The following is a 56,999-nucleotide window of genomic DNA, read 5'->3' as shown; positions in this document are numbered from 1 at the left end:
ATCAATCAATCCCGCCTGTGCCGCCGCGGCCAGCCCTGCGGGGATATCGCAGGCCACCATGCCCCCGATCAATGCGCCTGCTTGCGCAAAGAGTTCGATATCTTGCAAGCGTCCCGCGCCGATCTTGGCATCCAGCACACCACTTGCGGATTTCGCAGCAGCGATCCGTGCCCGCATCTGCGCAGTCTCGCGGCAGACATGGGCTTTGTCACGGGGCATGCGGACGACCTCTTGGCGCAATGCCTCGACCGTCTTTCCAAGCGCGGCAGGGCCGGCAACCACCTCCGCACGGGTCAGTGCCAGATGCTCCCACACCCATGCTTGGGTCCGCTGATAACTCTCGAACGCATCTACCGATGTCGCCACCGGCCCTTTATTGCCCGAAGGACGCAGCCGCAAATCCAGCTCGTACAGCCGGCCTTGGGCCATGGGGGCGCTCATGGCGGTAATCATCGCTTGGGTCAGCCGCGCGTAATATTGCCGTGAGGCTAACGGGCGCGGCCCCTCCGAGGCTTCGACCCCGTCCGCATCATAGACCACAATCATATCCAGATCGGATTGCGCCGTCAGCCTCCCCGCTCCTAGTGAACCCATGCCGACAATCACTGCCCCCTTACCCGGCGGCGGTCCGTGACGGCGCGCGATTTCGGCAATCACCACAGGCCAAAGTGCACAGAGCACCGCGCGCGCCAGATCGCTGTATTGTGCAGCCGCTGTTGCGCCATCTGTCAGCCCGCGCAGGTGATGCACGCCGACTCGAAAATGCCATTCGCGCGCCCAGCCACGGGTGCTGTCGAGCTGTGTCTCGTAATCATCCAGTGCGCCAAGCCGGGCCGACAGCTCGTTGGTCAGCGCCGCCTGCCCGGGCCAGTCGGCAAAGAAATCCCCGCCGATCACCGCATCCAACACACCTGCGTTGCGCGACAGATGTGCCGCCAGCATGGGCGAGACTGTTACAATTGTAATCAGCAAATCCGCCAGCTGCGGGTTGGCCTTGAGCAACGAGAATACCTGCACCCCCGCGGGCAACCCCGCAAGGAAGCCGTCAAAGGCCAGCAGCGCCTCGGCGGGTTTATCGGCCTGCGCCAACCGCGCAAAAAGCTCGGGCTTGAGCTGTGCAAACAATTCGGCCCCGCGTTCAGAGCGCAGCGCCGGATAGCTGTGCCAGCGCGCAACCACGGTTTCGTCGAAAACATGCGCAGGCTCGGCCACGGGCGAGGCCGTGTCGGCAAAAAAGCCTTCGGTAATTTCGTGCACCGCACTTAGGCGCTCACGCAGCTCATGCTCAAGCGCGCTTTGGTCCATATCCATCATCGCGGCAATCCGCGCCATGCCTTCGGGCGATTGCGGCAAGTTATGGGTTTGCGCATCGCGGACCATTTGCAACCGGTGCTCGACTGTGCGGTGGAATGTGTAATGGCTGCTCAGCTCGCGGGCGGTATCTTTGGGCACCCAGCCTTTGGCAGCCAGCAATGCAAGCCCCTCTTTGGTGCCGCGCACCCGTAGTTCTGCGTCACGCCCCCCCGCGATCAACTGACGTGTCTGGGTGAAAAATTCGATCTCGCGGATGCCGCCACGGCCCAGTTTCATATTATGTTCCGGCAAAGTGATCGGCCCGCCCAGCCCCTTATGCGCGCGGATCGCGAGGCGCATGTCATGGGCATCCTGAATGGCGGCAAAATCCAGATGCTTACGCCAGACGAAAGGTGTCAGCGTTTCCAGAAAATCCGCCCCCACGGCCAGATCACCGGCACAGGCGCGAGCCTTGATATAGGCCGCGCGCTCCCATGTGCGACCAAGGCTTTCATAATACCGCTCGGCGGCAAGCACACCGACACAAACAGGGGTCACAGATGGATCCGGACGCAGTCGCAAATCGGTGCGGAAGACATAGCCATCGCCGGTGATCTCGCTCAGGCTGGCGGCCATGGCGCGGGTGGCCTTGATCAGCCCCGCGCGGGCCGTCTGGAAGTCCTCCAGACCATAGCGGTCTTCGTCAAACAGACAGATCAGATCAATGTCGGACGAATAATTCAGCTCTCCCGCGCCCATCTTGCCCATGGCCAGCACTGTCATGCCACCCCCGGTCTGCGCATCTTGCGCCGTCATACCCGGCAGCTTGCCACGCTTGATCTGCGCGCCTACCGCCTCGCGCAGCGCTGCCTGGGTCGCGGCATCCGCATAATCGGTAAGCGCGCCAGTCACCTCTTCCAGCGACCATGCGCCCCCCAGATCGGCCAAAGCAGAGAGCAGCGCCACACGCCGCTTGCCCTGTCGCAAGCCCGCCTGCAATCCCGGCCCCTCCAGCGTTCCGGGCATGGCCAAAACCTGCGCAAGCGCGGCCTTGGGGGCCTGCACGGCCTCTTGCAACCATGCGCCTTCTTGAACGACAAGCCGCGCGAGATAAGGGGCCAAAGCCGCTGTCGCACCGATAAGCGGGCGCAGATCAGCATCGAATTGTGCCAATTGCAGATCGGCATCAGCCTGTGCGTCGGCACGAGAGCAACGGGTAAGCAATGCGGCAAGTGTTTTTTCAGTCATACCGCACAGTTGCCCCTCACTGCTGTGCCGTCAATGGCTTTTCTCTTGCCCACCACAAGCCTCAACACCCTGTTTTTATAATTGTATTCTCCGCAATGTAAAAAACATTCACATTCATCCTTGTAAAAAACTGCAAGCTTCCCAAATTGAATGATGTGAAGGGCATTAACATTGAGGTCTTTCACCGGTGAAGCGCCCCACCCACGGTGGCAGCACACCGCATTCCGAAAGGGACCTAAATGACCACATTGAGTAACACTGCCTCCTACACTTCCCGCAGCACGCATAGTGAAAGCTGGCTCAAACGCACCGAGAGCTGGCTTGATGCGCGGGGCAAAGGCGCGTGGATCGCGGCAATGGTGCTGGGGTTCATCTTTTTCTGGCCGATCGGCCTTGCCCTGCTGGGGTATATGATCTGGAGTAAACGTATGTTTTCATCTGCCACACGCCAATGCAGCCGCCATGCCGTACACATGAGCCGCCCCACCGGCAACGCCGCCTTTGACGCCTATAAGGCCGACACGCTGCGCCGCCTCGAAGAAGAGCAAAGCAGCTTTGAGGGTTTTCTTGAACGCCTGCGCGAAGCCAAGGACAAGTCAGAATTCGACGCCTTCATGGACGAGCGCGCGCGCCGCAAGGACACCCCTGCGGAAAAGTAACCGCCTTGACATCACCAACGCACCCTCCCACCTGTGGAGGGTGCATCTGCCCTTTTCGTCCCCATTCCTATCAAGAGAACCACATGACCCCTGACCCAGAACTCCAGCCCGATTTCTACGATGGTGTCCCCAGCAAACGCCTGTTGGCATGGGTTGCGGATGCCGTGATTATCGCAGGTCTCACGCTGTTGGTGATCCCGTTCACGGCCTTTGTGGGTCTGTTCTTTTTGCCATTTCTTTATCTGGTGATCGGTTTTGCCTACCGTGTCGTTACCCTTGCGCGCGGATCGGCCACTTGGGGTATGCGCCTGATGGCAATTGAACTGCGCCGTCCCGATGACCGGCTCTTTGACCTTGGCTATGCGGTTATGCACACGCTCGGCTACAGCTTTTCATTGGCCGTTGCACCGCTACAGCTTGTCTCGATTGTGCTGATGCTCAGCACCGAGCGCCGTCAGGGCCTGACCGATCTGGTCCTGGGCACGGTGGCTCTTAACCGCCGTAGCTAAGGCACTGCCGGAACTTCGCTATTTTTGGGGATTGCGAAGTGGCCTCCGAGCGTTATCTTGTTAGTACCCCCAGCCGGACATTTCGTTTTTATGCGCCACACTCTTCCCATTGCTCCCCAATTCTACGTCACTGCGCCGCAACCTTGCCCGTATCTCGAAGACCGGATGGAGCGAAAGCTGTTTACGGCCTTGCAGGGCGAGAATGCAGAAAAGCTCAATAACAGCCTGTCGGCCCAAGGCTTCCGGCGCAGCCAGAATGTACTTTATCGTCCGTCTTGCGCGGATTGCGCCTCTTGCCTGTCTGCCCGCATTGATGTGGCGCGATTTAAACCCACAAAAAGCCAGCGCCGCACCCTGAACCGCAACACCGGCATCACACGGCGCCCCACGTCACCCTGGGCCACCGAGGATCAATACGATCTGTTCCGCCGCTATCTGGACAGCCGCCACGCAGACGGCGGTATGGCCGATATGGATGTGTTCGAATTCGCCGCCATGATCGAGGAAACGCCGATCCGCAGCCGCGTCATCGAATATACCGATACCGAAACCGGCGAGTTGATTGGCGTTTGCCTGACGGATGTCTTGGGCGACGGGGTCAGCATGGTATATTCGTTTTATACCCCCGATCGCCCGCGCGACGGGTTAGGGAATTATATCATTCTTGACCACATCGACATCGCGCGCAGCGCGGGCCTGCCTTATGTCTACCTTGGCTATTGGGTGCCCGGCAGCCCCAAGATGGGGTATAAAGCTAAATTTTCCGGCCTTGAGGTGTTTATGGGCGGCCAGTGGAACCCGATGCGCGATCCCGAAAACTTCACCTCTGAGGATCACCCGCTCAACAATGATCCCATCGCTGAACAAGTGGCCAATATCTCGCTGCCAGACCTCACGCCGCGCCGCTGATGAACCTGCGGGCAGCCTGTGCTGAACGCTTTGCATACACCAGTTGCCGGTTTCGAGGCAGGTTCACAAACGATGGTTTTCGGGCGGCCTAAACGCCCGATATGACTGCGCGGGATTGATGCCCGCAGTATAGGCTACTGTCGCCTGTTTCCATTCAACCGTTTAATTTTGGCCTCGGTTTCGGCTTGCCTATTGGCTTTGTCAAATTGGTGTACTGCAAACTGCTGTTTTCGCGCCTGTGCTAGGACCCTTGATGCAGGCCAGCAATGTCTTACGCCCAACGTAATTGATATAGCGGCCGCTAAAACCACCCCAAACGTAAAAAGGGCACCCCTGGAGGTGCCCTTTTTGATTTTTAACTTAGCCGATTATCAATTCGGGATCAGGTCCGGAATGATCGTCACGATCGACGGGAAGAACCACAGTAGGGCAAGACCGGCCACCTGGATCAACACAAACGGGATAATACCGCGGTAGATGTGCTGTGTCGTGACACTCGCCGGTGCAACGCCGCGCAGATAGAACAGCGCAAAGCCGAAGGGCGGGGTCAGGAAGGAGGTCTGCAAGTTTACCGCAATCATGATGGTCACCCATTTTGGATCGAAAGACCCGCCATAGATCACCGGACCCACGATAGGCACAACGATGTAGATGATCTCGAGGAAGTCGAGCACGAAGCCCAACACGAAGAGCACCAGCATCACGATCAGGAAGACCTGCAATTCGTTATCAAACGATTTCAGGAACTGCTGGATGTAATGCTCACCACCAAAACTGATGACCACAAGGTTAAGCAGCTGCGACCCGATCAGAATGGTGAATACCATCGAGGTCACTTTTGCTGTCTCGCGGACAACCGGCGTCAACACACCATTGGTGTAGAGGATCCAGCAGCTGAACAGCAGACCGAACACCGCATAGAGGTAGGCACCGTAGGAGACAAAGAACGCCACCCAGTTCTCAAAGCTGACATCGTCTTGGTTGATGCGCAGATCGAAATTCACGCCCACAAGAATACAGATGATGATCGCCATGGTGGACCAGATGATGACCTTGGGGGAACGGTCCAGATCCGTCAGCTTGCGGTAGGCCGCCAGCATGATCGCGCCCCCTGCCCCAAGTGCGGCCGCCGGTGTCGGGTTGGTGATCCCGCCAAGGATCGAACCCAGCACAGCAACGATCAGAACCAGTGGCGGGAACACCACGCGGATCAGTTCGTTCTTGCCGCAAAGTTTGGTGCCATAGACGACCCCGTACATCACCGCGACAAACGGCAGCGCCATGAGAACAACCATGGTGCCCGGTGTCGTTGTCGGGCTCACCAGTACGATATCCACCAACAACAGCAGCACGACACCGATCCCACCGATCAACAGCGGCTTGGCGTCAGACGAAGGCGATACACCGCGTGCAGTGGTCATGATCAGCGTCAGCAGGATCATGATGATCGCAATACCTGTCCCGATAGGAGCAGCATTGGCGATCTTTTCCGCCTGTGCTTCGGCAAACTGTTCGTCGGTCAAACGCTCGCTGACCGCCAGACCGCCGGCATCGTCGATCACCTTTTGCTGTTCCAGCGCAAGGTCCCAACGCTCTTGGCCGTGCAGCTCGATCATCGCCGCCTTACACTGGTCATTCACATTTGTGCGCAGCGTGGCGGATTCACCGATGTCCGAAAAGCTGGAAACCCGTGTATCTTGCGAGCCGACAATCCCGAGGTTGCCCAGAACGATTGTCCCGACGATAACCAGCACAGGCGCGCCAACGAACCATGTGAAAGCTTCCGAACGCGATACAGGTTCTGCATTGGTCGAACCCATCGGCACGGCCGGTGCTCTGCTTGGGTTGAACACCGCATAGCCAAGCGCATAAAGCGCATAGAGCAAGGCAAGCATGATACCGGGCAGCAGCGCCGCCTGGAACAATGTGCCCACGGATACAACCGCTGGCTCACCCAGATAGGTCAACGCATCGGTACAGCCAAAGGATGCCGCGCGGGCCTCTTGTGCGGAGGAGTACAAATCACCTGCCAATGTCCCCAACAGAACGATCACGATCGAAGGCGGAATAATCTGCCCCAATGTGCCCGAGGCCGCGATGACCCCTGTTGCCAGCTCGGGTGAGTAGTTGTTGCGCAACATTGTAGGCAGGGCGAGCAGACCCATCGTCACAACAGTCGCACCAACGATACCGGTAGAAGCCGCAAGGAACGCGCCCACAACCACAACCGACACGGCCAAACCGCCCGGCAGCGGGCCGAATACTTTGGCCATCGAGGTCAGAAGATCATTCGCAATCTTGGAACGCTCAAGTGTGATACCCATCAGAACGAACATCAGCACAGCCAGCAATGTCTCGATGGATTGCCCCGCCAGAACACGCTCGTTCATGCGGTTCACAACAAAGGACACGTTGCGGTCCATGGCAACCTGCCAGCCCTGCGGGAACACGGATTCCGCGACCCTGGGTAAGTCAGGATACCTGAAGGACGATATCGTATCCTCCTTGATGCCCGAATTAACCAATGCGCGGAACGCATCAGAAGACGTATCGACAGCTTGGTGGATTAACAGACCCGCACTGTCCAAGCCCGCGATAATACCGAAAGAAATCATGCCTGCCCCACCGATGGCGAATGCCACCGGGAAGCCCGACAAAATGCCGCCGAACAGGCAGACAAATACAATAATCAGGCCAACTTCGACCCCATCCAGACCAAAAAACATCAGTGTGCCCCCTCATAGGCTTCTTCGCCTTCGCCAAGGGTATCCTTGTCGAGATATTTACCAGCGCTCTCTTCGCCTTCACACAGTTCGCACCACGAGCGGTAGAAGATCGCAATTGCCTGCAGAATGACCATTACGCAGAATAGGCAAAGCAGGATTTTGAACAAAAAGTAGCCGTTGAAACCATTGGGCGAGAAGCCGATTGTCTCTACGTTCCACTTGAGCAGGCGCGCCTTGCGCAGCAGCAGCTCCAGCTTGTCAGAGGCCGACGGGTTCGGTGTAACCAGATGACGCCACAAGAAGAACCAGCCATAAAGCCATGTTACCAAAGCAAAAGGCAGCATGAAGAACACAGCGCCGAACATATCCACAATCTTTTTGGTGCGGAATTTCGCACCGGCATAGAACAGATCAACCCGTACATGGCCGCCCTGCACAAACGTGTAGGCCACGCACATGCACACGACCAATGCGTTATACAGCTTTAGCTCTTCGGCAAACCAGCTGATGTCGAATTGCAGCGGGATACCAAAACCGATCGAAATATCGGGCCGTGTAAAAATCCGCTGCATGAAAATGATGATGATCTGTTGCAGAACCATCAAAAGCCCTGCCCATGCAAATAGCCGGCCAACGCCGTTGGAGAAGCTTTCCAACCCGCGCACCATGCCCCACATGAACGCGCGTTTGCGCATGCCGATGGCAGTGATGATCACCAATGCGGTGGCGAGAACGAAAAACAGCTCGATCGACGCGCCGTAATAGATAAAGCGCATCATCGCCTGCGGATCAGACCAGTTCAGCCACATTCCCGGCTGCAAGATCGCAGCAAAGAAATTGTAAAAGGCTTCCAGCACGTTGCCTATCACAAACTGGTGGAATCCGCTGTCCTGGAATTTATCGAGGCAGCTGAGGTCCGCGCCCTCGGCTGCACGGAAAAATCCCGAACATACAATATCGTCAGCCATGTGTCCCCCTCCCCGGAGTTGGTTCATCGGCGCGCTTTGCACCGATCAGGGGCGGCTTTGGCCTGCCCCTTGGTTATGCCTAGAGTGTAAGACCGCGCAAATTGCGCGGCCTTGATCCCGAAAACCGGAAGATCATCGGGAGGTTTCTCCCGATGATCCTGTTCTCGATTACTTGAGGTTGGCGCGGACGCGCTCGCGTTGCTCAACATAGAGGCCATCGGACTTCTGCAGCCATTCAGCAGAAGAAGTCAGCGATGCTTCAAAGCTGTTGCGTGTTTCGGCAAACAGATCATCGCTCATATTTTCGTCAAGCACTTCAGCAGAAGCCTGACCGAACGCATCCCATACATCGTCAGTGAACTGCATGGTTTTGACGCCCTGCTGTTGCAGACGCGACAGCGCCGCACCGTTGTTGGCCAGTGTTTCTGCCAATTGGGTGTGAGTTGCGGCCATCGCGGAATATTCGATGATTTTCTGATGTGCTGGTGACAGGTCGTTGAACACGTCAAGGTTCACAGCAGAGTTCAGCGACGAACCTGGCTCGTGGAAGCCCGCAGTGTAGTAGACTTTTGCAACTTCCTGGAAGCCGGCACGCTCATCCGCGAATGGGCCAACCCACTCCAGACCGTCCAATGCGCCCGAAGACAGCGCTTGATAAAGCTCGCCACCGGGGATGTTCTGAACGGATGCGCCCAGTTTACCCAGAACCTTGCCGCCCAGACCTGGCATACGGAACTTCAGACCGTTGAAGTCGGCTGCGGAGTTGATCTCGTTGCGGAACCAGCCACCGGACTGGGAACCCGAGTTACCAACCATGAAGGATTTCAGGTTAAAGATTTCGCCCAGCTGGTTGTGCAGCTGGTGACCGCCACCGTGGTGGTACCAGTTGAACATTTCCTGCGCTGTACCGCCGAAAGGTACGGCTGTGTAGTAGGCATAGGCCGGGTGCTGGTTGATGAAATAGTAATCAGCAGAGTGATACATGTCTGCTTGGCCCGAGGACACAGCGTCAAACACTTCAAACGCGCCTACCAGCTCGCCGGGGGCTTTTTTCTCAACGGTCAGCGTACCGTCGGACATTTCGTTGATCATGTTGTTGAAATATGTGGCCGCATCGTCCAGCACGGCAAAACCGCGTGGCCATGATGTAACCATTGTCAACGTGCGCTTACCTTGTGCGTAAGCTGGTGCTGCGAGCGTTGTCGCTGCGGCGGCTGTACCGCCCATTGCAGATGTCTTCAAAAATGAACGACGATCCATATTAGTATCCTCCCTGGATTTATTTCACCCGCACAGAATCGGTTAGAATTCGTGCGAGATGTTTCAAGTATGTGAACCTTACCCGTACGCGTGCGTTTGAAAATACCTACTACTGCGTAGTCCACGCCTCTTTGCCCGCCATTACCGTCGTTTTTTTAAGCATCAGCTATATTTTCATAGGGTTTTTCGGGGCCACTCTCTTTTTTGTTTTTTATAATTTACCACCTTACCCTTTGCTCACCCCCCAGATTCGTCGTATCGAATCGTGATGACATCGCGCCGTTTCCTTCTGTCGATCCCCTATGGTCAAAAGCTGACGCTTCTGGCGACCGTTCCTTTGGTCGTGGCGGTCGCCGCCATCGCACTTGTGGTCGCGGCGCAATCGCACGCCTTGGCAGAACGTGAGATTACCGCCCTGGAAACGCAGCTTATCCAGACCAAAAAGGCCGAATTGCGCAACTATGTTACCCAAGCGCGCAATGGGTTTTATTTCATCTACGGCAGCGCCGCGCCTGATGATGCCGAAGCCAAGGAAAGCGTGGCACAGATCCTCTCGGCGATGATCTATGGCGAGGATGGGCAGTTTTTTGTCTATGACTATGACGGCACCGCCATTGTATCGCCGCGCGAAACCTCGCGGATCGGTCGCAATTTCAAAGGCGAAACCGATGCCGAAGGCACGCCGGTTGTTGACCGCATGATCGAGATCGCCCGCGATGGGGCCGGCTACCATACGTATATGTGGTCAAAACCGTCCACCGGCGAAGTCGCCCGGATGATCGTCTATGTTACGTCTTTGCCGTCATGGGGTTGGGCCGTGGGCACAGGGGTCTATATCGACGATGTGCTTGCCTCGGTCGCCTCTTCGCGCGCCGAGGTCGAAGCACGGGTGCAGCGCACCTTTATCTATATCGGGGCCATCACCTTTATCGCCTTGCTGGTGGTTTTTGCCACCGGCATGGGCCTGAACCTGCGCGAACGGCGGCTGGCGGATGCCAAGCTCAAAAAGCTCACCCAACGTGTATTTGATGCCCAAGAAGAAGAACGCGGCCGTGTGGCGCGTGAATTGCATGACGGGATCAGTCAGATCCTTGTCGGCGTGCGCTATGCCCTTGATAATGCGCGCCGCAGGCTGGATCGCGGCGACAACAGCGCCGATGCGCCATTGGCCAAGGGCATCGCCACCTTGGGCGAGGCGATTTCCGAAGTCCGCCGGATCAGCCGCGATTTACGCCCCGGCGTGCTGGATGATCTGGGGCTTGGTCCCGCCGTGCGCACTTTGACCGAAGAATTCGCCTTGCGCACCGGCATTGATGTGGCCTTTTCAACCGTGGTCTTCCGAAACCGGTTGGACGGGGATGCGAAAATCGCGCTTTACCGCATTGCACAGGAAGCACTGACAAATATCGAACGCCACGCTGCGGCCACCCGCGTGAGCGTCAGCTTGCGGGGGCACCGCCACGGTGCCACGCTAACCATCACCGATAACGGCCGCGGTTTCGAGCCCAAGGCAAATACCCAAGGGCTTGGTCTGCGCAATATGCAAGAACGCATGGACCAACTGGGCGGGACATTGTACCTGCATCCCATCCTTGGCAAAGGCGTGACAGTAAAGGCAACAGCCCCTCTGAGCCATATGCTACAGCCCGGCTCGACCAAGGCAGAAGCAACAACCAACAAGGCCGCTACATGACCCAACGCACCCGCATCATGATCGTCGATGACCACCCCATGGTCGCGGAAGGCATCCAGAGCATTCTGGAAAGCTATGATGACGTCGAGGTCGTCGGGACCCTCACCAGCGGCCGCAACGCGATTGATCAACTCGACAGCCTGCTGCCCGATGTCATCCTGATGGACCTCAACATGCCCGACATGGGCGGGCTGTCAGCGACCGAGATCGCCCTTGAAACACGGCCCGAAACGCGGATCGTTGTCCTCTCCATGCACGACAGCCCCGAATATATCGCCACCGCATTGAACCACGGCGCGCAGGGGTATCTGCTCAAGGATGTGCCCACGGACGAGATCAAGTTGGCCATTGATACAGTCATGCGCGGCGAACAGTATCTTTGCACCGGTGCCAAAGGATCGCTGACCCAGAAAGACGGCGGCGCGCGCGAGGTGCTCACCGGACGTGAACAAACCATCTTGCTGCAACTGGCCCAAGGGCAATCCAACAAGGAAGTAGCCCTCAAGCTGGATATCTCTGTGCGTACAGTCGAAACCCACCGCAAGAATATCAAACGCAAGCTGGGCATCTCCAGCACTGCAGGGCTGACGCGTTATGCGCTTGAGCATGGCGTGCTACAGGGCACCGGCGTCTGACGCACGCCTCACCTGCCCACCTGCCTCTCTTATACCGAAACATATGATAACGCCCGCCCCCCGAAGGGAGCGGGCGTTGCCGAATTTACACCGGTATCAGCCGAGGGACCCTAGGCTGCCGCCGTTTTTTTCTTGCGCGAAAAAATCTGCCGCAGCGCCACATAGAACACCGGTGTCAGGAACAATCCCAAGAAGGTCACGCCGGACATCCCGAAGAACACAACCGTACCAAGCGCCTGCCGCAGCTCGGCACCAGGCCCTGTGGCCAACATCAAAGGCACCACGCCAAGGATAAAGGCAAACGCAGTCATCAGGATCGGCCGCAACCGCAGGCGGCAGGCTTCGATCGCTGCATCCACGGGTCCCTTGCCATCGTTTTCCTCGGCCTGTTTGGCAAACTCCACGATCAAAATCGCGTTTTTCGCCGCAAGCCCCACCAGGACGATCAGCCCCACCTGGGTCAGGATGTTATTATCCATCCCCCGCAACAGCACCCCTGTAAAGCCGGACAATGCCGCCATAGGCACAATCAGGATAATCGCCATCGGCAACACCCAGCTTTCGTACAGGGCCGCAAGGAACAGGAAGGCAAACAACACCGAGAGGCCAAAGATATAGACAGCCGTATTGCCTGTGTTGGATTCCTGAAAGGCCAGCTCGGTCCACTCATAGCTGATGCCGTCAGGCAATGTCTGGTCGGCCAATGCCTCCATCGCCAACAGCGCCTCGCCCGTTGACACACCCGGCTTGGCCGTGCCTTGCAACGGCACCGACACCAACTGGTTGTAGCGCTGGACAAGCGCAGGCCCTGCTGTTTCGCGCACGGTGACAAGCGTACCCAAAGGCACCAACGCCCCCGTGGCCGAACGGACCCGCAAGCTGCGAATGTCGTTTTGGGTCAGGCGAAACTCCTGATCGGCCTGCGCGCGCACCTGAAACAACCTGCCAAAGGCGTTGAAGTCATTCACAAACGTAGAGCCAAGGTTGATCGACAACGTGTTGAATATCTCGCCGATTGGCACGTTGAGGATTTGCGCACGCACACGGTCGATATCCAGAAACACCTGCGGCGAGCTGGTCGAGAAAGTCGTGAACACGCGCTGTACCTTATCCGACGATTGCGCTGCCCCCATCATCTGGCGTGCCGCAGCAAGGGCGGGCGCCATATCAGCCCCCTGCGTGTTCTGGATCTGCATCTTGAACCCGCTGCCGGTCCCGACACCGCGCACTGTGGGCGGCGCGATGGCGATAATGAACGCCTCCTGGATTTGCTGCAACCGACCAAACAACTGGCCCACGATAGCCGTAGCATCCAGCCCCGCCTCGCCACGCTCTTCAAAGGGTTTGAAGGGCGTGAAAATCACGCCTTGGTTGCTGGCATTGGTAAAGGTCGCTCCGGAAAAGCCCGCAAAGGACACCGCATTGGCCACGCCCGGCGTCGCCAGCACGATATCAACGGCCTTTTTCATCACATCATCCGTGCGTTGCAAGGATGCACCTTCGGGTAATTGCACGACAACGATGGCATAGCCCTGATCGGCCTGCGGAATGAACCCACCCGGCACCTTATTGCTCACAAAATAGGTCGCCCAAAGCAGCACAGCAAAGCCTGCCAGCACAATCGCGATCATGCCGGTGGTACTGACAAGCAGCCGGATGATGGCCACATAGCCGCGCGTCAGCGCGTCAAAGCCCCGGTTAAACACATGCGCCGCACCGCGCCCCATGCGAACCATGGCGTTTTCTTTTGCCTTTCTGTCGCTGCGTGCCTTCAACAGCACCCCTGACAAAGCCGGCGACAACGTCAAAGAGTTGATGGTGGAGATCACGGTCGCGACTGAAATCGTGACCGCGAATTGCTTGTAAAACTGTCCTGTAACCCCCGGCACAAAGGCCGCCGGAATAAAGACAGCAATCAGCACAAGCGATGTCCCGATGATGGCGCCCTGCACCTCATCCATGGTCGTTGACGCAGCCTCACGCGGTGTCGCACCCTCGTCGAGGTTACGCTCGACATTCTCGACCACAACAATCGCGTCATCCACCACAATCCCGATCGCAAGGATCAGACCGAACAGCGTCAGCAGGTTGAGCGAATAGCCAAGCCCGTACATCACCGCAAACGTCCCGACCAACGACACCGGCACAGCCAACAGTGGAATGATCGCCGTGCGCCAGCTTTGCAAAAAGACCATGATAACGACAATCACCAGAATGATCGCCTCAAACAGGGTGTGATACACCGCCTCGATCGAGGCTGCGATGAATTCGGTCGGGTTATAGACGATCCGGTACTCAAGCCCCTCGGGGAAGGATTGCGACACTTCTTCCATTGTGGCGCGGATTTCATCCGCAGTTGCCAAAGCGTTTGAACCGGGCCGTTGGAAAATCCCCAATGCCACCGCAGGGCTGTTGTTGAGATAGGAATTGGTGGAATAGGATTCCGCCCCCAATTCGACCCGCGCAACATCCCCCACCCGAACAATGCGCCCGTCGGTCGTGGATTTCACGATCACATTTTCAAACTGTGCCGGGTTTTCAAGACGCCCCTGCGCCGTGATCGCCACTTGGAATGCGTTCGATCCCACATTCGGCGCAGCCCCCAATGCCCCCCCCGAAACCTGCACGTTTTGCTCGCGCAGCGAAGTGACCACATCACTCGCCGTCAACCCGACCGAGGCAAGCTTGCCAGGGTCCAGCCAGACGCGGGCGGAATATTCGCGCTCACCGAAGATGTTGATATTGCCAACCCCGTCCAGCCGGATGAGCCTGTCGCGGACCTGCACGCGGGCAACATTTGATACATAAAGCTGGTCAAATGTTTCGTCTGGCGACAGCACGTGAACAACCATCATCAGGTCAGGCGATGATTTGGTTGTCGTCACCCCGAGGGCCTGCACTTCGGTCGGCAATTGCGTCTCGGCCGAAGCCACGCGGTTCTGCACAAGGATTTGCGCCTGATCCAGATCGGTCCCCAGCGCAAATGTCGCCGTGATGCTCAGCCCGCCGTCGGCAGTTGAAAAGGACGACAGATACAGCAGATCCTCAACGCCGTTGATCGCGTCCTCCAAAGGCGTGGCCACCGTGGCCGCGATGGTTTCGGCATCCGCGCCGGGATAGCTGGCGCTCACCACAATAGAGGGTGGCGCGATTGCAGGGTATTGTTCGACCGGCAAAATCACATAGGCGATCAGACCGATAATCGTCAGAAAAATGGATAGAACAATGGCGAAGATCGGGCGATGAACGAAAAAGCGCCCCACTCTATTTCTCCGCCACAGCAGGAAGCTCTACGCGTTGTGGATCGACTGTTGCACCCGGGCGTGCACGGGCCAGACCGTCGATCACAACCGCATCATCCGGCCCCAGCCCGCTGCGGACCACACGGTAGCCGTCGATGATCGGTCCAAGCACCACAGGGCGCGGCGCGACTTTGCCTTCTGCGTCCACAACCATCACAAGACGGCGGTTCTGATCGGCGGCAATAGCGCGGTCTGGGATCAGGGTCGCTTCATAAGGCAATGACCCCGGCACGGTGATGGTACCAAACAGACCCGGCGTGAGGATGTCATCCGGATTAGGCACTTCCGCACGCAAGCGAATGGTCCCCGTTTCGTCATCAATCCGGTTTTCGGCAAAATCCAGAACGCCGTTCACCGGCGGGATCGTGGCGTCCGACAAAGAGATACTCACCTCTTGGTGGCCACCCCCCTCTGACAAAGGTTCACCGCGCTGCAATGCATTGCGCGAATAGGTCAGGAAGAACTGCTCGTCGATATCAAACAGGAAATGGATCGGGCTTAGCGATACAATCGACGTCAGCTCGGATGTATTTTCGGTAATCAGGTTGCCCACGCTGATAAAGTTATTGTCGATCCGCCCCGCCATGGGCGCGCGGATTTGGGTATAGTCGAGGTTCAGCTGCGCAAGTTCCATATCTGCACGGGCTTCTTCCAGATTGCCCTGCGCCGACAAAAACGCCTCGCGCCGCTCGTCTACTGTGCTTTGCGGGACGGTACCGTTTCTGATCAGCGATTGGGCCCGCTCCAACTGTTCGTTGGCGAAATCAAATGTGGCCTGCGCCACCGAAATGGCCGCCTTTGCCTGACGCAATGCTGTCTCGAACTGGGCGGGATCAATCGTGAACAATAGCTGGTCTTTCTCGACCACACTGCCATCCGTGAAATGGACCGATTGCAAATACCCCGACACGCGCGAACGCACGACGACCTCGTCTTTTGGCTCGAACCTACCGGTGAACAAATCCTGCTCGACCACCTGCTTCATCACAGGCAGCGCAGTGGTTACCGGTGGTGGTCCCTGCTGTGCGGTCGAAAGATTAGGGATGAGCAGCGCAACCAGCGTAGCAAGAGAGGTCAGTTTCATGGATGGAATTCCGATATATGAGTCTGATCGCAAATTATCGCGAACTTCGCAGATAGCTAGGCTGGATCACCCCTTTGTGTAGCCTGTCATATCTTTTTTGTTTGCGCTGCCTAATCAGCAACCAACCGGAGGCACAAGTGCAATATCACATAGGGGAATGACCGCTAAATCCGCTCCCTACCCCCTGCATCCCGCCTAAAATTCCCGAAAATTATCTCCAGACCCCGTAATTGTGAAATAAAATATCAAAAAACACACACCCAGCGACATAAATTCAGCCAATTCGCGGTTGACGCCCCTGAAAACCCCTCATAATGTCGCCCCACGCATGAAGGAGCCCGAGGGCATGAACGATCTAGTCGTCATTATGAGACACACGCGCATGGGCCGGTAACGGTACACCATATTCGACCCCATGCGCCTCCGACACACTCGGGGGCTTTTTTATGCCAGACACACAAACCAAACCGCCGCACGGAGCAAGACAATGACACGCCAAATGACCGGAGCCAAAATAATCGTTCAAGCCCTGATTGATCAGGGTGTGGACACGATATTCGGATACCCCGGCGGCGCTGTCCTACCGATCTACGACGAAATTTTTCAGCAAAACAATATCAAGCACGTGCTTGCCCGCCATGAGCAAGCGGCAGTTCATGCCGCCGAAGGCTATGCCCGCTCAACCGGCAAACCCGGCGTGGCGTTGGTGACCTCTGGCCCAGGGGCCACAAACGCGGTGACGGGCCTTACAGATGCGTTGATGGACAGCATCCCGCTTGTGGTGCTTTCCGGTCAGGTGCCCACCTTCATGATCGGCTCGGACGCGTTCCAAGAGGCCGATACCGTTGGCATCACCCGCCCCTGCACCAAACATAACTGGCTGGTGAAAGAGACCGACAAACTGTCGGGTGTGATCCACGAGGCATTCCACATTGCCACCTCTGGCCGCCCCGGGCCCGTTTTGGTGGATATTCCCAAGGATGTGCAGTTCGCCAATGGCGACTATACCGCGAAGGCCTCGGTAAAATCACATTACCAACCCCAACTCAAAGGCGACATGGAGGCGATCACCGAACTGGTAGAGGCGCTGGAAGTCGCCGAAAAGCCGGTTTTCTACACAGGCGGCGGCGTCATCAACTCCGGCCCTGCGGCGTCGCAATTGTTGCGCGAACTGGTCGAGGCGACAGGTTTTCCGATCACCTCCACGCTGATGGGCCTTGGCTGCTATCCGGCCTCGGGTGATAAATGGCTGGGTATGCTGGGCATGCACGGCACCTATGAAGCCAACATGTCGATGCACGGCTGTGACCTGATGATCAACATCGGCGCGCGTTTTGATGACCGCATCACCGGCGTTGTCGACAAATTCAGCCCGAACTCCACAAAGGCCCATATCGACATTGACCCAAGCTCGATCAACAAGGTGATCCGCGTGGACATCCCGATCATGGGCGACGTGGGGCATGTGCTCGAAGACCTGCTCGAGGTCTGGAAATCGCGTGGCCGCAAGACAAACTCGGCCGCGGTTGCCAAATGGTGGAAGCAGATCGAGGAATGGCGCGCGGTTGACTGCCTCAAGTTCGAGCAGAAAGGCTCTGTGATCAAACCACAGCACGCCCTTGCCCGCCTTGAGGCGCTGACCAAAGGCCGCGATCGCTATATCACCACCGAAGTGGGCCAGCACCAGATGTGGGCGGCGCAATATCTCGGCTTTGAAGATCCCAACCGTTGGATGACCTCTGGCGGGCTTGGCACCATGGGGTACGGCTTTCCTGCGTCTATTGGCGTACAGATGGCGCATCCCGAGTCATTGGTGATCAATGTCGCCGGCGAGGCATCGTGGCTGATGAACATGCAAGAAATGGGCACCGCCATGCAATACGGCCTGCCCGTGAAACAGTTCATCCTCAACAACGAACGCCTCGGTATGGTGCGCCAGTGGCAAGAGCTGCTGCACGGCGAGCGCTACTCATCCAGCTGGTCCGAGAGCCTGCCCGATTTCGTAAAACTCGCCGAGGCCTTTGGCGCAAAGGGCATCTTGTGCTCTGACCCTGATGATCTGGATGATGCGATCATGGAAATGATCAACCATGACGGGCCTGTTCTGTTTGACTGTTTGGTGACCAAACATGAAAACTGCTTCCCGATGATCCCGTCGGGCAAGGCGCATAACGAGATGATCATGGGCGATGTGAACACCCAGACCGCGATTGATGCCGCAGGGAAATTGCTGGTCTGAGGCCCGCCTCACCAGCCCTTCCTCCTCGCCAATATAGCAAAGAAAAGAGACATAGACATGTCAGCTCTAAACATCAAAAAAGGCTCCAACAGCCACTCCGCCTATAACCTGCGCCCCAATTTCTCGGACGTGGAAGAACGCCACACCTTGGCGCTGCTGGTCGAGAACGAACCGGGTGTTCTGGCCCGTGTGATCGGGCTATTTGCGGGCCGTGGCTATAACATCGACAGCCTCACAGTGGCCGAAGTGGACTACACCGGCCACCTGAGCCGCATCACCATCGTCACGCGCGGCACGCCGCAGGTGATTGAGCAAATCAAGGCACAAACCGGCCGCATCATTTCTGTGCGCGAGGTCCACGACCTCACCGTGGAAGGCGCATCTGTTGAGCGCGAGCTGGCGATGTTCAAGGTCGCAGGTTCCGGCGACAAACGTGTCGAAGCCCTGCGGCTTGCCGATATCTTCCGCGCCAATGTGGTCGACAGCACGTTGGAAAGCTTTGTCTTCGAGATCACAGGTGCGCCCGAAAAGATCGACGCCTTCGCTGATCTCATGCGCCCTCTGGGCCTGATTGATGTCGCCCGCACTGGCGTTGCGGCCCTGTCTCGCGGCACGTAACGGATTGTTTTTCCTAGGGTGCGGGGTCCGCTTGTCGGGTTTCGCACCCTAGGCCTTTGTTCCCAGCCGTTTTGACATCTTGTAGTTGGTCAAACCGACCCCATCCATGATGACGACCTGCTCCTGATCAACTTGCCATCCAAGCGCTGCAAAGAAAGGTCTGGCTGCTTTACTGGCCTCAGTCGTGAGCCTCTCAATACCCGCCGCCACCGCGCGTGCTTCGACCCATTGATACAAGCACCGACCGACACCGCGCCGGGCATAGTCTGACCTGACAAAAGCAAGGTCGATATAGCCCCCTGCATCCAGCGTCATGAACCCGATCATCACGCCGTCACTCTGTGCGGCAATCCCCTCTATGCGTTGAAGCTTATACTGCCATGCGACTGGATCGGGCGCGCTGCCTGCCCATGCTTTGCGCTCTGCATCCGAATAGACATCGGCCGTCCCCTTATGCACCGCATCAAAGTAGATAGCTGCGGCCGCTTCGGCATCATCTGCGGATAGGGGCCTTGTTCTGATTTGGCTCATACCCGTCCTTTCTTCCCGGCCGAGGATTTGGCAAATGCAAGGAGGGGTCGGCTATTCACAGGATTGGCCTGCGGGTTTCCGGCCAGCTTGTCGTCAGGTGCCATTGCTGTGCCAAACGCAACAAATCAGCGTCACTACCGCGCTTCCCGATCAGTTGCAGCCCCGCAGGCAGGCCATTCGGCCCGAACCCCGCAGGCACATTCACCACAGGCAAACCGATCAGGCCCGCAGGGATCACCACCTGCATCCAGCGGTGATAGCTGTCCATAGCACGTTCGGCGATCTCCTTTGGGTAGGTCCAGTCGACGTCAAACGGCCACAGCTGCGCCGACGGCAGTACCAGCACATCCCATGCATCAAACAAGCTCGTGGCACGGCGGAACCAATCCGAACGGATCGCGCTTGCCTGTTGTACCTGCTGCGCCGACATTGCGAGCCCACGCTCGACCTCCCAAAGGGCGGCGGGCTTTAACTGGTCGCGGCGCGCAGGGTCCTTAACCAACGCTCCCAACCCTGCCGCCACAGCAAAAGAGCGCAAGTCTGTCCAAGATTGCCACATCCGGTCCGCATCAAAGGGTGCCGCTAGTGGCTCGATCCGGTGGCCAAGCCCGCCCATACGGTCCAAAGCAGCTAGCGATACCTCGGCAATCCCCTCCTCATAGGCAAACGCCCCGCCCCAATCCCCAAGCCAACCGATGCGCAGCCCTTCGGGGGTCGCGTTGATCCCCGCCAACGTGGGCGCACTGTGGGTGTTCAATGGCAACCGCGGATCAGCGCCTGTCATCGTGTCCAACAGCGCCGCCAGATCCGCAGGGCTGCGCGCCATCGGGCCGGATGTCGACAACTGGTGCAGAAACATATCCCCTTCGGGTTGGGACGGGACGGTACCCCATGTGGGGCGCATCCCGTAGACGTTATTCCACCCTGCCGGATTGCGCAGGCTGCCCATCATGTCAGATCCGTCCGCCACACTTAACATCCCGCAAGCAAGAGCGGCCGCTGCGCCGCCTGATGATCCCCCCGCACTGCGCGTCAGGTCGTAAGGGTTGCGCGTGGCCCCATGCACAGGGTTGAACGTATGGCTGCCCAAGCCGAACTCCGGCGTGTTCGTCTTGCCGATAACAAGCGCCCCAGCGGCACACAATCGCGCCACAAACGTGTCATCAGCCTGCGCCACCTGCCCTGCAAATAACGGTGACCCCATCGAGGTGGGAAGGCCCGCCGCATTGGCCAGATCCTTGATCGCAATCGGTATTCCATGCAGCCACCCCTTACGCGGGGCACCATCCGCAGCCCACGCAAGGGCCATGTTTTCCGCGCGGCTACGCAGGCTGACAATCGCATTGACCTTTCCGTTGACCACATCGATCCGGTCCAACGTGGCTTCCATCAGCGCAGCAGCTGATAATTCGCCCTTTTCAAGCGCGGCAGACTGGGCCAGCGCATCCATTTCAAGAATATCCATACCGCTCAACAAGCACTCAAAACGCGCAGCACGCAATCCTTTACCAGCGTATCGCCTTTGAACCGGCAGCTTTTCGATTAATCATGGTTAATTATTCATGAGGACTAGACATTGCCGCAGCGCAGCACTACGTCAACTCCACGGGAGGCCAAGACAGCTAATAAAACAGTGAAGAGCCCCGAGATGACCCCGCAGTTCAATCATAGACCAACCATTATCCGCCGCTTGTGGCAGTCCGATAAGGCAACATTGGTCAATTTCTTCCAGAATCTGGATCAGCCGACCCGTCGGATGCGGTTTTGTGGCACGGTCAGCGACGCGTTTCTGAAAACCTATGCCGAAGGGATTTTGGAAGCGGATACAACAGCTTATGGCGCGTTCTTCGGTGAGGAACTGCACGGCATCGCCGAATTACGGCTGGTCCCGAACACATGGCCCAAGAAAGCCGAGGCCGCCTTTCTGGTAGAACCTGCCTATCAGGAAAAAGGAATCGGCGATGCCCTGTTAGACCGCGTCCTGACCGCCTCCCAGAACCGCAACATCGCGTCGATCAGCATGCTTTGCCTGAAAGAAAACAAGCGTATGCAGCATCTGGCAAAAAAGCATGACGCAGTGATCAGATATACCGTTGGCGAATCCGAGGCGGCATTAAACCTGCCGCACCCCACTCCGATGACCCTGTTCTACGAGATGTTCACAGACACACGCGGCTACTTGCAAAAGCTGTTTCCGGCCATGATGCCCCGCTAAGGCCATAGGGCGGCGCAGGACCTCAGCTTTCCTGCGCTTCCGCACGGCTTTTGCCTGATACAGCCAAGGCCAATGTCGCCCCCATCAACCCGTCCAGATCACCGTCCAACACACCTTTGGTATCGGAGGTCTCGAAATTGGTGCGCAGGTCTTTGACCATCTGGTAGGGTTGCAGAACATAAGACCGGATCTGGTTACCCCATCCGGCATCCCCCGCGTTTTCATGCACTTCATTCACCAGCGCCGAACGCTTATCCAGCTCAATCTGATACAGGCGCGATTTCAACGCCTTCATCGCAATATCGCGGTTCTGGTGTTGGGATTTTTCCGAACTGGTCACAACGATGCCCGTGGGCGCGTGGGTGATCCGCACAGCGGAATCGGTGGTGTTCACGTGCTGACCACCAGCCCCCGAAGAACGGTAGGTATCAATGCGGATATCGCTGGGGTTCACCTCAATCTCGATGTTGTCATCCACAACCGGATAGACCTTTACCGAGGTAAAGGAGGTGTGCCGCTTGGCGGCACTGTCAAAGGGCGAAATACGCACCAGACGGTGCACGCCGCTTTCGGATTTCAGCCAACCATATGCGTTATGGCCGCTGATCTTATACGCCGCCGATTTGATACCGGCTTCTTCGCCTGCGCTCTCTGATTGCAGCTCGACGGTATAGCCTTTCTTCTCGGCCCAGCGGACATACATCCGTGCCAGCATACTGGCCCAATCGCAGGACTCGGTCCCGCCGGCACCCGAATTGATTTCCAAAAAGGTATCGTTGCTGTCGGCCTCACCATCCAAAAGCGCCTCAAGCTCTTTTTGTGCCGCCTTCTCTGCCAGCGCGGAAAGCGCTGCCTCGGCCTCGGCGACAACTTCGGTATCTTCTTCCATCTCGCCCAATTCGATCAGGTCGATATTATCCTGAAGCTCACCCTTGATGCCGTCATAGGTCGCCATCGCATCCACCAGCCCCTGCCGGTCGCGCATCAGTTTTTGCGCCGCAGCCGGATCATCCCACAGCGTCGGGTCCTCGACCCGTGCGTTGAATTCCTCCAACCGGTAGGGTGCCGTCTCAACGTTGAGCCGCTGGCCCAACAGCTCCAGCGATTTGCGGATTTTCTCGACGGTACTTTGTACTTCTGCGCGCATGATTTGTCCCGGAATAATAAGAGCGGCCCCCGCTGACAGGAGCCGCTCACGTGATAGACCAGTGCCGCGTTGGCGACAAGGCTAGTAGAGTCCACCAGAGCTCAGAGAGCCAAAGCCCGCCTTCGGGCCAACAATGGCTTTCTTACCCGAAGAGGTTGTGACCTCTTTGGCTTTTGCACCGCCCACAGCCTCAACCAGCGGCAGATCGGCGCCCATGGCGAAACCGCCATCAAAGGTAATACCGAAATCGATGGTTTCGCCTTCGCGGAAACATTCTGACACAACATTGTCGCCCGACGCATCCGAGCCAAGCCGCGCACCGGTGAAACGGTCGATCTTGATGAACTCACAACCTTCAGGGACGTTGAAGTTGCCGCCGCCGTATTTCTGTACAGCCTTGGACATAAAGCGCTGGAACACCGGACCACACATGCCACCGCCCGAGGCGCTGCGCCCCATGCTGCGCGGCTGGTCATAGCCGATGTAACAGCCTGCCACGATGTTTGAGGTAAAGCCTACAAACCACACGTCTTTGGAATCGTTTGTGGTGCCGGTTTTACCGGCTGTCGGCACGCTCAGGTTCACGGATTTGCGCGCGGTGCCGCGTTCGACAACACCCTGCATCATCGACGTCAGCTGATAGGCCGTAACCGGGTCCATCACACGCTCGCGGTTTGAAACGACCCGCGGTGCTACCCCCGGCGCAAGGGTCGCCTGTTTGCAATCGTCACAGGTGCGGGTGTCATGCTTGTATACAGTGCGGCCATAGCGGTCCTGCACGCGGTCGACCAAAGTTGGCGTGACCCGTTCACCGCCATTGGCAAACATCGCATAGGCCGCCACCATCTGGTATAATGTCGTTTCTTGCGAGCCCAAGGCATTGGCCAAAACGGGCGACAGGTTTTCATAGACACCAAACCGTTCGGCATAATCGCCAACCACATTCATGCTGACCTCTTGAGCCAGTCGAATGGTCATCAGGTTGCGCGACTGTTCGATCCCCGTGCGCAGCGGCGTGGGCCCGTAATAGCGGTTCGAAGAGTTCTTGGGCCGCCATACACCCTGAGGTGTGTTGATCTCGATCGGAGCATCCACAACGATAGTTGCAGGGCTATATCCGCTATCCAGCGCTGCGGCGAAAACAAAGGGCTTAAAGCTTGAACCGGGCTGGCGTTTGGCCTGTGTGGCGCGGTTGAATACGCTAGCCTGATAGCTGAACCCGCCCTGCATCGCGATCACGCGACCGGTGTTCACGTCCATTGCCACGAATGCACCTTGCACCTCGGGCACCTGCCGCAGCGTCCAGCGGATGAACGATCCATCTGCATCTGCCACCATGCGGCGCACCAGCACCACATCGCCGACTTCAACCAGATTACCGCGCGCACCCAACTGCCCGTTCGACAGACGTTTGCGGGCCCATTGCATATCCTTCGGCGGGACCCAGTTGCCCCCCTCAGCCGTTTCCACGCTTTCGATGCCCAATCGCGCGCCCTTGGCCCCTACTTCGAGGACCACGGCAGGGAACCATTGGGTTTCAAGCATGATATCGCGGGGCACGCGCAGCTTGCGCAACGCATCGCGCCATGTTGCCTCATCTACCAATGCTTCGGCAGGCAATGTCTGACGGGTGCCGCGCCAGACACCTGACCCACGGTCAAACTGTTCCAGCTGGCGGCGCAACGCATCTGCTGCGATGGGCTGCATCTCGTTGTCGATGGTCGCGCGCACGCTCAGACCACCGGTAAAAAACTCACCCTCGCCGAAATCCTCGGACAGCTGACGCCGGATTTCATCCGTAAAATAGTCCCGCGGCGGCAATTCTTTTTTAAAGCTGTCAAAATCGCCATTCTGAACAGACCGCAACGGCATATCGCGTTCCTGCTCGTATACGGCTTCGGTGATATACCCGTTCTCTTTCATCTCGCGCAGAACAAAGTTGCGGCGTGACAACAGACGTTCCTTGCGGCGCACGGGGTGGAAATCGGACGGCGCTTTGGGAAGGCTGGCAAGAGTTGCCGCCTCATGCGGGGCCAATTGTGCCAAGGTCTTGTTGAAATAGGTCTGGCTGGCCGCGGCCACACCGTATGAGTTCTGGCCCAGGAAAATCTCGTTCAGATACAGCTCGAGAATCTTTTCCTTTGGCAGTGTTTCTTCCAGACGGGCCGCAAGGATGATCTCTTTGATCTTACGCTCGGCACGGCGGTCACCGGACAACAAAAAGTTCTTCATCACCTGCTGGGTGATCGTCGAAGCACCGCGCACGTCGCGTCCACGCGAACGGACCGCATCCACCGCCGCGGCACCGATGCCGCGCAGGTCATAGCCGTCGTGTTCGTAGAAATTCTTGTCCTCAGCCGAGATAAACGCCTGTTTCACCAACGGCGGAATCGTATCCGCAGGGGCAAACAGACGCCGTTCAGTGGCAAATTCATCGATCAATTTGCCCTGCCCCGAATAAATCCGGCTGATTGTCGGCGGCGTGTAGGAGGCAAGGGATTCGTGGCTGGGCAAATCGCGCCCGTACATCCAGAAAACCGCGCCAATGGTCAGCGCCACCATGCCAATAGACATGGTCAGGGTGGTAAAAATACCCCCGAAGAAAGAAAGGATCATCCGAAACACGCGCGACAGCTCCTGTGATGGCTGTTTAATTCCCCCTTCTATACGCGAGCCGTGTGCAATGGTCAAAAGGCAAGCATGGGGAAAAAGCGCGGACTCCCGCCCAGTTTTTTACTTTTCCATCAGATATCTGGCCGTCCGGGTCCAGCGCATCAAAGCTTTGCGGTTACTGCCTGACAAGCGGCGCGCGCGCCTCGTCTGCGTCGCGCCAGTCCAATAGGCCCTGGGCAATCCCCTCGGCCATACCCTGCCGCCAGACAGGATCACTAATATTGGTTAAATCACGCTTTGAGCTCAGAAAACCGATCTCGATCAGTACAGAGGGAATATCGGCAGATTTGAGTACTGAAAAACCCGCCTGCCGTTCAGCGCGGCGATTCATCGGGCCGCCCGCATCCTCCATGCCTGCCGCCAAAGCACGGCCAAGCGCGTCCGAGCGCGGCCCCGTCTCAGCGCGGGCAAAATCCAGCAATATCTCAGCGACCTGATCCTCCGAACCGGTCAGATCTGCCCCCGCCAACACGTCCGAGCGATCATGCCGCGCCACCAGCTGTGCTGTGGCCGCATCTGCCGCATCCTCAGACAGGGTATAAACCGTGGCACCGCGCGCGCCGCCTTGGCTCAGGTTGTCGGCGTGCAGCGAGATAAATACATCAGCATTGGCCTGATGCGCGATGGCCACGCGGCGCTCGAGGGCGACAAAAACATCGGTTTCACGCGTCAGAACCACCTCAACGCCACGCCGCCGCAGCACATCGGCCAGCGTCTGCGCAAAACTGAGCATCAGGTGCTTTTCATTCAGCCCCTCCTGCTCGGCCCCCGGATCGACGCCGCCGTGACCGGGATCAAGCACCACAACAAAGCGACCGTCATCCACCACTGCCGGCTTGGGCGGAGCAAGAAAGGCAGGTGCCCAATTCGGATCAGGCGGGGTGCCGGCGGATTTGGCAAATTCTTCGGCGCTCACGGTTTTGAGGGTGATGCCAAGGGTCGCGCGCCCGGTGTTGGGGTCCACCGGCATACCGATCTGCGTGGCCAGCATCGGCTCGGCCAAATCAGCCACCAACCGCGACCAACCGGGCTGAAACGCCCCGAACCGCAGCCCCGTAATCTGCCCACCGTCCTGCAACAGATCAGAAGCCTCAAGGCCGCTGAAATCGACCTCCCGGAAATCGACAACCAACCGCGCGGGCGCGTCCAGTGTGAAAACTCGAAACGGCACGCCCTGACTGAGCTGCAAAGTGATATCTGTACGGCCAAACCAGCCATCCTTGATCGCGCTTTGCGATGGCTCGACCCGCGCCAATGCGGTCAAATCCTGAGATGCCACATGCGTTGCAAAGGACAAGGCACAGATAAGACTTACAAAAAATCGTTTCATTACGGCTCCGGTCGCGGGGGTTAGGCGCAGCTTATCACCACGCGCGCACAGCGGTCCAGCGCTTCAGCGCGCGTCCATAAACGCCTTGAGTCGCGCCAGACCTTCGCGGATGTCATCGGTGCCGCGCGCATAGGAAAACCGCAAGGTGCGATGCCCGCGAACGGGGTCAAAATCCAGCCCCGGCGTCACCGCAACCCCTGCCCGCTCAAGTATCTCGGCGGCCAGTCCGCGGCTGTCATCGGTGATATCACTCACATCGGCATAGACATAAAACGCCCCGTCCGGCGGCGCGATATTGGCAAACCCCGCCTTGGGCAGCCCCTCCAGCATCAGCGCACGATTGGCGCGGTAGACATCCATATTTGCCTGCAACTCATCCTCGCAATCCATCGCTGCGAGGGCTGCCACCTGACTGGCATGAGGCGCACAGATGAACATGTTCTGGGCAATCCGCTCCACGACGCGCACCTGATCTTCGGGCACCACCATCCAGCCCACGCGCCAGCCTGTCATGCTGAAATATTTGGAAAAGCTGTTAATGACGTAACACTCGTCAGTGACCTCAAGCGCGGTCACAGCCTTCTTTTCATACTCCACACCGTGGTAAATTTCATCCGAGATGAACGACGCGCCTGTGTCATGGCACGCCCCGATCAGCGCGCTCATGGCGCTGTGATCCAACATGGTGCCCGTCGGGTTGGCCGGTGAGGCCACCAGCAATCCACGCAGATCCAGCCCTGCAAAATCCTGCGGCACGGGTTGATACCGGTTTTCCGCCGCCGCGGGCAAATCCACCGGCGTCATGCCCAAAGCCCCCAGAATCTGCCGATAGCTGGGATAACCCGGCGCGCCAATTCCCACACGGTCGCCGCTGTCAAACAGCGCCGTAAAGGCCAGAACAAACCCCGCCGAGGACCCCGAGGTGATCACAACCCGTGCCGGATCAAGGTCTACGTTATACCATTCACCATACATCTGCGCGATACGCGCCCGCAGCGCCGGCACCCCCAAAGCAACCGTATACCCCAGCGGCCCCTCCTCCATCGCACGGGTGAGCGCATGTGTCGCAGCCTTGGGGGCACCGGTGCCCGGCTGGCCAACTTCCATGTGTATAATATGACGCCCCTGCGCTTCGGCACGCGCGGCAGCCTGCATTACATCCATCACAATAAAGGGATCGACTTGTGATCGGGTTGAATTTCGCATGGCACCGCTCCTAGACTGGGATCAGTGCGGTTTCATCTGATCGCAAGGGGTTCGTCAATAGCTTCCCCTTGGCAGTGCGGCCCAGATGTGTTGATTGCTGCCGTAACGTGCCGCCCATCAAAAGTGAGACCGATATGAAACGCCTTCTTGCCACCTCCGCCCTGCTGACTGCTGTTGCGACTGCTGGCTTTGCTCAGGACCTGACCCCGATGACCGACGAAGAGCGCGCCCTGTTCCGCGCCGAGGTCCGGTCATACCTGCTCGATAATCCCGAAGTCATCATGCAGGCCGTCGAAGTCCTGCAAACCCGCGAAGCCGAAAAACAGGCCAAGGCCGACTTTGATCTGGTGGCACAAAACGCCGATGCGCTTTTTGACGATGGCTATTCCTACGTGGGCGGCAACCCCTACGGCGACATCGTACTGGTCGAATTTCTGGATTACCGCTGCGGCTATTGTCGCCGCGCCCATAGCGAGGTGGCCGAGTTGCTGGAAACAGATGGCAACATCAAGCTGATCGTCAAAGAGCTGCCCATCCTCGGGGATGGCTCGGTTCTGGCTTCGCGCTTCGCCGTTGCGGTGAAACAGCTCGCTGGCGGCGACAGCTACAAGGCAATCGGTGACGCGCTGATGAGCTTTCAGGGCGACATCACCCTGCCTGCCCTGCGCCGCCTGGGTAGCACCTTTGGCCTGGACATGGAAGCCATCGAAGCGCGTATGGATAGCGAAGACGTCACCGCCGAGATTGCACAAACCCGCGCGCTGGCCGGTGCCTTGGCTATCAACGGAACGCCGACATTCGTGATGCAGGACGAGCTGCTTCGCGGCTATCTGCCGCTGCAACAGATGCAGGCGATCGTCAGCGACAAACGCGGCTAGATCACACCGACAAACCGCTCCGGTAACTGGTACTGCGTACCGGGATCGGGGCGGTTGAACTCATAATACCCCGTATCGCCCCGCGGCTTGAACGAACGGTGCATGCGCTTGCGCAGATGCCCGAGGTCAAACTCTTCTTCCAGCTTCAGCTTGGCGAAATCCTCGAACATGGCACGGTCTTCACCGCGCTCTGCGCCAAACCAATGCCGCCCGATAGAGGTCCCTTTGATGTCATCGCCCATGTCTTGGGTGATGGCATTACGGCGGTCCATCGCACCTGCGTATTGATCAAAATCACAGAACTTGAGATGGAACAGATACAGCGCATCCGGCGTGTGCAGCTTGGGGTATTGGGTGAAATGCCCCCCTCGCGAAACTTTTGCCGCAGCCGAGATTACGCAAGGTTTCGAGTAATGCGGCGCAGGGCGCACATAGCGGCGCGGGCCAATGATGTGATCCCCCACAGCTTCCGGTTCGAGGTCAACGCGGTGGATAACCTCCAACCCCACAGGCGTCAGCACCCGCTTTTCGGGGGCTGCCTCAAGGAATTGCAACAGGTTCATCCCCGCCTCGGGGTCGACCACAACCAATTCATCTACATCCCCGACAATTACATGGCGATAATATTTACGCAGACCGCCTACCAGATTGTTCAGCAAACCCCACCGCTTTACGTCGAAGTTTTTATGCGGATCACCGGGGATGCCGATGATGTTGCACCCTTTGGCCAGCTCTGCCACTTCCTCGCCGTAGCCGTGGTTGATGACATAACAATTCTGTCGCCCCAGGGTTTCTCCGTAATGGCGCAACCATGCGCGTAGAAAAAACGCATCATCGCGCACCATTGTCACTGCGGCTGCTGTTTGCATGCCTCTTCCTTCTTTTCTTTTTGCCGCAAATTAAGCACAGTGCGGGCTGTTGACGCAGTAAGCCGCGAGAGAAGTTAAATGACAATGACCCAAACTTCCAACCCTGCCGGCTTTGACGCTTTTGCAACGGTTCTCGCCGCCGATATGGCGCGGACCGGATGGCATATCCACAAGGCACATGACACCCCAGTTGACCGGTTTCAGGTTCTGGGCGAACGCGGCTGTGGCACCAATGTGATCCGTAAAACCGTGCAGGACGCGCTGCGCATTCGCCGCACCGAGGCATTGGGATGGAAACATGCCGTGCCCGCCATGATCGCCCTACCACCCAGTTTTTTGACGATCTGCGCCCTGCGTGCCCCCGATAAATGGGCACATTCCCTATACAAGCGTCCATGGCACGCCGCGCCAGAGATCCAGCGGCTCGATTTTCCGGCTTTCCTGCGCCACGAATGGATATCCTGCGTCGATGACATGGGGCATTTCGACAATATCGCCCCGCGCCTCAAACCATTGGGAGAAGAGCTGCAATGGGACCGCCACCCGGTCACCGGCGCACGCTATGAAAACATATTCGCCATGCGCAATCTCAAACACCGCGCATTGCTGGGCCTGCCCACGCGCGGGGCTTCGGTAGTCTATGTCTCGCTGGATGCGTTCAACGCTGCCCCCCAAGCCTTTCTTGCGGATCTCAGCAAAGCCTTTCACCTGACCTACACCGAGCAGGGTTATGCCCCGGTCACACGCCGCATGGGCAACCGCTGGACCGCAGCCGTCGCCGACCGCCTCCCTGCCCCCGAAGCATGGGACGATGCCGACAAAGCGTGGATGCACAGCCAGCTTGATTCCCGCATCGAGACAACCCTTGGATTCGCCCCTGCACCATAAAACCCTGTGAAATCAAAAAAGCCTCCCCGAAGGGAGGCTTTTCAAAGCAGCAGTGGCGCGGTTGACGGGGCTCGAACCCGCGACCCCCGGCGTGACAGGCCGGTACTCTAACCAGCTGAGCTACAACCGCGCGCTGCGTCTCATCGGGCGATGCCCTCAGAGCGTTTGTGCGGAATATTCCAAGGGGTGGTGACCGTCAAGAGCTTAAGTTGCCCATCGGGAATTTCTTTCCGAAAAATCAGTAAAAATCCCGCTACAGCGCCACAAGATACAAATAGATGGTCGCCGCAAATCCGACCAGCCACACAACCGTGCGCAAGAACGGGACAGGAACTGCAAACGCATAGATCGGCAAGAACAGAACGCGCGCAATCAAGAACACCTGCGCCGCAAGCAAGGTGCCGGACGTCAGCGCCTCCTGAAGGGTCAACATCAGCACCGCAGGCGCAAACAGCGCCATCGCCACAACGGAGTTATCCAGCGCCCGCGCAATCCGCCCTGCCATACCCGTAAGCGGCGCCATCCCATCGCGCGGCCCTCCGAGGGTCAACAGCCCCACCTGCCCCATGGCGGTTAAAACGTTCAGCAAAATGGTCACAACAACCAGCAAAGCGTATAGAGCGAGGATAGAGAGTTCGGAGGACATGGATTTCACCTTTGACTAACAGAGCTATGAACCGGACATAGCACTCGGGAGCCAATACTCTTCAAAAACCACGAACCCCAGACTTCACGTCTGCGTGTCCTTCGCCCCCCCCCCTCGAATCCCGGATCAACCCCTCGCAGCGCACGTCAGCCCCCTACCGGTGTACAGTCGGTGCACAGCATGTGCACAACTTGCGACAATCCAAAGCAAAGGCTGCTGCCGTATGGCATTAGATAGTTGAATTTAACTGAAATTGATAAAATGGCGCGGTTGACGGGGCTCGAACCCGCGACCCCCGGCGTGACAGGCCGGTACTCTAACCAGCTGAGCTACAACCGCGCATTTATCGCACCCCATAAGGGGATAGTGGTGGGTCGTGAGAGGCTCGAACTCCCGACATCTTCGGTGTAAACGAAGCGCTCTACCAACTGAGCTAACGACCCGATATGGCGTGATTTAGACTAACCTTTTCGGCTTGGCAACCTCATTCAAGACGTTTTTGTAACCTATTTTTCAAATGAAACACCACGCCCTGCCCGCCACCAATATCCTCAAGCCCCGCAGGCCCCACGCCGGTGACAATACAGCGCAACATGCGAGATGTTATTCCGTGTGTTATCAACACACTAGGACGTGATATCGTTTCCAGGAACGCCTCACACCGCTGTTCGAGCGCGGGAAAACCTTCCCCCTCCGGAGCCCTTTCATAAAGTGCCAAAGCACCGTCTGGCCCCTCGGTAATGTCCGTTCCTTGCGATAAATCGCTTCTCAACCTGCCCGCCCAAAGCCCGACACCAATTTCGCGCAAGCCGTCGTCGGTCCGGATATGGCTGACCTGACGTGCCAAAGCGATTCCCGCCGTCTCGAATGCCCGCCCTTGGGGGCTGCTGATAATATCGAATCCCGACAAATCACACTGCGCAAGAATGCTTGCTTGCCGCTCGGCTTGTTCCCGCCCGGTAGGCGTCAAAGGTGAGTTAAGTGCACCCTGCATCCTGCCTTGCGCATTCCACTCGGTCTCGCCGTGGCGCAATATATAAAGTTCTGGAAAATCGCTCATTTCAGCACCTACCGCTGCAGGAAAGAACCACAAAGCGTTGCTTTGAATAAATAAAACCGTTCAATGCAAAGCACCTCATCCAGCTATTTATAGATAAGTGGTGGGTGATAAGAGATTTGAACTCCTGACATCTTCGATGTGAACGAAGCGCTCTACCACTGAGCTAATCACCCTCGGCAGCTGCAATACCCATATGCTCCCCCCCGTGCAAGGGCGGAGCATTTGTAAATTCAAACCCTGCCGGACCGTAGGTTCAGTCAGCCGCAGGCGGCGTTGTTTTGCGGTTAAGTTGGGAGTTTTTCTGACGCAGTTTAAGCACCAGCGCACGGCCGTCAGACAATTCTTTGCCACGCTGGATTTTCAGTTTACCCAACGGCGGCAGGTCCATCTCGCGCTGCTCGGACAGAGCATCGCCCAGTACGGCCAGCATCGCCTCGACCACGGGCTTTACGTCTTTTTTCTTCATGCCCGAGCGTTCAACAACCAGCTCGAAAAGCTCTTTTTTGCGCAGCTCGTCGGTCACCACCGGAGCCAATGTCTCAACAACAGAAGGAGATGCCGTTGCGGCCTTTGGCGCGCTATCGGTGTCGACTTTGGACACCGCCGCAGCCGCTGGCGCTTTGACTGTGGTTTTTGATTTGCTCGAAGTCTTGGTTGCTGTAGCCATTTTATTTCCCGCTCTCGTTACTCAATGAATTTCATCATTTTGTTAACGATACGCAAAACAGGGAAAAATAGCTAGTCCAGCCTGCGATTCCCCATATTTAGCGTGGCATTTGTGTGCCGACACTAATTCAAGCTGCCCATAAATCCCGCGATAGGCCCATGAAAACGGAAAAAGGCCCCGCATCAGATGCAGGGCCTTTCATTAATTCAAGGTGCAACATCACGCTGCTTAATGCGCTGTGGCACCATCACCGGAGCCGCGTTTGGCCAGCAAAGCCGCCGCTGCTGCTGCTTCTTCGGCGGCCTCGTCCCATTCGACCGGTTCCGGCTTGGAAACAAGCGCATGTTCGATCACCTCAGAGACATGGCTGACCGGAATAATCGTCAGCCCTTCTTTGACGTTGTCGGGGATGTCCGGCAGATCCTTTTCGTTGTCTTTGGGGATAAGGACCGTGGTGATCCCGCCCCGCAAGGCAGCAAGCAGTTTTTCCTTCAATCCGCCAATCGGCATGGCATTCCCGCGCAGGCTGACTTCACCTGTCATGGCGATATCCTTGCGCACAGGGATTTTGGTCAGCACGGAAACGATAGACGTCACCATGGCCAGACCTGCCGATGGGCCATCCTTGGGCGTTGCCCCGTCGGGGACGTGCACGTGGATGTCGATCGTGTCAAACACCGGCGGCTTCACCCCGATGGAGGGGCTGATCGAGCGGACATAAGAGCTTGCCGCGTCAATGCTTTCCTTCATCACATCGCCCAGCTTACCGGTTGTTTTCATCCGGCCCTTGCCCGGCAGGCGCAGCGCTTCGATATGCAGCAACTCGCCGCCCACAGAGGTATAGGCAAGGCCCGTGACCACACCGATCTGGTTTTCCTCTTCGGCCAAACCATAGCGGTGTTTTTGCACCCCGAGGAATTCGTTCAGATTGTCACCGGTGACGGTCACACTGTCGACTTCCTTGCGCACGATCTTGGTCAACGCCTTGCGCGCGACCTTTGCGATCTCGCGCTCAAGGTTCCGCACGCCCGCCTCGCGGGTGTAGTAACGGATCATGCCGGTGAGCGCGCTATCCTCGATCTCGAACTCTTTGGCCTTGAGGCCGTGGTTCTTGACCTGCTTGGCAACAAGGTGCTGCTTTGCAATCTCGCGCTTTTCATCTTCGGTATAGCCTGACAGCGGGATGATCTCCATCCGGTCAAGCAATGGCCCGGGCATGTTATAGCTGTTGGACGTGGTCAGGAACATCACGTTGCTCAGGTCATATTCGACCTCGAGGTAGTGATCGACAAACGTGCCGTTTTGTTCCGGATCAAGCACTTCGAGCATGGCCGATGCAGGGTCGCCACGGAAATCCTGACCCATCTTGTCGATCTCGTCGAGCAGGATAAGCGGGTTTGTGGTTTTCGCCTTTTTCAGCGCCTGAATGATCTTACCGGGCATAGAGCCGATATAGGTCCGGCGGTGGCCGCGGATCTCGGATTCGTCACGCACACCACCAAGAGAGATGCGAATGAACTCGCGCCCTGTGGCCTTTGCCACAGATTTACCCAGCGATGTTTTACCCACACCCGGAGGGCCAACCAAACACATGATCGGGCCTTTGAGCTTGGAGGAGCGTTGCTGTACCGCAAGGTATTCGACGATGCGTTCCTTGACCTTTTCAAGGCCGTAGTGATCCGCATCCAGCACGGCCTCGGCCTTGGCCAGATCCTTTTTCACGCGTGACTTCACACCCCATGGGATGGACAACATCCAATCAAGGTAATTGCGCACAACTGTGGCTTCGGCGGACATCGGGCTCATGTTTTTGAGCTTTTTGATCTCGGCATCGGCCTTTTCCTTGGCCTCTTTGCTCAGCTTGGTGCTTGCCACCCGCTCTTCCAGCTCGACAACTTCGTTTTTGCCGTCTTCGCCATCGCCCAATTCGTTCTGAATGGCCTTCATTTGCTCATTCAGGTAATATTCGCGCTGGGTTTTCTCCATCTGCGTTTTCACGCGGGTTTTGATCTTTTTCTCAACCTGCAACACAGACATCTCGCCCTGCATTAGGCCGTAAACCTTTTCCAGCCGGTCAGAAACGCTCAGCGTTTCCAGCAGGTCCTGCTTTTGCTCGACCTCGATGCCAAGATGCCCTGCCACCAGATCCGCAAGCCGCGCGGGATCTGAGGCTTCTGTCACTGATGTCAGCGCCTCATCCGGCACGTTTTTCTTGACCTTGGCATAGCGTGCGAACTCTTCCCCGACCGAACGCAACAGCGCCTCGGTGGTATCCGCATCGCCGGGCATTTCGGTCAGATATTCGGCACGCGCCTCGAAGAAACTGTCGTTTTCGAGGTATTCGGTGATACGAACACGGGCCTGCCCTTCAACCAGCACTTTGACCGTGCCATCGGGCAGCTTCAACAGCTGCAAAACATTGGCCAGCACACCGGCCTTATAAATACCGTCACTGTCAGGATCGTCCACACCCGGGTCGATCTGGCTGGACAGCAGGATTTGTTTGTCATCGGCCATGACCTCTTCGAGGGCGCGCACGGATTTGTCGCGGCCTACAAAAAGCGGCACAATCATATGGGGGAAGACGACGATATCGCGCAATGGGAGTACGGGATAGCTCGCGTTTAATGGCTCTTGCATGCTCATTTCCTTAACTTGGCAAAACGGCCCCGTCCCTCTTTGAGGCGACATCGGGTCGTTTCCTGTATGGCTAGGGATGTGGGCACCCTGCCTGCCTGTTTCAATAGTTACCTGCGTTTCTACAGGCGTTTTCCCTAACATGGCGCGAAGCCCCGTGATCGGCAACTGCGATTTCGGCCAAGTTCGAAAGAAAGTGACGCATCAGCACTGAAACTTGCCCCCGATCACCAATCCCCTTCCCGAACATACAAAGGGCACAGATGAACTGTTGACGGCACAGGCTTACGTGACAAATTACCCCTGCCCCATCCAGCAGCGGAGTTTTTATGCCAGTTCTCGTCAATGACCACCTTAATCTCAGCGTCGCCGATCTGGGTGCGGAAATGCAATATCTGCGCAATGCAGCAGGCCAAGATTTCCTCTGGGATGGTGATGCAGCATTCTGGACGGGGCGTGCGCCGGTGCTGTTTCCCATCGTGGGGCGCGCGGTAGATGATATCGTGGCCGTGGGCGATCACTCTGCCACATTGCCCCAACACGGCTTTGCCCGGCGCAGTATCTTTACCCTCGAGGCGCAGAATGCGACCGCATGCACCCATGCGCTATACGATACCGAAGACAGCCGCGCGGTATATCCTTTTGCCTTTGCCCTGCGCATCACCCACCGGCTTGAGGGGCAGACATTGCATGTAGAGGCCGAAGTGCAGAACAACGATACCAAACCGATGCCCTTCGGTTTCGGCTTTCACCCCGCGTTCCGCTGGCCCCTGCCTCATGCTCAGGAGCAGCCCCACCACGTTACACTTGCAGGGGGAGGATCGCCGCAAAGGCGTGCGATTACTCCAGACGGGCTGCTGCGCCCCGCGCCTCTCGCCTCCCTCTTTGAGCATGGTGATCTGGAAATAGCTGAACACCTGTTTGATGATGGCGCATTGGTATTTCCCAATGGCACAGACAACCTGCGCTATGGCCCCCAATCCGGTCCCACGCTCTCCTTTACCTTCCACAACCTGCCCGATCTGGCCCTCTGGCGCCCCACAGGCGCACCATTTTTGTGTATCGAACCATGGCACGGTACCGCATCCTATGTGGGGGACGGTCCGCAAATCGCACAGCGCCCGAACAGCATCACCCTGCCCCCCAAGGAACGTGCAGCGTTTGGATATTCCGTGACCGTCTCAAGCTAGGACCAAAACCACAACCGCTGCAAACGGCGTTTTTCGGAGTCCTCTTGCAGACAGGGGTACGTTAAATCCACACGCCAAGACCCACAGCCTTCCTCACCTGAAAAACACGTTGGAAAACAGATGATTGTTCGTAAACTGGCCCACATCATAAACACATGGCGACATGCCCGTGGTGAGGGCTGGGAAAGCCGCCGCCTTGTTCTGGCAGAGGATAAAATGGGCTATTCCCTGCATGATACCTTGGTCAAGGAAGGCGCGGAATTACACCTCGAATACAAACACCATCTTGAGACAAATTACTGCATTGAGGGGCTTGGCGAGGTTGAAAACCTTGCCACAGGAGAGAAACACCCCATTCAGCCCGGAACGATGTATGCGCTCGACAATCACGACAAACATATTCTGCGCGCCATCAAAGGTGACTTGCGGCTGATCTGCGCCTTCTCGCCCCCCTTATCAGGCCGAGAAGTCCATGATTCTGACGGCAGTTACAGCAAAGATTAAGCGCGTGCCTCGCAGGCTTCGGCATAGCGGAGGCCTAGGATACCAACACCCAAAAGCCGCGCCACGTCTAAAGTGGATCAATATCACCCTGCGCGCGGCCAGCATGGAAATCGGACTGCCATGCCGTGAAGGTCCCTGCTGCAATCGCCTCGCGCATACCTGCCATAATATCCTGATAGTACCGCAGGTTATGCCATGTCAGCAGCATCGAGCTGATCATCTCCTGACTGCGGAAGACATGGTGCAGATAGGCGCGTGAGTAATTCCGGCATGCCGGGCAGCCACAGTTTTCATCCAGCGGGCGCGGATCATCCGCGTGGCGGGCATTTTTGATGTTGAGCACGCCGTGACGGGTGAACACCTGCCCTGTGCGGCCAGAACGCGACGGCAGCACGCAATCCATCATATCAATCCCGCGCGCAACAGCACCCACAATGTCATCCGGCTTCCCCACGCCCATCAAATAGCGCGGCTTGTCCTGCGGCAGCTGCTCGGGCGCATAGTCAAGACAGTCGAACATCGCCTCCTGCCCCTCGCCCACAGCAAGCCCGCCCACAGCGTAACCGTCAAAACCGATCTCGCGCAGCGCCTCGGCGCTTTGCTGGCGCAGGTCTTGTTCCAACCCGCCCTGCTGGATACCAAACAACGCATGGCCCGGGCGATCGCCAAAGGCCTCGCGTGAGCGTTTGGCCCACCGCATCGACAGCTCCATACTGCTGGCAATCCGGTCGCGGTCCGCAGGCAGCGCGGGGCATTCGTCAAAACACATCACAATATCCGAGCCGAGCAGCTTTTGGATCTCCATGGACCGCTCTGGCGTGATCTCGTGTTTGCTGCCGTCGATGTGGCTTTTGAAGGTCACGCCGCGCTCGGTCAGTTTGCGCAGGCTGGCAAGGCTCATCACCTGAAACCCGCCAGAATCCGTGAGGATCGGCTTGTCCCAGTTCATGAACTTATGCAGCCCCCCCAGGCGGTCAATCCGCTCTGCCGTGGGGCGCAGCATCAAATGATAGGTGTTGCCCAGTAAGATATCCGCGCCCGTCTCGGCGACAGATTCCGGCATCATTGCCTTGACGGTAGCAGCCGTGCCCACGGGCATGAACGCGGGTGTGCGGATTTCGCCGCGCGGCGTTGTGATTACGCCGGTGCGCGCGCGTCCATCGGTGGCGTGGGTCTGATATGAAAATGCTGTCATGTCGGGCCTATTATTTGCGGTTGCGCTGCCCTACCGCAGCCTCAGTCGTGTTGCAATCAGCGCATTTCTACCCCACATTGAAAAGATACAAAACACAAGGAAACCTGCGGTGCCAATTGAAGAAGTTCTAATAAATATCCTAGCAAGCAATATCGGCTGGCTGCTCTTGGCCGGCGTGCTGATCATTGTTGTTTTCAAAGGGGTTCAGATCGTCCCGCAATCCGAACAACATGTGGTCGAGCGGTTTGGCCGCCTCCGCTCGGTGCTTGGGCCGGGGATCAACCTGATTGTACCTTTCTTTGACAAAGTCGCCCATGAGATTTCGATCCTCGAGCGGCAATTGCCCACCGCATCCCAAGACGCCATCACCCGCGATAACGTCTTGGTGCAGGTCGATACTTCTGTGTTCTACCGCATCATTGAGCCGGAAAAGACGGTCTACCGTATCCGCGACATCGATAGCGCCATTGCCACCACTGTTGCCGGCATTGTGCGTGCGGAAATCGGCAAGATGGATCTGGACGAAGTACAGGCCAACCGCTCGGCGTTGATCACCACGATCAAGACAAACGTGGTCGAGGCCGTTGAAAACTGGGGGATCGAGGTCACCCGCGCTGAAATTCTGGACGTGAATCTGGATGCCGCGACCCGCGCCGCGATGATGCAACAGCTCAACGCCGAACGCGCGCGCCGCGCTCAGGTGACCGAGGCCGAAGGCTCCAAACGTGCGGTTGAACTGGCCGCAGATGCCGAGCTTTATGCCTCAGAGCAGACAGCCAAGGCCCGCCGCGTGCTGGCCGATGCCGAAGCCTACGCGACACAGGTCGTGGCCACCGCGATCAATGAGAACGGGCTGGAGGCGGCGCAATATCAGATCGCGCTCAAACAGGTAGAGGCGCTGGGGACCATGAGCAGCGGTCAGGGCAGCAACACGGTCATCGTCCCCTCCGAGGCCCTCGCAGCCTTTGGCGATGCATTCAAACTGCTCAAAGGGCGCGGCTGATGGAGGCCTATCTGCATATCTGGTGGATTTGGCTGTCCGCGGCGCTGATCCTTGCGGCGATCGAGCTGATGATCCCCGCATCGGTGTTTCTGGGGTTTGCATTGGGGGCTTTGGCAATGACGGCCGTGGTTGCCCTTGGGGTGATTTCCAACACTGCGGCCTTGCTGGCCCTATTTGCTGCGCTATCCTTGCTGGCATGGATCGGTCTGAAGCGGGTGTTCAAAAGCCAGTCGAGCGGCGCGCGTATCATCAAACGTGACATCAACGAGGGGTGAGCCCCCCTAGACGCCGCTCGGGCCAATCCCTATATAAAACCTCAAGTTTACAGGTGAGACGCTTATGAATAATACGACCCCCCCTCTTGAGGGCACGCCGCTGATTGCACCATCAACCACGGACCACCCGCTGTATGAGCAGGTCGTCGAGGCATGCCGTTCGGTCTATGACCCTGAAATCCCCGTGAATATTTACGAACTCGGCCTGATCTACACAATCGAGATCAACGAAGAGAATGCTGTGGACATCAAAATGTCCCTGACCGCCCCCGGTTGCCCCGTCGCCGGTGAGATGCCCGGATGGGTTGCCGACGCGGTCGAGCCGATTGCCGGTGTAAAACAGGTTGACGTAGCCCTTGTTTGGGAGCCACCATGGGGCATGGAAATGATGTCTGACGAAGCGCGGCTAGAATTGGGCTTCATGTAGCATTCGTTACAAATCCGATGCAAAATCTTTGCAAAACCTTAATTGCAGGGCCGCAAAAAAGTTACGCTTCGTGTGGACTATCACTTGTTTGATATCGCCCCAATCGGAGAACCTTGATGCGCCTTGCCCCTAGCCTGCTAATAACACTCACGCTCCTGCCCGTGGCAGCCCTAGCTGACGATCACGCAGCACATGGCGGTATGTCCTATGGCGCACGCCCTGCCTATCTGGTCAACAAGCTACCCGATGGCCCGCTCAAGACCAAACTGGCTTCGTGCAGCGCCCAGACCCCCAAGCGCACGGATTTCTCGATCGGCCACCGTGGCGCACCCTTGCAATTCCCCGAACATACCGCCGAGGGCTACATCGCCGCTGCCGGCATGGGCGCGGGCATTATGGAATGTGATGTCACTTTCACCGCCGACCACCAGCTGGTCTGCCGCCATGCCCAGAACGATCTACACACCACCACCAACATTTTGCTGACCGATCTGGCGCCGAAATGCACTGCCGGTTTCACCCCTGCTGACGGGGATACCAAGGCAGGCGCCGAATGCCGCACCTCGGATCTGACTTTGGCCGAGTTTAAAACACTCACCCCGAAAATGGACAGCGCCGATACCACGGCGACCACGGTTGAAGCCTATCAGGGCGGCATCGCGCCCTTCCGCACCGATCTCTACACCGCCGGTGCAACACAGATGACCCACGCCGAAAGCATCGAACTGTTCAAATCGCTCGGCGTGAAATTCACCCCCGAACTGAAATCCCCCTCCGTCGAGATGCCGCATAATGGATTGAGCCAGGAAGATTATGCGCAAAAGCTGGTGGACGAATACAAAGCCGCTGGCGTGCCGGCCTCTGACGTCTGGTTGCAGTCCTTCAACCTCGAAGATGTGTTGTACTGGATCGAGAACGAGCCCGAATTCGGTGCGCAGGCGGTATATCTGGATAACACATATGACGTCGAAGGCTTTGACGTTAACGATCCGGCCACCTACCCCGACAGCATGCAGTCGCTTGCCGATCGTGGCGTGAAATATATCGCGCCTCCGATCTGGATGCTGCTGACCCTTGAGAACGGCGAAATCGTGCCTTCGACCTATGCCAAAGAGATAAAAGCAGCCGGGCTCAAGATCATCGCATGGTCGATGGAACGCTCTGGCCCGCTGACCGACGGTGGTGGCTGGTATTACCAGAGTATTTCGGATGCCATGACAAGCGATGCAGCCGTTTATCAGGTACTGGACGCTCTGGCGCAGGATGTAGGCGTAAGTGGTGTCTTTTCCGACTGGCCTGCGACCGTCACATATTACGCCAATTGCATGGGCTTGTAACGAAACTGCCCCAATTGGGCGGCGGCAGGGCTTGAGATTGCTCTGCCGCCCTCTTATCTTATGGCCAAAGGAGAACAGACATGTTCGGCATTCCAGGCAAACAAGCAGTTACCATCACCGATAAAGCGGCTGTGCAAATTCGCAAGCTGATGGCCGACAAGGGCCACGCAGGCCTGCGCATCGGCGTCAAAAAAGGTGGCTGTGCGGGCATGGAATACACCATGGAATATGTGGATGAGGCTGATCCGAATGATGAGGTCGTCACCACAGACGGGGCTTGTGTGATGATTGCCCCTATGGCCCAGATGTTTCTGTTCGGCACGCAGATTGATTATGAAACAACGCTTCTCGAGAGCGGGTTCAAATTCAACAACCCCAATGTCTCTGAGGCCTGCGGTTGTGGCGAATCCATCAAATTCGACGAAGCCCTGTTCGCCAAGTGAGCGTCAGCGCGGCTGATATCGCTTTCAGCTGTAGCCTTTTTGAAAATATTCCCGATTTCAACACCCGCCGCATGTTCGGCGCTTTAGGGCTGTATTGTGGCCCGACCATTTTCGCTGTGCAGCGCGAGGACGGGCAGATCATGATCAAAGCTGCAAAAGGGCCATTTGCCGACAAGATGCGTGACCTGGGTGGCGAGCAATGGCTCTACACCCGCAAGGACGGCAGCAAATCGTCGATGCCCTACTGGACCCTGCCGGATGTCTATCTGGACGACCCCGACGAAAGCTGCGCGCTGGCACGCGAAGCGCTAGATGCGTTAGAGGCCTAGCTCCCCGCGGGTTGATCCTTTTTCAGGTGCAGATAGGTCTCGCCAAAACGTGCAGCCAGATGATCGCCTGCTAGCTGGATCTGGTCCGTGCCGAACGGGGCCACATTGGTGTCATGGGACGGGTTGAAAAACAGCGGCACTGATATGCGTTCTGCCAATCCGCCCACAACGCGGTGCGGCGTGGCACGTACGGCACCATCTGTCCAAAGCTCCATCATCTCGCCAAAGTTGATCACAAATGTCCCCGGCTGCGCCTGCACCGCGATCCAGCCGCCACCGCGCTTACGGACCTCCAACCCCGGTGAGCCATCTGTGGCCAGCAACGTCAGACAGCCGTAATCTGTGTGGGTGGCGATGCCGAAATCCTTGGCCCCTGCCCAATCAGGTCTGCTGGGATAGTAATTACCGCGCAGCAGCGCCATCGGTTTGGCAAATCCCGCATCAAAGACATCACGCTGCGCACCAATCGACTGGGCCACACCGCGCAACACATCCAGTGCCACGCCCCGCGCATCCGCATAATAGGCCCGCAGGACCTCGGAAAAATTGGCAGGCTCTGCTGGCCAGATATTGGGCGCATAGACCGCCATCTCCCGCAGGGGATCGCCCTCGGCCAGATCAACACCGCAGTCGAAATATTGTTTGTAATCGGGATTCGCATCGGGATCGACCTGTTCGGAGCCTGCAGCCCCCCACCCCCGATTGGCCCCTGTGTCTGCCATGCTAACAGGCAGTTTTTGCGTTTCGGGCAAATGGAAAAACGCGCGGTAGGTTTCGATCACATCCCGCACGCGCGCGCCGTCCAACGCTGTATTGCTGACTGTCGCAAACCCTATGTCTGTGGCGGCCTCCTTCATCGCGGCCAAAGCCTCTGGATTGCCGGCATTCAGCTTGGCTAGATCAATTGTCGGTATCATTCGAGACACTCCGTTACGCACTCGCCGCGCTTCTAGCCCCGACAGCGGCCAAGGCCAACCCTGTCGTTGAAATGCTCTGGGGCGGGTGCTAAACATAGTTAACAAATCAAAGGATTGCCCATGCGACGCAAATTGGCTGCTGGAAACTGGAAAATGAACGGCACCGCCGCAAGCCTTGAGGAGATCCGCAAATTGCAGAGCATCCTCCCAAACGGAGGACCCGATGTGGTCATCTGCCCGCCAACGACGCTTTTGTTCAGCGCCTGTAGCGCAACCGAAGGCAGCGGCATCCAGATCGGTGCGCAGGATTGCCACGCAGAAACCGACGGTGCCTATACTGGCGATATTTCCGGCGAGATGATCGCCGACACAGGTGCCCGCTATGTTATCCTTGGCCACTCCGAGCGCCGCGAAGCCTACGCAGAGCGTAACCGCGATGTGCGCCACAAGACATCCACGGCATGGCACGCGGGGCTGACTGCGATCATCTGTATTGGTGAGACGCTGGAGGAACGCGAAACAAACGCCACGCTGGATGTGATCGCGGGCCAATTGGCAAGCTCCCTGCCCGATGCGATCACCGCGGATAATACCGTTGTCGCATATGAGCCGATTTGGGCCATTGGCACTGGCAAGGTCCCGACACAGGCGCAGATTGTCGAGGTGCATGATTTTATACGCAGCAAGCTTGTCGCGCGCTTTGGTGCGCAGATCGCCGATCAGATCCCCCTGCTCTATGGCGGGTCGGTCAAACCGGATAACGCTGCGACCATATTTGAAGCCGAAAACGTCGATGGCGCGCTGGTGGGCGGTGCCTCCCTCAAGGCGGACGATTTCGCGCCGATCATTCACGCCCTCGCCGATAGCTGAACCGAACGGTTTCACCACAGTACACTCCGCATAGAAAAGGGGCCCAGGATCAATTGACCCTGCGCCCCTTTTCATTGGCTTTGATATGCCGCGCAGACAATGCCTGCACGGCGGTCTCATACTATTTCACGATGATCTCGGGGCCCATAACAAGGGTCGGCAACCATGTGGAAATGATCGGAATATAGGTCACCATAATCAGGAAGACGAAAAGCACCGCAAGGAAAGGCAATGCGGCACGCACCACTTTCATCATCGGCATATTCGCCACGCCCGAGGTCACAAACAGGTTGAGCCCCACCGGCGGTGTAATCATCCCGATTTCCATATTCACCACCATAATGATGCCAAGGTGGATAGGATCAATACCCAGCTCGATCGCGATGGGGAACACCAATGGCGCCACAATCACCAACAGGCCCGACGGCTCCATAAACTGTCCGCCGATCAACAGGATCACGTTCACAATCACAAGAAACATGACCGGCCCAAAGCCCGCACTGAGCATCGCAGAAGAGATCTGTTGCGGGATTTGCTCGTCGGTGAGCACGTGTTTGAGGATCAGTGCGTTGGCGATGATGAACATCAACGTCACCGTCAGCTTGCCCGCCTCGAACAATGTGTTGCGCACATCGCGGTGGAAGAACACCGTCAGCAGCGCTTTGGGCTTTTCCCACAACGCGAGGTTCTGTGCGTCGCCTTTGACATGCAAAGGCCCCATATCGCGGTACACGAATGTTGAGATCAGGAAGGCATAGACCGCCGCCACTGCCGCCGCTTCGGTCGGGGTGAAGATACCGCCATAAATACCGCCCAGAATAATTACGATAAGAAAAAGCCCCCAACCGGCCTCAACGCCAGAGGTCCAGACTTCGCCCCAGCCGCGCCACTCGCCCTTGGGCAGGTTGCGCACGCGCGCCATGATATAAATCGTCACCATCAACATGGTGCCTGCCAACAGTCCCGGAATAACACCGGCAAGGAACATCCGCCCCACCGACACATCTGTGGCAGAGGCATAGACCACCATCACAATGCTGGGCGGGATCAGGATGCCAAGCGTACCCGCCACGGCAATAACACCGGCGGCAAAGTCCTTGGTGTACCCGACTTCACGCATACCCACGATCACGATAGAGCCAATGGCCACCACGGTCGCAGGCGACGAGCCTGAAAGAGCGGCGAACAGCATACAGGCGAAAACACCCGCAATCGCCAGACCGCCGGGCAAATGCCCCACAAGCGCAATAGAGAAGCGGATAATCCTGCGCGCCACACCCCCTGTGGACATGAACGAAGACGCCAGAATGAAGAACGGGATCGCCAGCAGCGTGTAATGCCCCGCCATCGCCTGAAACAACGTCTGCGCAATCGAGGCTAGCGAGGTATCACCGATCACCAGCAGGAAAATAATGGACGAAGTGCCCAATGAGATGGCAATCGGCACACCGATCAACATCAGGCCGATCACCATGGTAAAAAGGAATACAACTTCCATTGGGTTAGTCCCCTGCGTTCAAATGGGCGACATCTTTGATGTCGTCTTCGGCTTCATGGCTGACGATCAGGCTGGAGGACTCGCCGGTCCAGACCCGCACAAATGCTTGGATAAAACGAAACAGCAAAAGCGCCATGCCAAAAGGCAGGATCGCATAAGGGATAAAGCGCGGCAGCTTTTCATATGCTTCGCCCTCGTTCATGAGCGGCTCGATAAAGGTGAGCCATTCAGGAAAGGGGATATCAATGACTTCGTACCACGCCTGATCACGGCTGTTGGCAAACCCTGTGGGGAACCAGCGCCCCGAGGTCGCATCAAGCCCCGCAAAAGGAGCCCAGTAGTCCCACGCGCCTTTGAAAACCAGCACGGCGTACAAAATACAGACCCCACCGGCCACCAGCGCAAGGATACGCCGAACACTTGGGCTGAACAGGTTGATCACGGCATCCACCCCCAGTTGGGCTGTGACCTTGACGGTATAGCTCACGCCGAACAGCACCAGCCACGCGAACAGAAAGGTGACTGCTTCAAGTCCCCAGATCAAACCGGTGTTAAAGCCGTAGCGCAACACAACGTTGATAAATGTGATGATTGTCATCAGACCAAGAAGAAGGGCAATTGCGGATTCTTCGATCTCGTTGACGATGCGGCCTAGGGCCGTTTTGGCTTCATATGCGTGGGCCATGAAACACTCCTGAGACAAGGGGCGCGCTGCTGCGCAAAAGCGTCACCCCGCCCGAAAGATCAGGCGGGGTGCATTTCAAGTTAAAGGTCTTAGTGGTTGGCGTTGATCGCCTGAGCCGCGTCGATGTTTTCCTGACCTACATCATCCAGGAATTCCTCCCAAACGGGCTTCATCGCCGTGACCCATGCTTCGCGCTGTGTCGCGTCCAGCTCACGCACAACGCCGCCTGCGGCAAGGATTTCCGCCTTGGCGGCCGCATTCACGCTTGCCGATTCAGAGTTCCGCGTTGCGGTCACTTCGTTCACGATGGTCACAAGCTGCTCGCGCACATCATCAGGCAGGCTGTCCATGAAGTCAGTCGAGGTCACCAGCATATAATCAAGCACACCGTGGTTGGTCTCGGTTGTGCCGTCCTGCACTTCAAAGAACTTCTGGCCGTAGATGTTGGACCATGTGTTTTCCTGACCGTCCACAACGCCTGTCTGCAAGGCACCGTATACTTCGGAGAATGCCATCGGCTGGGGCGAGGCACCCATCGCGGCCATCTGCGCTTTCAACACATCCGAGTTCTGCACGCGGAATTTCAAACCATCTGCATCATCGGGCAACAAAAGCGGCTTGCTGGCCGACATCTGCTTCATACCGTTATGCCAGAACGCCAGACCCAAAAGACCACGGCGCGTCATGGATTCCTTCATCGCCTGACCGGCTTCGGATGCTTGGAATTCGTCAACTGCATTGATGTTCTTGAACATGAATGGCAAATCGAAAATGCGGAATTTCTTGGTGAATTGTTCGAACTTGGACAGCGAAGGGGCCGCCATTTGCACGTCACCCTGCAGCAGCGCCTCGAGAACCTGATCATCGTTGTACAGCGTGGACTGCGGGAAAACTTCCATGCAGGCCTTGCCGTTCATCTCTTCGTTGACGCGGGTTTCCAACAGCGCCGCAGCGATGCCTTTCGGGTGCCTGTCGGTGTTGGTTACGTGGCTCAGCTTGATAACGATTTCGCCGTCATCGCAGGCCGCAATAGCAGTACCAGCGGACATGGTCATGGCCAGAACGGCCGCAGTGATAAACTTCATTTTAGTTCCTCCCGGGATCTTTTTATAACCGCGCCTTCACGCGTATGTGAGCGCACTATCCAACCTGCGCAGAAACAGCGCAAGAGCAGGTTACGCTGCGGGTGAAAATATTGTTGTTTCAGGGCGCTAACATTCGGGTTTATGCATTCTTGGCCCCGAGTTTGCGCCGCAATACCGGGCACCGACAGCGCCATGCAGCACCGTTTGAGGGGAATCACCGAACCACCGGGCCAACCGCCAAAGTTTTCTGACCGCCGCTGGCGAGTCTAATACATTCCCGCCACAGGGCCTCTTGCCTTCACCCGCCTAACAGCGTTTGCATGCGAGCTATGAAACATCTGTCCCAATCGCCCCATGATCCCGCGTTCATCCAGAACCCCTATCCGTTTTATGACCGCGCCCGTGCGGCGGGGCCGATTGTGTTCTGGGAAGACTACGGCATGCCTGCCGCTTTTGATGCGGGCACCGTGCAAGCATTGCTGCGCGACCGCCGGTTGGGCCGCGCGGTACCCGAAGCCGCCCGCAAGCCAGTTCCCGATCACATGGTGCCCTTTCACGCGGTCGAACAGCACTCCATGCTCGAACTTGAGCCCCCCGATCACACTCGCCTGCGCGGTCTGGTGCTGCGTGCCTTTACCTCGCGGCGCATCGCCAGCCTAAAACCCGACATCGAGGCCGTCACCGCCGAGCTTTTGACCAGTTTACCGCGCAATGCGCCCTTTGACCTGATCCCGCGATTCTGCGCCCTGCTGCCCGTGCGCATCATCGCACGGCTTTTGGGTGTGCCCGAGGCGATGTCGCCCGATTTGCTTCGGTGGTCGTCGGCCATGGTTGCCGTCTATCAGGCGGGCCGCAACCGCGCCATTGAAGAGGCCGCATCCCAAGCCGCACAGGAATTCGCCGACTTTCTCACCGCCTATATCGAAGAACGCAGGCAGCGCCCCGCAGATGATCTGATCACCCAATTGATCGCCGCCGAACAGGACGGCACACGGCTCAGCACTGCCGAGCTGATCGGAACATGTGTGCTACTGCTCAATGCCGGCCATGAGGCCACGGTGCATAGTCTGGGCAATGCCGTGGCTTGCCTGCTTGATCACAAAACCCCTATGGCGATGCTGATGCCCGATAAAATTGCAGGCACCTGCGAGGAATTACTACGCTATACGCCACCGCTGCATATGTTTGACCGCTATGTTTATGAGGATGTGACTTTGGGGGATGTGACATTGCCCGAGGGCGGTCGCATCGGGCTGGTCCTCGCAGCGGCGGGCCGTGATCCGGCCGTGTTCAGCGACCCTCACCGCTTTGCCCCGGAGCGTAGCCCCCACCCCCATGCTGCCTTTGGCGGCGGTCTGCATTTCTGTGTGGGCGCACCGCTGGCACGGATGGAGATGCAGATCGCCCTGCCCGCCTTGTTCGACGCCTTGCCAGACCTGCGCCTTGCCGCGACACCGCAATTTGCCGACAGCTATCATTTTCACAAACTGGACAAGCTGAGCGTCACCGCCTGACCTGACCTGCTGTCACAGCGGCAGCATGGTCGTCGATTTAATCTGTTCCATCGACAAAAGCGCCGTGACGTTATGCACCCGCACCTCTGAAATCAGCGCCTGATAGAATTTGTCATAAGCGCGCGCGTTCTCGACCCGCACCTTGAGGATATAGTCGATGTCCCCCGCCAGACGGTGGGCTTCTTGCACTTCGGGCCGGTCCTGCAAGGCCTTGAGAAAACGCGCCTGCCAATCGGCTTCATGCTCAGATGTACGGATCAACACAAAGAAACAGGCCTCGAACCCCAGCGTTTCAGCGTCCAGAACCACCGTATGCTGACCAATGATCCCCGCCTCGCGCATTTTACGAATCCGGTTCCACACCGGCGTCTTGGAAGAGCCGACCTCGCGGGCAATATCGTCCAGTGAGCGGCTTGCATCCTGCTGTAGGGCTGCAAGAATTTTCCGGTCTGTTTCATCTATACGGACATTCATTCCACAATTTCCTCATTTTCAGGCGCGCCGTTCTAACGGCCAGCCCATTCAGAACGTATGTCCTTATGTAGCGGGACATATAGCGAAATACACGAACAAAGTTCTATATTGGTACATGAGCAATAAGGACGGCCACATGGATCACTTTCCTATCTTCGTACAAACCGATGCCGCACGTATTATCGTGTCCGGCGGCGGCGATGCTGCGCTCGCCAAATTGCGCCTGTTGCTGAAAACCCGCGCAAAGATCACCGTTTTTGCAGCTGACGCTGCGCCCGAGATTGCCCAATGGCACGCTGCGGGTCAGCTCACGCTGGTCGGGCGTGCCATGGATTACGGCGATGCGGTTTGCGCCACGCTGTTCTACGGCGCAAACGAAGACGAGGCCGAGGATGCACGCACCGCCCATCTGGCGCGGACCTGTGGTGCCATGGTCAACATCGTCGACAACCTCGAAGACAGCCAGTTCATCACGCCTGCCATCGTAGACCGCGATCCTGTTACCATCGCTATTGGCACCGAAGGTGCGGCTCCTGTTTTGGCCCGTGCAATCAAGGCCGACTTAGAAGAGCGCCTGCCCCAAAGCCTTGGCACCTTGGCGCGTATTGGCAAAACCTTCCGCAAAGCGTCCTACGCACTGTCCTTTGGCCGTGCGCGTCGCGATTTCTGGCGCGCCTTCTATTTTGACGCGGGCCCCAAAGCGATCGCACAGGGCAAGGACAAGGTTCTGCCCGCCCTCGAAAGCTTGCTGAATATCCACCTGAACAAAACCGCACGCGAAGGCCATGTCGCCTTTGTTGGCGGTGGTCCCGGCGATCCCGAATTGCTGACCCTCAAGGCGCGCCGTGCGCTGGATGAGGCGGATGTGGTTATCTATGACCGTCTGATCACGCCGGAAATTCTGGAACTGGCCCGCCGTGAGGCCACCATGATCGACGTCGGCAAAGAAGGCTTTGGCGTGCATACGCCGCAGGAACATATCAACGCGCTGTTGGTTGAGCATGCACAGGCAGGCGCGCAGGTCGTGCGCCTGAAATCCGGGGATGCAACCGTGTTTGGCCGTTTGGACGAAGAAATTGATGCAGTTGACGCCCATAGCATCGGCTGGCACATCGTGCCTGGAATCACATCGGCCTCTGCCGCTGTGGCAACCATCGGGCAAAGCCTTACGCGGCGCGGGCGCAATGCGTCGGTGCGGTTCCTGACCGGCCATGACACACGCGGCTTTGCCGATCACGACTGGCACGCATTGGCCAAGCCCGGCGAAGTCGCCGCAATCTACATGGGCAAGAAATCCGCCCGTTTCATCCAAGGCCGCCTGCTGATGCACGGGGCCGACCGCCATACGCCGGTCACGGTGATCGAAAACGCTTCGCGCGTGGATCAACGTGTGCTGGAAACAACGCTGGACGCCCTGCCCGCCGCCCTTGAGGCTGCAAAGCTGGACGGCCCCGCACTCACCTTTCTCGGGCTGGCCCCGCGCGCCGCATTGGCCGCCGCCCCGACCATCAAAATCGAGGAATTCGCATAATGGCCAAGCCGTTCTCTCCTTCCGTCATTACCGCCAACGCGCTGCTTGAGGGTGATGTTATCTATTTGAACGGTAACGAATGGGTGCGCGATCTGGCCCAGGCCGAAGTGTTTACCGAAGAGCAAACCGCCAATACCCGAATGGCCGAGGCAGCCGCTCAGGCATCCGAAGTTGTCGGCGTGTACCTGATCAAGGTCGATACAACCGACGGCGAAATCCGCACCACCCACTTCCGCGAGGCGTTTCGCGCCAAAGGCCCTTCCAACTATGCCCACGGCAAACAGGAGCAATTCTGATGTACCATTACACCGATTTCGACGCCGCCTTTATCAAGGAACGCAACGCACAATTCCGCGCTCAGGTCGAGCGCCGCATCGACGGCTCGCTGACCGAGGATGAATTCAAGCCTTTGCGCCTGATGAACGGCCTGTACCTGCAATTGCACGCCTACATGCTGCGCGTGGCGATCCCTTATGGCACGCTCAACAGCCGCCAGATGCACAAGCTTGCCGATATCGCGACCAAGTGGGACAAGGGCTATGGCCACTTCACCACGCGCCAGAACATCCAGTACAACTGGCCTGAGCTGCGCGATGTGCCTGATATGCTGGATGCTTTGGGCGAAGTGAACATGCACGCGATCCAGACCTCGGGCAACACGATCCGCAACGTGACCGCTGACCACTTCTCGGGCGCTGCCGCCGATGAGATCGCCGATCCGCGCCCGATTGCCGAGCTGATCCGCCAGTGGTCCACCGACCATCCTGAGTTCCAGTTCCTGCCGCGCAAATTCAAGATCGCTGTCTCGGGCGCTGCCCATGACCGCGCGGTTGTGCGTGCCCATGACATCGGCCTGCGCATCGTCGAACGTGACGGCGAGCAAGGCTTTGAAGTCATCGTCGGTGGTGGCCTTGGCCGGACGCCAATGATCGGCAAAGTCCTGTATGATTTCGTCACCGCCGAAGACCTGCTGCCCACATTGGAGGCGATTGTCGCCGTCTATAACGTATTGGGCCGCCGTGATAATAAATACAAAGCACGGATCAAGATCACCGTGCACGAGAACGGCATCGAAGACATCCGCGCCCGCGTGGATGCGGCCTATGCCTTGGTCCGCTCGCAGTTCACCGGCATCGACCAACAAGCCCTGTCGCGTATCGAGGCAGATTTTGCCGCGCCTCAGTATAAGGTCGCGCCCACGGACGCCTATGATGCCGCCTATCAGAACGACCCGTTGTTCCGCTCGTGGGCGGACACAAACCTGAGCGCGCATAAGCAAAAAGATTACGCCATCGTCTCCATCAGCCTCAAGGCCCACGGCAAAACGCCCGGCGACGCCTCGGCTGAGCAGATGCACCTGATGGCGGATTTGGCCGCGCGCTATGGCCATGACGATATCCGGATCAGCCACGAGCAAAACGTGATCCTGCCGCATGTTCACAAAAGCTATCTGCCGTCGGTCTATGCCGCGCTGCGTGCACAGGGGCTGGGCACGGCCAACATCGGCCTGATCTCGGATATTATCGCCTGCCCCGGCATGGATTATTGCGCGCTGGCGACGGCCCGCTCGATCCCTGTGGCCCAGGAAATCGCCATGCGGTTTGACGAGCTCAAGCTCGAGCATGACGTAGGTCCGCTGCAGATCAAGATCTCGGGCTGCATCAACGCTTGTGGGCACCACCACGTGGGCCATATCGGTATTCTTGGCCTCGACCGTGCGGGTGTTGAAAACTATCAGGTCACACTGGGCGGGGACGCCACACAAGACGCAAATATCGGCGAACGCGCAGGCCCCGGTTTCTCATCCGAGGAAATCCTACCCGCGATCGAGCGTTTGGTGCATGGCTATCTTGAGCTGCGCGAAGACCGCAACGAGACGTTCATAGAGTGCTATAAACGCCTTGGTGCAGCGCCGTTCAAAGCGGCCCTTTACCCCGAAGCGCAATCAAATGCCGCTTGACCGAACACCGGCTGCGCCCCAATGGCGCAGTCATCCCATAGATAAATACGGCATGCATTTTGCATTGGGCGTAACTGCCCCGATGAACTCAGGAGCACGGACATGAGCGTGATTGTAACCGATAGCGGCTTTGCCGCAGATGACTGGACCGGCAATTTTTGCAGCGTCGGTGCCGCAAATGACAGCGTTGCACTGGATGTGCCTTCGGACATCATGCCCGACGACATCCCACTCACCGACGGGCTGCAAATGATCCGCGTTGATTTCCCGTCCAGCGCGGATGGACGCGGGTTCACCATTGCTTCCGGCCTGCGCTTGCGCGGATTTACCGGCCGTTTGCGCGCCCGTGGTCATGTTCTGGCCGACCAATATGCCATGGCCCGCCGCTGTGGTTTTGACGAAGTCGAAATCGACGATGATCTTGCCGCCCGCCAGCCAGAGCCACAATGGCTCGCGCGTGCCAACTGGAAAGAGCATCATTATCAGGCACGTCTGCGCGGATAATCGCACCGCGTATTGCGTGTCATCCTCCCATTACCTATGACAAGGACCGCGGGATCAAGCCCTGCGGAGCAACCATGACCGAGCAAAATACAGTGAACACACAGACAGCAAAAGCCGTCCCCACCCTGCCCGACGCCCAAACCGTCACTGCCGTGACACATTGGACGGACAGGTTGTTTTCATTCCGCGTCACACGCCCTGCAAGCATGCGCTTCCGCTCGGGTGAGTTTGTGATGATCGGCCTGATGGGCGACCCGCACCCCGAAACCGGCAAGGTAAAGCCGCTGCTGCGCGCCTATTCCATCGCCTCCCCTGCGTGGGACGACGAGCTGGAGTTCTATTCGATCAAAGTGCAGGACGGTCCGCTGACCTCCAAGCTGCAGCACATCAAAGTCGGCGATGAAATCATCCTGCGCCCCAAGCCCGTTGGCACGCTGGTGCATGACGCGCTGCTGCCTGGCAAACGCATCTGGTTCTTCTCCACAGGTACCGGATTTGCACCATTCGCATCCTTGCTGCGCGAGCCCGAGACCTATGAAAACTATGACGAAGTCATCGTCACCCACACCTGCCGCGATGTGGCCGAGCTGGAATATTCCCGCAAACTGATCGAAGACCTGAAGGCCGACGAGATGATGCAGGAATTGATCGGCACCGAAAACCTTGCCAAGATTCGCTACTACCCAACCACCACGCGGGAACAAAGCCCAAAGATGGGCCGTATCACCACCCTGCTGGAAGATGGCACAGTATTTGCCGATCTGGGCATTGAAGGCATCAACGTCGAGACAGACCGCGCGATGGTTTGCGGCTCCATGGGGCTGAACACAGACATCAAACGCATCCTCGAAGGTTTTGGCCTTGTCGAAGGCGCAAACTCGGACCCGCAACACTATGTGGTTGAAAAAGCCTTCGTCGGTTAAATCCGGCTACAAGAATTGACATCGCCCGCCGGCTCAGGCGCTATTGGGCGATGTCTTATCTCAAATCCCACTGGCAGCTCCTGGCCCTGACGGCAGTTATATTTGCCCTGTGGCAAACGCCTGTGGTCATACCCCTCAAGATTCTGGTCGTTTTCCTGCACGAGCTGTCGCATGCGCTTGCCGCTTGGTTGACCGGCGGCTCGGTCACGCAGATTTCGCTATCGCCGCAACAGGGCGGCTTTGCCATCACGCGGGGCGGCAATGTGTTCGTGATCCTTTCGGCGGGGTATCTTGGATCGTTGTTGTTGGGGGTGGCGCTGTTAATGACCGCCCTGCGCAGCCAAATGGACCGCATGGTGATCGCGGGGCTGGGTATAGTGATGGCATTGGTTACGGTTTTCTATGTGCGCGATCTGTTTGCAGTGGCCTTTTGCACCATCGGCGCGGCGGCACTGATCGCGATGGCGCGTTTTCTTGGCCATGCGGCCAATGACATGACCCTGCGGGTGATCGGGTTAAGCAGTATGATCTATGTGCCCTATGACATCTATGATGACACGATCGCACGGCGCCGTGTCCAATCGGATGCACAGATGTTGGCAGATAACTTCGGCGGCACTGCGGCCATATGGGGTGGGCTATGGCTGTTGGTGAGCGTTGCGGTGATTATATGGTGCCTGCGGCGCGGCCTTGGCAGCACAAGTAATCTTACCCTGAGCCCATGAAAAAAGCCGCCTCCCTTTCGGGAAGCGGCCCTAATCGCATCGCTACGACGTTGACTTACATGCCAAGCGCGAGGCGAATTTTCTCGAGTGCTGCTGACAGCAATTCGGGGTTGTTCTGCGCCGACTGAAGACCCTGTGTCAGGACAGTCTTTTGCACTGCACCCAGCTCGGAGTTGTTCACAAGCTCTGTCACCTGACCCAGATCAAAGCCGTCCACGGTCAGCAACTGGGAAACAGCCGCTTCGGTGGCCGCATCTGCGGTGCCTTCTGCGATCTCGGTCGCAACAGTTTCTGTATCAACCGCCGCAGCTGCAGCATCGGCCGCTGCTTCGTTTGCGGCTTCATTGGCTGCATCTGCTGCTTGGGTTGCCGTGTCGGTTACAGCTGTTGCCGTGTCGGTTACAGCTGTTGCTGCGTCTGCGGCTTCTTCTGCTGCATTCTCACCGGCACCTGTGATTGTATCAATCGCAGAGTTCGCAGTTGCATCACCAAGATCGGCTGCTGTGTCTGCTTCGGCTTCCACCGCGGCGTCAACTTCGGTGTCAACGGTCGCCTCAGGAGCATCCGCGCCTGTTACCGCGTCAACGGCATCATCAACTGCGCCTGTTGCGGCATCTGTGGCCTCGGCGGCTGCATCTGCAGCGGCTGTGCCCGCATCTGTTGCGGCATCGACAGCGTCAGAAGTTGCGTCAGCCACGGCATCGGCAGCGTCTGTTGCTGTTTCGCTTACCGCGTCAACGGTGCTTTCTGCGGCTTCTGTCACGGCATCGGCCGCATCGGTTGCGACATCTGCTACAGCATCCGCTGCATCAGAGGTTGCTTCCGCCGCAGCATCAACCACATCGGATGCTGCTTCGCTGGTCGCCTGCGCGGCGGCTGTTGCTGTTTCGCTCACGTCAGCGGCGACATCCTGCACACTGCGACCGGAATAGAGCAGATAGCCCCCGAACGCGATAACCGCTGCAATAACGATCCAAACTAGATTCTTCATATTTTATTCCCTTCAGTTGATGCATTCTGTAACATTCTTCACAGATGCTTAACATTGGTGCTGAAATGCGCTGCCAGCCGGACCGGTTCAAGGGGAAAACGCGCGAGTTTGCCCAAAGCTTGCATCAATTACACCTTGAAGGGCACGGCGCAGGTGTTTACTTTGTGTAATCGTTAAAACAACAATCAAAGGACGACCATCATCGCTCGCAGACCCCATAACGCACCGCCGCAACGAGACACCGGCCCGCGCGTCAATGAAAATATCCGCACCTCTGAGATTCGCCTGATCGGCGCCGATGGCGAGAACGTCGGCGTTGTGTCCCCTGCCCGCGCCATGGTCATGGCAGACGAGGCTGGCCTTGATCTGGTCGAGATTTCGCCAAACGCCAACCCGCCCGTGTGCAAGATCATGGATTTTGGCAAATTCAAATACGAGACGCAAAAGCGCGAAGCCGAAGCGCGCAAAAAGCAGAAGATCATCGAGATCAAAGAGGTCAAGTTCCGTCCCAATACGGATACGAACGACTATGATGTGAAGATGCGCAACGTCTATAAATTTCTCGAAAACGGCGACAAGGTGAAAGTCACCCTGCGTTTCCGTGGCCGTGAAATGGCGCACCAGAACCTTGGTCGTGAATTGCTGGAACGGGTTGCCGCTGACACCAAAGAGCACGGCAAGGTCGAAAACTTCCCGAAAATGGAAGGCCGCCAGATGGTCATGCTGATC

General features: G+C 57.6%; 51 protein-coding genes and 4 tRNA genes (2 of these 55 running past the window's edge). 27 read left to right on the top strand and 28 right to left on the bottom strand.

All coding sequences use genetic code 11. The features are described 5' to 3' along the window. On the bottom strand, window positions 1-2,541 hold the 5' portion of the coding sequence (locus ABJM03_RS01955) for a glutamine-synthetase adenylyltransferase (protein WP_348415200.1). 258 nt of this gene lie to the left of the window's left edge; only the first 2,541 of its 2,799 coding nucleotides appear in the window; its start codon is at window positions 2,539-2,541; its stop codon lies off the left edge, out of view. Window positions 2,542-2,780: 239 nt separating this feature from the next. Here ABJM03_RS01955 and ABJM03_RS01950 point away from each other — a divergent pair, with 239 nt between their 5' ends. The 3 genes from ABJM03_RS01950 to ABJM03_RS01940 all read left to right on the top strand — a co-directional run bounded on the left by ABJM03_RS01950 (window position 2,781) and on the right by ABJM03_RS01940 (window position 4,618). Continuing rightward, the gene (locus ABJM03_RS01950; RefSeq protein WP_348415199.1) at window positions 2,781-3,200 is read left to right on the top strand and encodes a DUF2852 domain-containing protein; all 420 of its coding nucleotides are present in this window, start codon (window positions 2,781-2,783) and stop codon (window positions 3,198-3,200) included. An 83-nt stretch (window positions 3,201-3,283) separates the two neighbouring features. Continuing rightward, complete coding sequence (locus tag ABJM03_RS01945) at window positions 3,284-3,709, top strand: RDD family protein (RefSeq protein WP_348415198.1); 426 nt, start codon at window positions 3,284-3,286, stop codon at window positions 3,707-3,709. A 90-nt stretch (window positions 3,710-3,799) separates the two neighbouring features. Further along, window positions 3,800-4,618 carry an arginyltransferase gene (locus ABJM03_RS01940; RefSeq protein ID WP_348415197.1) on the top strand — a complete coding sequence of 273 codons (819 nt, stop codon included), beginning with the start codon at window positions 3,800-3,802 and terminating at the stop codon, window positions 4,616-4,618. Window positions 4,619-4,989: 371 nt separating this feature from the next. Here ABJM03_RS01940 and ABJM03_RS01935 read toward each other — a convergent pair whose 3' ends face one another. The 3 genes from ABJM03_RS01935 to ABJM03_RS01925 form a co-directional block, all read right to left on the bottom strand. Further along, entirely contained in the window at window positions 4,990-7,344 is a 2,355-nt protein-coding gene (locus ABJM03_RS01935; protein ID WP_348415196.1) for a TRAP transporter large permease subunit, read from the bottom strand. After that, a complete protein-coding gene (locus tag ABJM03_RS01930; protein WP_348415195.1) occupies window positions 7,344-8,312 on the bottom strand; it encodes a C4-dicarboxylate ABC transporter permease in 969 nt (322 codons plus the stop codon). Before ABJM03_RS01930 ends, ABJM03_RS01935 begins: the two co-directional genes overlap by 1 nt. Before the next feature lie 168 nt (window positions 8,313-8,480). Further along, entirely contained in the window at window positions 8,481-9,572 is a 1,092-nt protein-coding gene (locus ABJM03_RS01925; protein ID WP_348415194.1) for a TRAP transporter substrate-binding protein, read from the bottom strand. Between the two features lie 268 nt (window positions 9,573-9,840). Between ABJM03_RS01925 and ABJM03_RS01920 the strand changes: the two genes are divergently transcribed. Together ABJM03_RS01920 and ABJM03_RS01915 are read left to right on the top strand one after the other, a co-directional pair. Then, window positions 9,841-11,265, top strand: coding sequence for a cache domain-containing protein (locus tag ABJM03_RS01920; protein WP_348415193.1), 1,425 nt, complete (start codon window positions 9,841-9,843; stop codon window positions 11,263-11,265). Then, window positions 11,262-11,900, top strand: coding sequence for a response regulator transcription factor (locus tag ABJM03_RS01915; RefSeq protein ID WP_348415192.1), 639 nt, complete (start codon window positions 11,262-11,264; stop codon window positions 11,898-11,900). Before ABJM03_RS01920 ends, ABJM03_RS01915 begins: the two co-directional genes overlap by 4 nt. Before the next feature lie 110 nt (window positions 11,901-12,010). Here the strand turns inward: ABJM03_RS01915 and ABJM03_RS01910 are convergent, their stop codons facing one another. Beyond that, a complete protein-coding gene (locus ABJM03_RS01910; RefSeq protein WP_348415191.1) occupies window positions 12,011-15,163 on the bottom strand; it encodes a multidrug efflux RND transporter permease subunit in 3,153 nt (1,050 codons plus the stop codon). 1 nt (window position 15,164) lies between these two features. Continuing rightward, on the bottom strand, window positions 15,165-16,286 hold the full coding sequence (locus ABJM03_RS01905) for an efflux RND transporter periplasmic adaptor subunit (RefSeq protein ID WP_348415190.1): 1,122 nt from the start codon (window positions 16,284-16,286) through the stop codon (window positions 15,165-15,167). Between the two features lie 487 nt (window positions 16,287-16,773). Here ABJM03_RS01905 and ABJM03_RS01900 point away from each other — a divergent pair, with 487 nt between their 5' ends. Together ABJM03_RS01900 and ilvN are read left to right on the top strand one after the other, a co-directional pair. Next, complete coding sequence (locus ABJM03_RS01900; RefSeq protein WP_348415189.1) at window positions 16,774-18,525, top strand: acetolactate synthase 3 large subunit; 1,752 nt, start codon at window positions 16,774-16,776, stop codon at window positions 18,523-18,525. A 57-nt stretch (window positions 18,526-18,582) separates the two neighbouring features. Further along, complete coding sequence (gene ilvN / locus ABJM03_RS01895; protein WP_348415188.1) at window positions 18,583-19,143, top strand: acetolactate synthase small subunit; 561 nt, start codon at window positions 18,583-18,585, stop codon at window positions 19,141-19,143. 48 nt (window positions 19,144-19,191) lie between these two features. Here ilvN and ABJM03_RS01890 read toward each other — a convergent pair whose 3' ends face one another. Beyond that, a complete protein-coding gene (locus ABJM03_RS01890; protein ID WP_348415187.1) occupies window positions 19,192-19,674 on the bottom strand; it encodes a GNAT family N-acetyltransferase in 483 nt (160 codons plus the stop codon). 55 nt (window positions 19,675-19,729) lie between these two features. Further along, on the bottom strand, window positions 19,730-21,139 hold the full coding sequence (locus ABJM03_RS01885; RefSeq protein ID WP_348415186.1) for an amidase: 1,410 nt from the start codon (window positions 21,137-21,139) through the stop codon (window positions 19,730-19,732). Between the two features lie 183 nt (window positions 21,140-21,322). Here ABJM03_RS01885 and ABJM03_RS01880 point away from each other — a divergent pair, with 183 nt between their 5' ends. Next, window positions 21,323-21,889, top strand: coding sequence for a GNAT family N-acetyltransferase (locus ABJM03_RS01880; protein WP_348415185.1), 567 nt, complete (start codon window positions 21,323-21,325; stop codon window positions 21,887-21,889). A 22-nt stretch (window positions 21,890-21,911) separates the two neighbouring features. Here the strand turns inward: ABJM03_RS01880 and prfB are convergent, their stop codons facing one another. The 4 genes from prfB to ABJM03_RS01860 all read right to left on the bottom strand — a co-directional run bounded on the left by prfB (window position 21,912) and on the right by ABJM03_RS01860 (window position 28,245). Next, window positions 21,912-23,036: a peptide chain release factor 2 gene (prfB, locus tag ABJM03_RS01875; protein ID WP_348415184.1), complete on the bottom strand. Its 1,125-nt coding sequence runs from the start codon at window positions 23,034-23,036 to the stop codon at window positions 21,912-21,914. 81 nt (window positions 23,037-23,117) lie between these two features. Continuing rightward, the gene (locus ABJM03_RS01870) at window positions 23,118-25,661 is read right to left on the bottom strand and encodes a PBP1A family penicillin-binding protein (RefSeq protein WP_348415183.1); all 2,544 of its coding nucleotides are present in this window, start codon (window positions 25,659-25,661) and stop codon (window positions 23,118-23,120) included. Window positions 25,662-25,824: 163 nt separating this feature from the next. Further along, window positions 25,825-27,039 carry an N-acetylmuramoyl-L-alanine amidase gene (locus ABJM03_RS01865; protein WP_348415182.1) on the bottom strand — a complete coding sequence of 405 codons (1,215 nt, stop codon included), beginning with the start codon at window positions 27,037-27,039 and terminating at the stop codon, window positions 25,825-25,827. A 63-nt stretch (window positions 27,040-27,102) separates the two neighbouring features. Next, window positions 27,103-28,245, bottom strand: coding sequence for an aminotransferase class I/II-fold pyridoxal phosphate-dependent enzyme (locus tag ABJM03_RS01860; protein WP_348415181.1), 1,143 nt, complete (start codon window positions 28,243-28,245; stop codon window positions 27,103-27,105). Window positions 28,246-28,379: 134 nt separating this feature from the next. Here ABJM03_RS01860 and ABJM03_RS01855 point away from each other — a divergent pair, with 134 nt between their 5' ends. Beyond that, on the top strand, window positions 28,380-29,123 hold the full coding sequence (locus ABJM03_RS01855) for a DsbA family protein (protein ID WP_348415180.1): 744 nt from the start codon (window positions 28,380-28,382) through the stop codon (window positions 29,121-29,123). On the opposite strand, the gene ABJM03_RS01850 is transcribed toward ABJM03_RS01855, so the two are convergent. Then, entirely contained in the window at window positions 29,120-29,992 is an 873-nt protein-coding gene (locus tag ABJM03_RS01850; protein ID WP_348415179.1) for a glycosyltransferase family 2 protein, read from the bottom strand. The two genes, ABJM03_RS01855 and ABJM03_RS01850, sit on opposite strands and share 4 nt — an antisense overlap. A 78-nt stretch (window positions 29,993-30,070) precedes the next feature. On the opposite strand from ABJM03_RS01850, the gene ABJM03_RS01845 reads away from it, so the two are divergent. Continuing rightward, window positions 30,071-30,880, top strand: a complete 810-nt coding sequence (locus ABJM03_RS01845) for a hypothetical protein (RefSeq protein ID WP_348415178.1) — start codon at window positions 30,071-30,073, stop codon at window positions 30,878-30,880. Window positions 30,881-30,933: 53 nt separating this feature from the next. Here the strand turns inward: ABJM03_RS01845 and ABJM03_RS01840 are convergent. The 8 genes from ABJM03_RS01840 to lon all read right to left on the bottom strand — a co-directional run bounded on the left by ABJM03_RS01840 (window position 30,934) and on the right by lon (window position 35,893). Continuing rightward, window positions 30,934-31,010 (bottom strand) — tRNA-Asp (locus tag ABJM03_RS01840). Window positions 31,011-31,133: 123 nt separating this feature from the next. Further along, window positions 31,134-31,526, bottom strand: a complete 393-nt coding sequence (locus tag ABJM03_RS01835) for an MAPEG family protein (protein WP_348415177.1) — start codon at window positions 31,524-31,526, stop codon at window positions 31,134-31,136. A gap of 262 nt (window positions 31,527-31,788) precedes the next feature. Next, window positions 31,789-31,865: transfer RNA gene (locus tag ABJM03_RS01830), tRNA-Asp, on the bottom strand. A gap of 28 nt (window positions 31,866-31,893) precedes the next feature. Then, window positions 31,894-31,969 (bottom strand) — tRNA-Val (locus ABJM03_RS01825). Between the two features lie 41 nt (window positions 31,970-32,010). Further along, window positions 32,011-32,586: a histidine phosphatase family protein gene (locus ABJM03_RS01820; protein WP_348415176.1), complete on the bottom strand. Its 576-nt coding sequence runs from the start codon at window positions 32,584-32,586 to the stop codon at window positions 32,011-32,013. 98 nt (window positions 32,587-32,684) lie between these two features. After that, a tRNA-Val gene (locus ABJM03_RS01815) sits at window positions 32,685-32,759 on the bottom strand. An 80-nt stretch (window positions 32,760-32,839) separates the two neighbouring features. Next, window positions 32,840-33,253: an HU family DNA-binding protein gene (locus tag ABJM03_RS01810; protein WP_348415175.1), complete on the bottom strand. Its 414-nt coding sequence runs from the start codon at window positions 33,251-33,253 to the stop codon at window positions 32,840-32,842. 228 nt (window positions 33,254-33,481) lie between these two features. Then, the gene (gene lon, locus ABJM03_RS01805) at window positions 33,482-35,893 is read right to left on the bottom strand and encodes an endopeptidase La (RefSeq protein WP_348415174.1); all 2,412 of its coding nucleotides are present in this window, start codon (window positions 35,891-35,893) and stop codon (window positions 33,482-33,484) included. Window positions 35,894-36,219: 326 nt separating this feature from the next. Between lon and ABJM03_RS01800 the strand changes: the two genes are divergently transcribed. Beyond that, entirely contained in the window at window positions 36,220-37,080 is an 861-nt protein-coding gene (locus tag ABJM03_RS01800) for an aldose 1-epimerase family protein (RefSeq protein ID WP_348415173.1), read from the top strand. 120 nt (window positions 37,081-37,200) lie between these two features. Further along, window positions 37,201-37,584, top strand: a complete 384-nt coding sequence (locus ABJM03_RS01795) for an ectoine synthase (protein ID WP_348415172.1) — start codon at window positions 37,201-37,203, stop codon at window positions 37,582-37,584. A 67-nt stretch (window positions 37,585-37,651) separates the two neighbouring features. Here the strand turns inward: ABJM03_RS01795 and tgt are convergent, their stop codons facing one another. Beyond that, window positions 37,652-38,779, bottom strand: a complete 1,128-nt coding sequence (tgt, locus tag ABJM03_RS01790; protein ID WP_348415170.1) for a tRNA guanosine(34) transglycosylase Tgt — start codon at window positions 38,777-38,779, stop codon at window positions 37,652-37,654. 109 nt (window positions 38,780-38,888) lie between these two features. Here tgt and ABJM03_RS01785 point away from each other — a divergent pair, with 109 nt between their 5' ends. The 6 genes from ABJM03_RS01785 to ABJM03_RS01760 all read left to right on the top strand — a co-directional run bounded on the left by ABJM03_RS01785 (window position 38,889) and on the right by ABJM03_RS01760 (window position 42,593). Further along, a complete protein-coding gene (locus tag ABJM03_RS01785; protein ID WP_348415169.1) occupies window positions 38,889-39,782 on the top strand; it encodes an SPFH domain-containing protein in 894 nt (297 codons plus the stop codon). After that, window positions 39,782-40,057 (top strand): hypothetical protein, encoded by a 276-nt coding sequence (locus ABJM03_RS01780; protein ID WP_348415167.1) that lies wholly within the window; start codon window positions 39,782-39,784, stop codon window positions 40,055-40,057. The genes ABJM03_RS01785 and ABJM03_RS01780 overlap by 1 nt, the downstream gene beginning before the upstream one ends. A gap of 64 nt (window positions 40,058-40,121) precedes the next feature. Beyond that, window positions 40,122-40,484 (top strand): SUF system Fe-S cluster assembly protein, encoded by a 363-nt coding sequence (locus ABJM03_RS01775; RefSeq protein WP_348415166.1) that lies wholly within the window; start codon window positions 40,122-40,124, stop codon window positions 40,482-40,484. 116 nt (window positions 40,485-40,600) lie between these two features. Then, window positions 40,601-41,821, top strand: a complete 1,221-nt coding sequence (locus ABJM03_RS01770) for a glycerophosphodiester phosphodiesterase family protein (RefSeq protein ID WP_348415164.1) — start codon at window positions 40,601-40,603, stop codon at window positions 41,819-41,821. Between the two features lie 80 nt (window positions 41,822-41,901). Further along, window positions 41,902-42,264 (top strand): iron-sulfur cluster assembly accessory protein, encoded by a 363-nt coding sequence (locus ABJM03_RS01765; RefSeq protein ID WP_348415163.1) that lies wholly within the window; start codon window positions 41,902-41,904, stop codon window positions 42,262-42,264. Then, complete coding sequence (locus tag ABJM03_RS01760; RefSeq protein ID WP_348415162.1) at window positions 42,261-42,593, top strand: TfoX/Sxy family protein; 333 nt, start codon at window positions 42,261-42,263, stop codon at window positions 42,591-42,593. Before ABJM03_RS01765 ends, ABJM03_RS01760 begins: the two co-directional genes overlap by 4 nt. Here the strand turns inward: ABJM03_RS01760 and ABJM03_RS01755 are convergent. Next, window positions 42,590-43,510, bottom strand: a complete 921-nt coding sequence (locus ABJM03_RS01755) for a 2-oxoglutarate and iron-dependent oxygenase domain-containing protein (protein ID WP_348415161.1) — start codon at window positions 43,508-43,510, stop codon at window positions 42,590-42,592. The two genes, ABJM03_RS01760 and ABJM03_RS01755, sit on opposite strands and share 4 nt — an antisense overlap. Window positions 43,511-43,630: 120 nt before the next feature. Between ABJM03_RS01755 and tpiA the strand changes: the two genes are divergently transcribed. Further along, complete coding sequence (gene tpiA, locus ABJM03_RS01750; RefSeq protein ID WP_348415160.1) at window positions 43,631-44,380, top strand: triose-phosphate isomerase; 750 nt, start codon at window positions 43,631-43,633, stop codon at window positions 44,378-44,380. A 121-nt stretch (window positions 44,381-44,501) separates the two neighbouring features. On the opposite strand, the gene ABJM03_RS01745 is transcribed toward tpiA, so the two are convergent. The 3 genes from ABJM03_RS01745 to ABJM03_RS01735 form a co-directional block, all read right to left on the bottom strand. Next, window positions 44,502-45,878, bottom strand: coding sequence for a TRAP transporter large permease (locus tag ABJM03_RS01745; RefSeq protein ID WP_348415159.1), 1,377 nt, complete (start codon window positions 45,876-45,878; stop codon window positions 44,502-44,504). Window positions 45,879-45,882: 4 nt separating this feature from the next. Continuing rightward, window positions 45,883-46,563, bottom strand: a complete 681-nt coding sequence (locus tag ABJM03_RS01740; RefSeq protein ID WP_348415158.1) for a TRAP transporter small permease — start codon at window positions 46,561-46,563, stop codon at window positions 45,883-45,885. Between the two features lie 89 nt (window positions 46,564-46,652). After that, window positions 46,653-47,648 carry a DctP family TRAP transporter solute-binding subunit gene (locus ABJM03_RS01735; RefSeq protein WP_348415157.1) on the bottom strand — a complete coding sequence of 332 codons (996 nt, stop codon included), beginning with the start codon at window positions 47,646-47,648 and terminating at the stop codon, window positions 46,653-46,655. A gap of 329 nt (window positions 47,649-47,977) precedes the next feature. Here ABJM03_RS01735 and ABJM03_RS01730 point away from each other — a divergent pair, with 329 nt between their 5' ends. Continuing rightward, the gene (locus tag ABJM03_RS01730; protein ID WP_348415156.1) at window positions 47,978-49,162 is read left to right on the top strand and encodes a cytochrome P450; all 1,185 of its coding nucleotides are present in this window, start codon (window positions 47,978-47,980) and stop codon (window positions 49,160-49,162) included. 12 nt (window positions 49,163-49,174) lie between these two features. Here ABJM03_RS01730 and ABJM03_RS01725 read toward each other — a convergent pair whose 3' ends face one another. After that, complete coding sequence (locus ABJM03_RS01725) at window positions 49,175-49,636, bottom strand: Lrp/AsnC family transcriptional regulator (protein ID WP_348415155.1); 462 nt, start codon at window positions 49,634-49,636, stop codon at window positions 49,175-49,177. Between the two features lie 136 nt (window positions 49,637-49,772). Here ABJM03_RS01725 and cysG point away from each other — a divergent pair, with 136 nt between their 5' ends. The 6 genes from cysG to ABJM03_RS01695 all read left to right on the top strand — a co-directional run bounded on the left by cysG (window position 49,773) and on the right by ABJM03_RS01695 (window position 55,279). Next, entirely contained in the window at window positions 49,773-51,167 is a 1,395-nt protein-coding gene (gene cysG / locus ABJM03_RS01720) for a siroheme synthase CysG (RefSeq protein WP_348415154.1), read from the top strand. Continuing rightward, a complete protein-coding gene (locus tag ABJM03_RS01715) occupies window positions 51,167-51,463 on the top strand; it encodes a DUF2849 domain-containing protein (RefSeq protein ID WP_348415153.1) in 297 nt (98 codons plus the stop codon). The genes cysG and ABJM03_RS01715 overlap by 1 nt, the downstream gene beginning before the upstream one ends. Beyond that, the gene (locus tag ABJM03_RS01710) at window positions 51,463-53,127 is read left to right on the top strand and encodes a nitrite/sulfite reductase (RefSeq protein ID WP_348415152.1); all 1,665 of its coding nucleotides are present in this window, start codon (window positions 51,463-51,465) and stop codon (window positions 53,125-53,127) included. Before ABJM03_RS01715 ends, ABJM03_RS01710 begins: the two co-directional genes overlap by 1 nt. A gap of 102 nt (window positions 53,128-53,229) precedes the next feature. Then, a complete protein-coding gene (locus ABJM03_RS01705) occupies window positions 53,230-53,631 on the top strand; it encodes a DUF934 domain-containing protein (RefSeq protein ID WP_348415150.1) in 402 nt (133 codons plus the stop codon). Between the two features lie 74 nt (window positions 53,632-53,705). Next, on the top strand, window positions 53,706-54,554 hold the full coding sequence (locus ABJM03_RS01700) for a ferredoxin--NADP reductase (protein WP_348415148.1): 849 nt from the start codon (window positions 53,706-53,708) through the stop codon (window positions 54,552-54,554). Between the two features lie 50 nt (window positions 54,555-54,604). After that, window positions 54,605-55,279: a M50 family metallopeptidase gene (locus tag ABJM03_RS01695; protein ID WP_348415146.1), complete on the top strand. Its 675-nt coding sequence runs from the start codon at window positions 54,605-54,607 to the stop codon at window positions 55,277-55,279. 55 nt (window positions 55,280-55,334) lie between these two features. Here ABJM03_RS01695 and ABJM03_RS01690 read toward each other — a convergent pair whose 3' ends face one another. After that, window positions 55,335-56,270 (bottom strand): translation initiation factor 3, encoded by a 936-nt coding sequence (locus ABJM03_RS01690; protein WP_348415145.1) that lies wholly within the window; start codon window positions 56,268-56,270, stop codon window positions 55,335-55,337. Window positions 56,271-56,471: 201 nt separating this feature from the next. Here ABJM03_RS01690 and infC point away from each other — a divergent pair, with 201 nt between their 5' ends. Then, on the top strand, window positions 56,472-56,999 hold the 5' portion of the coding sequence (gene infC, locus ABJM03_RS01685) for a translation initiation factor IF-3 (protein ID WP_348415222.1). It continues 18 nt past the right edge of the window; the window shows 528 of its 546 coding nt (coding positions 1-528); it begins with the start codon at window positions 56,472-56,474; its stop codon lies beyond the right edge, outside the window.

It is taken from the genome of Sulfitobacter sp., assembly GCF_039977885.1.
GTDB lineage: Bacteria > Pseudomonadota > Alphaproteobacteria > Rhodobacterales > Rhodobacteraceae > Sulfitobacter.
Note: the sequence above shows the minus strand (reverse complement) of the source record. Positions and strands in the feature narration are given on the sequence as shown.

Excerpts from the sequence above, each read along its gene's own strand:
- ABJM03_RS01950 (WP_348415199.1), top strand. The coding sequence starts at position 2,781 with ATGACCACATTGAGTAACACTGCCTCCTACACTTCCCGCAGCACGCAT.
- ABJM03_RS01945 (WP_348415198.1), top strand. The coding sequence starts at position 3,284 with ATGACCCCTGACCCAGAACTCCAGCCCGATTTCTACGATGGTGTCCCC.
- ABJM03_RS01940 (WP_348415197.1), top strand. The coding sequence starts at position 3,800 with ATGCGCCACACTCTTCCCATTGCTCCCCAATTCTACGTCACTGCGCCG.
- ABJM03_RS01935 (WP_348415196.1), bottom strand. The coding sequence starts at position 7,344 with ATGTTTTTTGGTCTGGATGGGGTCGAAGTTGGCCTGATTATTGTATTT.
- ABJM03_RS01930 (WP_348415195.1), bottom strand. The coding sequence starts at position 8,312 with ATGGCTGACGATATTGTATGTTCGGGATTTTTCCGTGCAGCCGAGGGC.
- ABJM03_RS01925 (WP_348415194.1), bottom strand. The coding sequence starts at position 9,572 with ATGGATCGTCGTTCATTTTTGAAGACATCTGCAATGGGCGGTACAGCC.
- ABJM03_RS01920 (WP_348415193.1), top strand. The coding sequence starts at position 9,841 with ATGACATCGCGCCGTTTCCTTCTGTCGATCCCCTATGGTCAAAAGCTG.
- ABJM03_RS01915 (WP_348415192.1), top strand. The coding sequence starts at position 11,262 with ATGACCCAACGCACCCGCATCATGATCGTCGATGACCACCCCATGGTC.
- ABJM03_RS01905 (WP_348415190.1), bottom strand. The coding sequence starts at position 16,286 with ATGAAACTGACCTCTCTTGCTACGCTGGTTGCGCTGCTCATCCCTAAT.
- ABJM03_RS01900 (WP_348415189.1), top strand. The coding sequence starts at position 16,774 with ATGACACGCCAAATGACCGGAGCCAAAATAATCGTTCAAGCCCTGATT.
- ilvN (WP_348415188.1), top strand. The coding sequence starts at position 18,583 with ATGTCAGCTCTAAACATCAAAAAAGGCTCCAACAGCCACTCCGCCTAT.
- ABJM03_RS01890 (WP_348415187.1), bottom strand. The coding sequence starts at position 19,674 with ATGAGCCAAATCAGAACAAGGCCCCTATCCGCAGATGATGCCGAAGCG.
- ABJM03_RS01885 (WP_348415186.1), bottom strand. The coding sequence starts at position 21,139 with ATGGATATTCTTGAAATGGATGCGCTGGCCCAGTCTGCCGCGCTTGAA.
- ABJM03_RS01880 (WP_348415185.1), top strand. The coding sequence starts at position 21,323 with ATGACCCCGCAGTTCAATCATAGACCAACCATTATCCGCCGCTTGTGG.
- prfB (WP_348415184.1), bottom strand. The coding sequence starts at position 23,036 with ATGCGCGCAGAAGTACAAAGTACCGTCGAGAAAATCCGCAAATCGCTG.
- ABJM03_RS01865 (WP_348415182.1), bottom strand. The coding sequence starts at position 27,039 with ATGAAACGATTTTTTGTAAGTCTTATCTGTGCCTTGTCCTTTGCAACG.
- ABJM03_RS01860 (WP_348415181.1), bottom strand. The coding sequence starts at position 28,245 with ATGCGAAATTCAACCCGATCACAAGTCGATCCCTTTATTGTGATGGAT.
- ABJM03_RS01855 (WP_348415180.1), top strand. The coding sequence starts at position 28,380 with ATGAAACGCCTTCTTGCCACCTCCGCCCTGCTGACTGCTGTTGCGACT.
- ABJM03_RS01850 (WP_348415179.1), bottom strand. The coding sequence starts at position 29,992 with ATGCAAACAGCAGCCGCAGTGACAATGGTGCGCGATGATGCGTTTTTT.
- ABJM03_RS01845 (WP_348415178.1), top strand. The coding sequence starts at position 30,071 with ATGACAATGACCCAAACTTCCAACCCTGCCGGCTTTGACGCTTTTGCA.
- ABJM03_RS01835 (WP_348415177.1), bottom strand. The coding sequence starts at position 31,526 with ATGTCCTCCGAACTCTCTATCCTCGCTCTATACGCTTTGCTGGTTGTT.
- ABJM03_RS01820 (WP_348415176.1), bottom strand. The coding sequence starts at position 32,586 with ATGAGCGATTTTCCAGAACTTTATATATTGCGCCACGGCGAGACCGAG.
- ABJM03_RS01810 (WP_348415175.1), bottom strand. The coding sequence starts at position 33,253 with ATGGCTACAGCAACCAAGACTTCGAGCAAATCAAAAACCACAGTCAAA.
- lon (WP_348415174.1), bottom strand. The coding sequence starts at position 35,893 with ATGCAAGAGCCATTAAACGCGAGCTATCCCGTACTCCCATTGCGCGAT.
- ABJM03_RS01800 (WP_348415173.1), top strand. The coding sequence starts at position 36,220 with ATGCCAGTTCTCGTCAATGACCACCTTAATCTCAGCGTCGCCGATCTG.
- ABJM03_RS01795 (WP_348415172.1), top strand. The coding sequence starts at position 37,201 with ATGATTGTTCGTAAACTGGCCCACATCATAAACACATGGCGACATGCC.
- tgt (WP_348415170.1), bottom strand. The coding sequence starts at position 38,779 with ATGACAGCATTTTCATATCAGACCCACGCCACCGATGGACGCGCGCGC.
- ABJM03_RS01780 (WP_348415167.1), top strand. The coding sequence starts at position 39,782 with ATGGAGGCCTATCTGCATATCTGGTGGATTTGGCTGTCCGCGGCGCTG.
- ABJM03_RS01775 (WP_348415166.1), top strand. The coding sequence starts at position 40,122 with ATGAATAATACGACCCCCCCTCTTGAGGGCACGCCGCTGATTGCACCA.
- ABJM03_RS01770 (WP_348415164.1), top strand. The coding sequence starts at position 40,601 with ATGCGCCTTGCCCCTAGCCTGCTAATAACACTCACGCTCCTGCCCGTG.
- ABJM03_RS01765 (WP_348415163.1), top strand. The coding sequence starts at position 41,902 with ATGTTCGGCATTCCAGGCAAACAAGCAGTTACCATCACCGATAAAGCG.
- ABJM03_RS01755 (WP_348415161.1), bottom strand. The coding sequence starts at position 43,510 with ATGATACCGACAATTGATCTAGCCAAGCTGAATGCCGGCAATCCAGAG.
- tpiA (WP_348415160.1), top strand. The coding sequence starts at position 43,631 with ATGCGACGCAAATTGGCTGCTGGAAACTGGAAAATGAACGGCACCGCC.
- ABJM03_RS01745 (WP_348415159.1), bottom strand. The coding sequence starts at position 45,878 with ATGGAAGTTGTATTCCTTTTTACCATGGTGATCGGCCTGATGTTGATC.
- ABJM03_RS01740 (WP_348415158.1), bottom strand. The coding sequence starts at position 46,563 with ATGGCCCACGCATATGAAGCCAAAACGGCCCTAGGCCGCATCGTCAAC.
- ABJM03_RS01735 (WP_348415157.1), bottom strand. The coding sequence starts at position 47,648 with ATGAAGTTTATCACTGCGGCCGTTCTGGCCATGACCATGTCCGCTGGT.
- ABJM03_RS01730 (WP_348415156.1), top strand. The coding sequence starts at position 47,978 with ATGAAACATCTGTCCCAATCGCCCCATGATCCCGCGTTCATCCAGAAC.
- ABJM03_RS01725 (WP_348415155.1), bottom strand. The coding sequence starts at position 49,636 with ATGAATGTCCGTATAGATGAAACAGACCGGAAAATTCTTGCAGCCCTA.
- cysG (WP_348415154.1), top strand. The coding sequence starts at position 49,773 with ATGGATCACTTTCCTATCTTCGTACAAACCGATGCCGCACGTATTATC.
- ABJM03_RS01715 (WP_348415153.1), top strand. The coding sequence starts at position 51,167 with ATGGCCAAGCCGTTCTCTCCTTCCGTCATTACCGCCAACGCGCTGCTT.
- ABJM03_RS01710 (WP_348415152.1), top strand. The coding sequence starts at position 51,463 with ATGTACCATTACACCGATTTCGACGCCGCCTTTATCAAGGAACGCAAC.
- ABJM03_RS01705 (WP_348415150.1), top strand. The coding sequence starts at position 53,230 with ATGAGCGTGATTGTAACCGATAGCGGCTTTGCCGCAGATGACTGGACC.
- ABJM03_RS01700 (WP_348415148.1), top strand. The coding sequence starts at position 53,706 with ATGACCGAGCAAAATACAGTGAACACACAGACAGCAAAAGCCGTCCCC.
- ABJM03_RS01695 (WP_348415146.1), top strand. The coding sequence starts at position 54,605 with ATGTCTTATCTCAAATCCCACTGGCAGCTCCTGGCCCTGACGGCAGTT.
- ABJM03_RS01690 (WP_348415145.1), bottom strand. The coding sequence starts at position 56,270 with ATGAAGAATCTAGTTTGGATCGTTATTGCAGCGGTTATCGCGTTCGGG.